Annotated in this window: 48 protein-coding genes, 1 pseudogene and 1 riboswitch (1 of these 50 cut by a window edge); of the genes and pseudogenes, 47 read left to right on the top strand and 2 right to left on the bottom strand. The window is 34.9% G+C overall.

The genetic code is table 11. The features are described from left to right. From efp to DWW68_RS02010, 14 genes are all read left to right on the top strand, one after another. On the top strand, nucleotides 1-63 hold the final stretch of the coding sequence (gene efp, locus DWW68_RS02075; protein WP_021953188.1) for an elongation factor P. 495 nt of this gene lie to the left of the window's left edge; the window shows 63 of its 558 coding nt (coding positions 496-558); its start codon lies off the left edge, out of view; the stop codon is at nucleotides 61-63. A 101-nt stretch (nucleotides 64-164) separates the two neighbouring features. Next, nucleotides 165-1,748: a glycosyl hydrolase gene (locus DWW68_RS02070; RefSeq protein ID WP_158576785.1), complete on the top strand. Its 1,584-nt coding sequence runs from the start codon at nucleotides 165-167 to the stop codon at nucleotides 1,746-1,748. Between the two features lie 26 nt (nucleotides 1,749-1,774). Continuing rightward, entirely contained in the window at nucleotides 1,775-2,746 is a 972-nt protein-coding gene (locus tag DWW68_RS02065) for an NAD(P)-dependent oxidoreductase (protein WP_021953186.1), read from the top strand. A 107-nt stretch (nucleotides 2,747-2,853) separates the two neighbouring features. Continuing rightward, the gene (locus DWW68_RS02060) at nucleotides 2,854-3,729 is read left to right on the top strand and encodes a hypothetical protein (RefSeq protein WP_118588689.1); all 876 of its coding nucleotides are present in this window, start codon (nucleotides 2,854-2,856) and stop codon (nucleotides 3,727-3,729) included. A gap of 202 nt (nucleotides 3,730-3,931) precedes the next feature. Then, nucleotides 3,932-4,561, top strand: a complete 630-nt coding sequence (locus tag DWW68_RS02055) for a single-stranded DNA-binding protein (RefSeq protein WP_021953184.1) — start codon at nucleotides 3,932-3,934, stop codon at nucleotides 4,559-4,561. 360 nt (nucleotides 4,562-4,921) lie between these two features. After that, complete coding sequence (locus tag DWW68_RS13565) at nucleotides 4,922-6,013, top strand: PT domain-containing protein (protein ID WP_186840371.1); 1,092 nt, start codon at nucleotides 4,922-4,924, stop codon at nucleotides 6,011-6,013. Nucleotides 6,014-6,110: 97 nt separating this feature from the next. Then, entirely contained in the window at nucleotides 6,111-7,484 is a 1,374-nt protein-coding gene (locus DWW68_RS02045; protein WP_021953182.1) for a hypothetical protein, read from the top strand. Nucleotides 7,485-7,606: 122 nt separating this feature from the next. Then, on the top strand, nucleotides 7,607-9,142 hold the full coding sequence (locus tag DWW68_RS02040) for a glycosyl hydrolase (protein ID WP_118588688.1): 1,536 nt from the start codon (nucleotides 7,607-7,609) through the stop codon (nucleotides 9,140-9,142). 64 nt (nucleotides 9,143-9,206) lie between these two features. After that, nucleotides 9,207-10,403: a glycosyl hydrolase gene (locus DWW68_RS02035; protein ID WP_021953180.1), complete on the top strand. Its 1,197-nt coding sequence runs from the start codon at nucleotides 9,207-9,209 to the stop codon at nucleotides 10,401-10,403. An 86-nt stretch (nucleotides 10,404-10,489) separates the two neighbouring features. Then, nucleotides 10,490-10,667: riboswitch (Lysine riboswitch) on the top strand. An 88-nt stretch (nucleotides 10,668-10,755) separates the two neighbouring features. Further along, entirely contained in the window at nucleotides 10,756-11,640 is an 885-nt protein-coding gene (gene dapA, locus DWW68_RS02030) for a 4-hydroxy-tetrahydrodipicolinate synthase (RefSeq protein ID WP_021953179.1), read from the top strand. 46 nt (nucleotides 11,641-11,686) lie between these two features. Further along, nucleotides 11,687-12,442, top strand: a complete 756-nt coding sequence (gene dapB / locus DWW68_RS02025) for a 4-hydroxy-tetrahydrodipicolinate reductase (RefSeq protein WP_021953178.1) — start codon at nucleotides 11,687-11,689, stop codon at nucleotides 12,440-12,442. A 172-nt stretch (nucleotides 12,443-12,614) separates the two neighbouring features. Next, a complete protein-coding gene (locus tag DWW68_RS02020) occupies nucleotides 12,615-12,968 on the top strand; it encodes a hypothetical protein (RefSeq protein WP_021953177.1) in 354 nt (117 codons plus the stop codon). Nucleotides 12,969-13,030: 62 nt separating this feature from the next. Continuing rightward, nucleotides 13,031-13,798 (top strand): N-acetylmuramoyl-L-alanine amidase, encoded by a 768-nt coding sequence (locus DWW68_RS02015; RefSeq protein WP_118588687.1) that lies wholly within the window; start codon nucleotides 13,031-13,033, stop codon nucleotides 13,796-13,798. Nucleotides 13,799-13,922: 124 nt separating this feature from the next. Continuing rightward, the gene (locus DWW68_RS02010) at nucleotides 13,923-15,824 is read left to right on the top strand and encodes an NAD(+) synthase (protein ID WP_118588686.1); all 1,902 of its coding nucleotides are present in this window, start codon (nucleotides 13,923-13,925) and stop codon (nucleotides 15,822-15,824) included. Nucleotides 15,825-15,878: 54 nt separating this feature from the next. On the opposite strand, the gene DWW68_RS02005 is transcribed toward DWW68_RS02010, so the two are convergent. Then, the gene (locus tag DWW68_RS02005; protein WP_021953174.1) at nucleotides 15,879-16,316 is read right to left on the bottom strand and encodes a hypothetical protein; all 438 of its coding nucleotides are present in this window, start codon (nucleotides 16,314-16,316) and stop codon (nucleotides 15,879-15,881) included. A gap of 292 nt (nucleotides 16,317-16,608) precedes the next feature. On the opposite strand from DWW68_RS02005, the gene DWW68_RS02000 reads away from it, so the two are divergent. From DWW68_RS02000 to xerD, 24 genes and pseudogenes are all read left to right on the top strand, one after another. After that, the gene (locus DWW68_RS02000) at nucleotides 16,609-20,046 is read left to right on the top strand and encodes a PD-(D/E)XK nuclease family protein (RefSeq protein WP_118588685.1); all 3,438 of its coding nucleotides are present in this window, start codon (nucleotides 16,609-16,611) and stop codon (nucleotides 20,044-20,046) included. 2 nt (nucleotides 20,047-20,048) lie between these two features. Further along, a complete protein-coding gene (addA, locus tag DWW68_RS01995) occupies nucleotides 20,049-23,699 on the top strand; it encodes a helicase-exonuclease AddAB subunit AddA (RefSeq protein WP_118588684.1) in 3,651 nt (1,216 codons plus the stop codon). Between the two features lie 2 nt (nucleotides 23,700-23,701). Continuing rightward, nucleotides 23,702-24,712 carry a S66 peptidase family protein gene (locus tag DWW68_RS01990; protein WP_158576784.1) on the top strand — a complete coding sequence of 337 codons (1,011 nt, stop codon included), beginning with the start codon at nucleotides 23,702-23,704 and terminating at the stop codon, nucleotides 24,710-24,712. Continuing rightward, on the top strand, nucleotides 24,705-25,430 hold the full coding sequence (locus DWW68_RS01985; RefSeq protein ID WP_118588682.1) for an ATP-binding cassette domain-containing protein: 726 nt from the start codon (nucleotides 24,705-24,707) through the stop codon (nucleotides 25,428-25,430). Before DWW68_RS01990 ends, DWW68_RS01985 begins: the two co-directional genes overlap by 8 nt. Nucleotides 25,431-25,441: 11 nt before the next feature. Continuing rightward, a complete protein-coding gene (locus DWW68_RS01980; RefSeq protein ID WP_118588681.1) occupies nucleotides 25,442-26,359 on the top strand; it encodes a SufD family Fe-S cluster assembly protein in 918 nt (305 codons plus the stop codon). 10 nt (nucleotides 26,360-26,369) lie between these two features. After that, the gene (locus DWW68_RS01975) at nucleotides 26,370-27,344 is read left to right on the top strand and encodes an ATP-dependent 6-phosphofructokinase (protein WP_118588680.1); all 975 of its coding nucleotides are present in this window, start codon (nucleotides 26,370-26,372) and stop codon (nucleotides 27,342-27,344) included. Nucleotides 27,345-27,376: 32 nt separating this feature from the next. Further along, nucleotides 27,377-28,735, top strand: coding sequence for an MATE family efflux transporter (locus tag DWW68_RS01970; protein WP_199641169.1), 1,359 nt, complete (start codon nucleotides 27,377-27,379; stop codon nucleotides 28,733-28,735). After that, nucleotides 28,732-29,499, top strand: a complete 768-nt coding sequence (locus tag DWW68_RS01965) for a GNAT family N-acetyltransferase (protein ID WP_118588679.1) — start codon at nucleotides 28,732-28,734, stop codon at nucleotides 29,497-29,499. The genes DWW68_RS01970 and DWW68_RS01965 overlap by 4 nt, the downstream gene beginning before the upstream one ends. 99 nt (nucleotides 29,500-29,598) lie before the next feature. Next, complete coding sequence (locus DWW68_RS01960) at nucleotides 29,599-30,039, top strand: MarR family transcriptional regulator (RefSeq protein WP_118588678.1); 441 nt, start codon at nucleotides 29,599-29,601, stop codon at nucleotides 30,037-30,039. A gap of 23 nt (nucleotides 30,040-30,062) precedes the next feature. Further along, nucleotides 30,063-31,817 (top strand): ABC transporter ATP-binding protein, encoded by a 1,755-nt coding sequence (locus DWW68_RS01955; RefSeq protein WP_118588677.1) that lies wholly within the window; start codon nucleotides 30,063-30,065, stop codon nucleotides 31,815-31,817. A gap of 56 nt (nucleotides 31,818-31,873) precedes the next feature. Then, complete coding sequence (locus DWW68_RS01950; RefSeq protein ID WP_243052990.1) at nucleotides 31,874-33,637, top strand: ABC transporter ATP-binding protein; 1,764 nt, start codon at nucleotides 31,874-31,876, stop codon at nucleotides 33,635-33,637. Between the two features lie 27 nt (nucleotides 33,638-33,664). Further along, nucleotides 33,665-35,368 (top strand): S8 family peptidase, encoded by a 1,704-nt coding sequence (locus tag DWW68_RS01945; protein ID WP_118588675.1) that lies wholly within the window; start codon nucleotides 33,665-33,667, stop codon nucleotides 35,366-35,368. Between the two features lie 152 nt (nucleotides 35,369-35,520). Then, nucleotides 35,521-35,667 carry a hypothetical protein gene (locus tag DWW68_RS13355; RefSeq protein ID WP_158576783.1) on the top strand — a complete coding sequence of 49 codons (147 nt, stop codon included), beginning with the start codon at nucleotides 35,521-35,523 and terminating at the stop codon, nucleotides 35,665-35,667. Nucleotides 35,668-35,954: 287 nt separating this feature from the next. Beyond that, a pseudogene (locus DWW68_RS01940) lies at nucleotides 35,955-36,368 on the top strand (leucine-rich repeat domain-containing protein); the annotation flags it as partial. A gap of 217 nt (nucleotides 36,369-36,585) precedes the next feature. Continuing rightward, nucleotides 36,586-36,957, top strand: coding sequence for a CidA/LrgA family protein (locus DWW68_RS01935; protein WP_118588673.1), 372 nt, complete (start codon nucleotides 36,586-36,588; stop codon nucleotides 36,955-36,957). Beyond that, entirely contained in the window at nucleotides 36,950-37,642 is a 693-nt protein-coding gene (locus DWW68_RS01930; RefSeq protein ID WP_118588672.1) for an LrgB family protein, read from the top strand. The genes DWW68_RS01935 and DWW68_RS01930 overlap by 8 nt, the downstream gene beginning before the upstream one ends. 37 nt (nucleotides 37,643-37,679) lie before the next feature. After that, nucleotides 37,680-38,246 carry a cytidylate kinase-like family protein gene (locus DWW68_RS01925; protein ID WP_118588671.1) on the top strand — a complete coding sequence of 189 codons (567 nt, stop codon included), beginning with the start codon at nucleotides 37,680-37,682 and terminating at the stop codon, nucleotides 38,244-38,246. Between the two features lie 164 nt (nucleotides 38,247-38,410). Further along, on the top strand, nucleotides 38,411-39,448 hold the full coding sequence (recA, locus tag DWW68_RS01920) for a recombinase RecA (protein WP_021953158.1): 1,038 nt from the start codon (nucleotides 38,411-38,413) through the stop codon (nucleotides 39,446-39,448). 12 nt (nucleotides 39,449-39,460) lie between these two features. Continuing rightward, nucleotides 39,461-40,078 carry a regulatory protein RecX gene (locus tag DWW68_RS01915; RefSeq protein WP_118588670.1) on the top strand — a complete coding sequence of 206 codons (618 nt, stop codon included), beginning with the start codon at nucleotides 39,461-39,463 and terminating at the stop codon, nucleotides 40,076-40,078. 151 nt (nucleotides 40,079-40,229) lie between these two features. Further along, a complete protein-coding gene (rny, locus tag DWW68_RS01910; RefSeq protein ID WP_021953156.1) occupies nucleotides 40,230-41,783 on the top strand; it encodes a ribonuclease Y in 1,554 nt (517 codons plus the stop codon). A 120-nt stretch (nucleotides 41,784-41,903) separates the two neighbouring features. Beyond that, nucleotides 41,904-42,698: a pyrroline-5-carboxylate reductase gene (gene proC, locus DWW68_RS01905; protein ID WP_118588669.1), complete on the top strand. Its 795-nt coding sequence runs from the start codon at nucleotides 41,904-41,906 to the stop codon at nucleotides 42,696-42,698. A gap of 111 nt (nucleotides 42,699-42,809) precedes the next feature. Continuing rightward, nucleotides 42,810-43,361, top strand: a complete 552-nt coding sequence (locus DWW68_RS01900) for an NUDIX hydrolase (RefSeq protein WP_118588668.1) — start codon at nucleotides 42,810-42,812, stop codon at nucleotides 43,359-43,361. An 84-nt stretch (nucleotides 43,362-43,445) separates the two neighbouring features. Beyond that, on the top strand, nucleotides 43,446-43,895 hold the full coding sequence (locus tag DWW68_RS01895; protein WP_118588667.1) for a hypothetical protein: 450 nt from the start codon (nucleotides 43,446-43,448) through the stop codon (nucleotides 43,893-43,895). Between the two features lie 185 nt (nucleotides 43,896-44,080). After that, complete coding sequence (xerD, locus tag DWW68_RS01890) at nucleotides 44,081-44,971, top strand: site-specific tyrosine recombinase XerD (protein ID WP_118588666.1); 891 nt, start codon at nucleotides 44,081-44,083, stop codon at nucleotides 44,969-44,971. A 106-nt stretch (nucleotides 44,972-45,077) separates the two neighbouring features. Here the strand turns inward: xerD and DWW68_RS01885 are convergent, their stop codons facing one another. Next, nucleotides 45,078-46,106, bottom strand: coding sequence for a 3-deoxy-7-phosphoheptulonate synthase (locus DWW68_RS01885; protein ID WP_021953151.1), 1,029 nt, complete (start codon nucleotides 46,104-46,106; stop codon nucleotides 45,078-45,080). A gap of 247 nt (nucleotides 46,107-46,353) precedes the next feature. On the opposite strand from DWW68_RS01885, the gene udp reads away from it, so the two are divergent. From udp to asnB, 9 genes are all read left to right on the top strand, one after another. Then, entirely contained in the window at nucleotides 46,354-47,103 is a 750-nt protein-coding gene (udp, locus tag DWW68_RS01880; protein ID WP_021953150.1) for a uridine phosphorylase, read from the top strand. 22 nt (nucleotides 47,104-47,125) lie between these two features. Continuing rightward, the gene (locus DWW68_RS01875; RefSeq protein WP_118588665.1) at nucleotides 47,126-49,255 is read left to right on the top strand and encodes an LTA synthase family protein; all 2,130 of its coding nucleotides are present in this window, start codon (nucleotides 47,126-47,128) and stop codon (nucleotides 49,253-49,255) included. 53 nt (nucleotides 49,256-49,308) lie between these two features. Further along, nucleotides 49,309-50,508, top strand: coding sequence for a D-alanyl-D-alanine carboxypeptidase family protein (locus DWW68_RS01870; RefSeq protein WP_199641168.1), 1,200 nt, complete (start codon nucleotides 49,309-49,311; stop codon nucleotides 50,506-50,508). Nucleotides 50,509-50,601: 93 nt separating this feature from the next. Continuing rightward, nucleotides 50,602-51,345, top strand: a complete 744-nt coding sequence (locus DWW68_RS01865) for a segregation/condensation protein A (RefSeq protein WP_118588714.1) — start codon at nucleotides 50,602-50,604, stop codon at nucleotides 51,343-51,345. Between the two features lie 10 nt (nucleotides 51,346-51,355). After that, complete coding sequence (gene scpB / locus DWW68_RS01860; protein ID WP_118588664.1) at nucleotides 51,356-51,922, top strand: SMC-Scp complex subunit ScpB; 567 nt, start codon at nucleotides 51,356-51,358, stop codon at nucleotides 51,920-51,922. A 76-nt stretch (nucleotides 51,923-51,998) separates the two neighbouring features. Continuing rightward, nucleotides 51,999-53,150, top strand: a complete 1,152-nt coding sequence (locus DWW68_RS01855) for a D-alanyl-D-alanine carboxypeptidase family protein (protein WP_158576782.1) — start codon at nucleotides 51,999-52,001, stop codon at nucleotides 53,148-53,150. Between the two features lie 123 nt (nucleotides 53,151-53,273). Next, the gene (gene dapF, locus DWW68_RS01850) at nucleotides 53,274-54,107 is read left to right on the top strand and encodes a diaminopimelate epimerase (RefSeq protein ID WP_118588662.1); all 834 of its coding nucleotides are present in this window, start codon (nucleotides 53,274-53,276) and stop codon (nucleotides 54,105-54,107) included. A 12-nt stretch (nucleotides 54,108-54,119) separates the two neighbouring features. Next, nucleotides 54,120-55,595: a UDP-N-acetylmuramoyl-L-alanyl-D-glutamate--2,6-diaminopimelate ligase gene (locus DWW68_RS01845; RefSeq protein ID WP_118588661.1), complete on the top strand. Its 1,476-nt coding sequence runs from the start codon at nucleotides 54,120-54,122 to the stop codon at nucleotides 55,593-55,595. 30 nt (nucleotides 55,596-55,625) lie between these two features. Then, on the top strand, nucleotides 55,626-57,509 hold the full coding sequence (asnB, locus tag DWW68_RS01840; protein ID WP_021953142.1) for an asparagine synthase (glutamine-hydrolyzing): 1,884 nt from the start codon (nucleotides 55,626-55,628) through the stop codon (nucleotides 57,507-57,509). The last annotated feature ends 162 nt before the right edge of the window (nucleotides 57,510-57,671 follow it).

The raw sequence follows: 57,671 nt of genomic DNA, 5'->3' as shown, positions 1-57,671 counted from the left end.
GTTGAACAGGGCGAAACAATTGTTATTGATACACGAACAGGTGAATACTCAAAGAGAGTATAAAAAGATACCTTAAATAAAAAAACGAGACCAATGAGTGCTTGCATTCATGGTCTCGTTTTTTTATAATGACTTTAGATAATTTTTTGAAGGAGGACACGAAAGTGAAAAGAATTATTAGTATTTTATTAACGATGGCAATGATGGTGTCGTTAATATCTGTCAGTTCAACTAATTTGACAAAGGCAGATGAAAAAAGTGATTGGCAGAAGAATGCCATAACAGCTCCGGTACAGGGAAAACTTGTGGGAGCAGGTTACATTGATATAAAATTCGATGGAACATTAGAAAATGCGTCAGGTTATCAGGTTTATTTTGATGGGAAAAATGAATGTGATTTAGTTGACGGAACTAAGGCTGTGATGACATTTGATGCCAAAGGGCTTTCTAAGGAAGCAAAGTGTGAAGTATACACTACACAGGTATCTGCCCATACGGCATATGTTGTAGCTACAATGGACGATGGAACAGAGGTTAAAAGTGATGAAGTAACTTTTTACGTTTCCAAAAAAGGTGTTGCCCTTGGTGCTGATATGAGTTCAACAGTTAAATTAAGTGATATGAACTGCGCATGGTATTATAACTGGGCACCAACACAGTTTAATTCCGTAGTTGATAATTTTAGCGAAATTCCTGTTGCACCTATGATATGGGGTAAGGATGTAATGGAGCATATTCCTGACATTACATCAAAGGATAAATATATACTTGGATTTAATGAGCCGGATCATCCTGAACAGTCTAATCTTACGGTGGATGAAGCTGTAGAACTGTGGAAAGACATTACAGCTACAGGTCGTAGAACGGTAGCTCCGGCTGTAGCATCAAGTACAGAGTGGTTAGATGCATTTGTTAAAAAGGTAGATGAGGACGAGAATTTAAGATGCGATGCAATACCTATGCATTTTTACACAGCCTTTCCTGAAAAAGGACAGGCTCAGGTATTACTTAACAAAATTGATGAATTGTATAAAAGATATAACAGGCCAATCTGGCTGACTGAGGTTTCAGTATGGGGACAGCATCCGGTACTTACTAACAATAGTTATCAGAATCCAACGGCAAGAAAAAATGTGGAGAATTTCATGAAGGAAATTGTGGAAGGATTAGAAGAACGTCCATATGTTGAACGTTATTCATGGTTCCCTTATAATATTAACAGTGCCAATGAAATAGACGGAGCAGCATACAGTGGAGCTTCAGCATTATTTGATTATGAAACAGGTGCAATTACCCAGTTAGGAGAGTTGTACGCAAGTTTGGGAAATCCTGAGGGCTATCAGTTATCAGTTATAACTAATAAGTATGTGGAAAAAGAGGAAACTACTACGCAGGAACCTACTACAAAGAAAAATGTAACAACACAGCCTGCTACGACGTCAGCGCCGAAAAAAAAGGCAAAACCTGCAAAGGTTTCAGTAAAAAAAGCAACTAACGTTAAGAAACTTTCTGTAAAGTTAATATGGAAAAGTGCTAAGAATGCAAAGAAATATCAGGTACAGTATTCTTTAGATAAGAAGTTTAGAACAGCAAAGAAGTATAAGACTAAGACAGTTACAACTAAAAAAGTTACTTATACAGTGAAGAAACTTACTAAAAAGAAAAAATATTACTTCAGAATAAGAGGAGTTAACGGAAAAACATACGGAAGTTGGTCTAAGGCTAAGAAAGTAAGTATAAAAAAATAAAAAAGACTATTTACGGAGGCTGAATTTTGAACATAGTAATATTAGATGCAGAAACATTATCTTTAAATAATGATATAGATTTTTCAGCATTTGATCAATATGGAAATGTTAAAATATATGGAAGCACAGGGGAAAATCAGATAGTTGAACGGATAAGTGAGGCAGATGTTGTATTATGTAATAAGACACCATTATTTGAAAAGACGCTGTGTAAAGCAACTAAACTTAAGTATATTGGGTTATTTGCAACGGGATATAATAACGTGGATTTAGAGTACACCCGTAAAAAGGGAATAACGGTATGTAACGCAGGAAGCTATTCCACAGAGGCGGTGGCACAACATGTTTTTGCATTTATTCTTCATTTTTACAACAAGATTTCAAGGTATAATTATTTTGTACAAGAAGGCGGATGGATAAAAACCGACAAATTTTCCCCGTTTATGGAAATGAAGGAATTAAGTGGAAAAACTATAGGCATAATAGGATATGGCTCTATTGGAAAGAAGGTGGCTCAAATTGCAAATGCCTTTGGCATGAATGTGCTTGCCTACAGTCGAAGTGCACTAAAAAATGAGGGCACAATACTAAAAAATGAGTCATTTGCAGAATATGCACAGGTTGATACAATTCTTAAGAAGTCAGACATTGTTACAATGCACTGCCCATTAAACAGGGATTCGGAAAAAATGTGCAACAAAGAATTCTTTTGTAAAATGAAGCGTGATAGTTTGTTCATTAACACATCCCGTGGAGGTGTGGTGGATGAGGATGATTTAGTCTATGCCCTTAACCATGATGTTATATGTGGAGCGGCATTAGATGTGGTATCAAAAGAACCGATGGCGCCTAATTGTCAGTTACTTAATGCCAAAAACATTATAATCACTCCTCATGCTGCATGGGCTCCGTTGGAGACAAGAACGCGACTTATTAAAATCGTTTCAGAAAATTTGCAAAAATGGCTTGCAGGAACCCCTATAAATGTTATAGAATAAAACAAAAGGGGCGTCGGTTAGAACACAAAATCTAATACGTTTTGATATGGGAGAGCGGATATTTCCCAAATTGTATTAAAATTTTATATCTTAAAGGAGGAACAATCATGAAAAGATTGGCAAAGAAATTTGCAGCATCAGTTCTTGCACTTACACTTGTAATTGCTATGGGAACTACATGTTTTGCAGCAACTTGGGGCAGCTACTTTGTTGCTACAGAAGGATGGTACGAAGGAGCAGAAGGAAAGTTAACATCAAACAAGGCATCAGGCTTTACAGCAGCTATTGATTCTGTAGGCTGGATGGGTGTTTGGGGAGCTCAGGTTTACATTGATGGAGCTAAAAGCGGAAATGCTAAAAACATTAATGTAAAGAAGGGACAGACATACACACTTTCATTTACAATTAAGGCAACAAATATCACAAAGTTTGCATATGTTAAGGTTGCTACAGGTGATACATTAGCATACTCAACATGGGTAAAGATTCCAGCTAACAAGACAGTTAAGGTAAACAAGACATTTAAGGCAAAAGCTAATGCAAACTCAGTTTATTTTGGACTTGGTGGAGATATCGGTGACAGAGAAGGTGTATCAGAAGACGGAGATGCCACTACAAGATATCAGGTATTTAGAAAACAGTTTAAGCAGGAACCAGCAGACGGACTTGCAGTTGATGCTAATGGAGATTACTCATCATCAACGTTAATTACTGTATCTAAGTTTACATTAGTTCAGCAGCCAAAGATTAAGTCAGTTAAGTCAACAAAGAAGGGCAAAGTTACCGTTAAGTTTGCAAAGGCTGCAGGAGCTTCAAAATACAAAGTGAAAGTTGGAAGAAAGGTAACTACAACTAAAAAAACAACAGTTACAGTTAAAGCTAAGGCTGGAAAGAAAGTAAGTGTACAGGTAGCAGCAGTTGCAAAATCATCAGGTGTTGCAGGTGCATATAGTGCAAAGAAAACAGTTAAGGTTAAAAAATAATATAATACTGTTTACAGTATATGAAAAGGATCGTTGCATGACGGTCCTTTTTACGTTATAATACCAAAAAATTAGGCATTTGATATAAAGACTATTATAAGTCGGAAGAAGTCGAACGATTTTTTACATTTTTAGGAAAAAATAGTGTATAATAATATTGATAAAAAAATAATACACCAAAGTGTGGTAAGGGGGAAATACAATGATTGACAAAGTTATTGAGAACAACAGAGTGAGTATTATAGGAGAAATCGTATCAGAATTCAGATTTAGCCATGAAGTTTTTGGAGAGGGATTTTACATAGTTGATGTGTCTGTAGACCGACTAAGTGATTTAACAGATGTAATTCCGTTAATGGTATCTGAGAGACTGGTAGATATTAACGAAGACTACCAGGGCAGACTGGTAGAGGTTTCAGGTCAGTTTAGATCCTATAACAGGCACGAGGGGACAAAGAACAAGCTGGTTCTTTCCATATTCGTAAGAGAATGGGAAGAGGTAGAAGAGAATCTTGAGTCAGGAAAAACTAATCAAATCTTTTTGGATGGATATATCTGTAAGGCACCAATTTACAGAAAAACGCCATTAGGAAGGGAAATTGCTGATTTGCTTATTGCTGTAAATCGCCCATATGGAAAGTCAGATTATATACCTTGTATTGCATGGGGGAGAAATGCGAGATATGCATCTAACTTTGAAGTGGGAGGACATATTCAAATCTGGGGAAGAGTTCAGAGCAGGGAATATGTAAAGAAGATTAGTGAGGAAGAGACTGAAAAGCATGTAGCCTATGAAGTTTCGGTAAGTAAGTTAGAATATATTGATGATTAAAAATATACTGTTGTGTTTAGTTCCGGTAAGGAGCAATCCACAACAGTATATTTTTTTGAATTAAAAGAAAAAAATCTGACGGTTAAAATATAAGATATTCAGGAAAAGATGTAAAAATGATTTTATGTATATAAGGTATGAAAAACTGAATTGTGATAATTATACCAATATATGGTAGTGGTTATAAATAAAATATGTGAAAAAAATCACATTTGAAATGGATAAAAGTATTTTTATTTGTGAAAAGTGCGTAATTGAAACATTTTTATATTGATTATCTTTATAAAAAATGTTACAATACAGGTAACTGAAAATTAGGCGTTTTCAAAAAAGGAGAAATATTTAAAGGAGGAAATGAAAATGAGAAATATTTTCAAGAAAGCGTTAGCAGGAACAATGTCAGTTGCATTGGTTGCATCTTTATTTGTAGGAGCTGATGTTAATAAGACAACAGTAAAGGCAGAGGATGGACAGTTATCATCATGGCAGGTATATCAGTCAGGAACTGCACCACATGCTTGGGGTGATTATGAGGAGTCAGCATATAATTCAATTACTTTTACTGATTCAGCTAATACAACAGTTACAAATTTCAATTCAGCAACAACAAATGCCAATGGTGAAGTTGTTGGAGGAATAACTGATTCAGGCGTGGTTGCAAATGGTTTTGCAGCTAATATCAAGAGCAATGGTTGGCAGGCAGACTATGGTAATGGTTTAAACAATCCATGGTCACTTAGAATGACAATGGATAATATCAAACTTACAGAGGGTCATATTTATAATATTTCATTTAAGGCAAAAGCTACATCAACTAAGTATTTTAACCTTGCATTTAATACAGGTTCAGGTGACTATATGTTTGGTGAAACAGAAGCAGAACTTGGAACTGATGAAAAGACATTTACATACACCGAATTTAAGAGCCAGGCAACAACATCTTTACAGATGGTTATTTCATTAGGAGCTTTCCCGGTTGTAAATGAAAATGTAAAGGCTAAAGAAGCAAACTGGACAGGTACAGTTACATTCTCAGATATCACTTTTGAAGATTTAGGTGTTGATCCGGATTATGAAAAGGCACCGGAAATTCCAACAGAAAAACCTACAGTTAAGCCAACTGAGAAACCTACAGTTAAGCCAACTGAGAAACCAACAGTAAAACCTACAGTTAAGCCAACAACAAAGCCTACTGTAAAAACACTTGCAAAGGTTAAAGGTCTTAAGGCTGTAAACAAGAAAAAAGGAACTGTTAAGCTTTCATGGAAGAAGGTTTCAAAGGCTAAGAAGTACCAGATTAAGGTTGGAAGCAAGACATATAGCGCAAAGAAGAATACATTAACAGTTAAGAAACTTAAAAAGGGTAAGAAATACACATTTAAGGTTCGTGCAATTGCAAGTGGATACAAATCAAGTGCATGGGTTAAAAAGTCAATTAAAATTAAAAAATAGTTTTTGACAGCATACTATATAAATGTTACCCAATGCTTATGCATTGGGTAACTGTTTAATAACAGGTAATTTATCAATTTGTTCAGGAGGACAAGAAGTGAGAAAAGGATTTTTAAAGAAAGTATCATCAGTTGCTTTAGCTCTTACTATGGTAGTTGGTTCAATTAATATTGTTCCAGCTGCATCACATGCCAGCAATGGAGCTAATGTTGCTTCAAATATTACATGGAACTATTTTTCAATAATTCCTGCGGATGGAAAAGAATCAAGCTTAGATAAGCTTCATAATGGACATGTAGATGGAGAAGATGGTAAGAAGGTTAAGTATTGTTGGTATCATGCATTGACACATATTAGAACTGAGGATTATCCTAATGGTCAGGTTCCTTTAGGAGATTTTGCAACACAGGGATGGGTTGCACCGGGAGCAACAGCTTCTAAAGCTCAGTTTTGGGCAGCTAATACAGGATGGGACGGACAGTATAATGAACGTGACGGCTCATTAGTAGGTGATAATCCGTACGGACTTAGATTTTATACATCAAATATTCCTGTAGAAAAAGGTCGTACATATACTGTATCTTTCAAATATAGAAGTACACTTAAAGGTAAGAAAACTATATATGAAAAAGATGAATACGGTGATTACAAATACGATGAAAACGGTGAAAGAATTCCGGTATTAGATGAAAATAATGATCCGATACAGGAAGATAATTACATTAAGCACATAGGTTTTAATGTTATTAATCCTGCCAATAATAACGGCTTAGATTTAACTTCATATTCAGGATGTACATCAGGTGGAAGTATTGAAGCAGATAGCAGTGTTGAAGGCGAAAAGACTGTAAAGGTAACAGTAAAGGTTCCAAAGACATATGCAGGAAACGCAATATGTGTTCAGTTTACAGCCGGTTCATATATTACAACATATCCTGATGAAACAGCAATGAAGGGTAGCCTTTTTGTTGATGATTTCAAAGTTACAGCAGGTAACCAGTATACAGTTAAGTACATATGTGGAAATCAGTCATATACAGAGCATGTTAATGCTGGAGAAAAGGCATCAGGACATCAGTTCGCTGTAAAGGGAAAGACATTCTCTGCATACAAAGTAGGTTCATCAAAATACAATCTTTCTACACCTGTAAAGGGCAACTTAAATATTACATGTGTTTACACAGCTACAAAGAAGCCGGGTAAGGCAAAAGTAACATTTAAGGCTGCAAAGAAGAGTGCTAAATTAAGATTTAAGAAGCTTTCTAATGCAAAGGGATACGAAATTAAGTATGCTAATAACAGCAAAATGAAAAAGGCTAAAACAAAGACAACAACAAAATCAAGTATAGCGATTAAGAAGTTAAAATCAGGAAAGAAGACATATTTCCGGGTTAGAGCATACAATTTAGATTCAGCAGGAAAGAAAGTATACAGCAAAAAAGTTGTAAAGAAATCTATTGTTATTAAATAATTAGATTTTAAATATTTGAAAGGGTGGAAGGGTTATATATTTAAATAACTTTTTCTGCCCTTTTATTTATAGGCATTTGTTAGGGTTTATGATGAAAATGCTAGGAGGTTTTCATAATTTATATGGAGAAAATAAAAAAAATATTGGCTATGGTTTTATCCGTTGCATTATTATTTTCAGGAATGATATTTGACAATACTGTAACTAAGGCAGACGAGACAAATACCTGGTCAGGTGAAGCAATAATAAGCCCGGAACAAAATAAGTTAATTGGTGCGGGATATATTGATATTAAATGGAATAATACATTGGAAAATGTAAAGCAGTATAAGGTCTATATTGACGGAACATTAAAAAAGACAATGTCACCATCAGGGGACATTATGAAATTTGAATTTTATACTACCAATGTGAAGGGATATACAGAACAAATTGTTGCAGAATTAAAGGATAACACTGTTGTAAAATCAGATGTAAGAAATTTTTATGTAACAAAAAAAGGAATATGTGTCAACCGAAGAGATATGGGTGCAGCAGTTGATCCGGCATCAATGAATATCGGATGGTATTATGACTGGGACTACAAATCATTAAAAGACTGGAATTATAAAAATAAAAAATTTTATGATTTAGAGTTTGTTCCTATGATTTGGGGAGACGATTCAGTAGATATTTCTAAAAGATGTGAGTATGCCAACAGAAAAGGTTACAAATATATGTTGTCATATAATGAGCCGGATTTAAAAGGGGAATCAAATAAGCAGCCTGATACAATGAGATACAGATGGAATGAAATGATTGACAGCAAAGGAAGTCTCAGATTAGGTTCTCCTGCAACAGAAACATTTCAGATTAATTCTGACAAGTGGTGGACACCATTTTGGAATGGCTTAAATCAAACGCAGAAAAATAATATGACATTTATTGCAGTACATGCATATCAGCATTATTATGACAATGCTGACACGGCATTAGAGTATCTTCATACAATAGATGAAATATATGCAAAATACAAAAAGCCTATTTGGATTACTGAGTTCGCAGTAGCGGATTCAGGAAATGTATTTAATCCTAAAAACGCCAAGCATAATGCACAGGTTCAGGAATTTATGAAAATTGTTCTTAAGGGATTAAATGAAAGAAGCTATGTTGAAAGATATTCATGGTTCGATTTTAATCCGGAAGATTCAAAAACAGGTGCTTCAGGTATTTATTATTATGATACGGGAAAGCTTACAACCTTAGGACAGATATATGCAAATATTGGAAATCCGGCAGGATATAATGCTAAAAAGTATAATGTATTATATACAACTTCAAAGAATACATCCATGGCTTCCTGCGTTGCGGCAGTGCCTACTACAGTTTATAGTGTGACAGCTAAAAAGAAGGCCTTTAGCTATAGCATAAAATCTGTAAAAAGAGCCGCAGGATATCAGGTTCAGTATTCATTAAACAAGAAGTTTAGCACAAAGAAAAAATACAAAACAAAAACAAAGAATATTTCAGCAACAAGTGCTACAGTTAAAAACGGCACAATTAAAAAGCTAACAAAGAAGAAAACGTATTATGTAAGAGTGAGAGCTTATAAAGTAATTAATGGAAAGAAATACTATTGTAAGTGGAGCAAAACAAATAAAGTAAAAATAAAAAAATAGAACCATATTAAGGGGTGGTAATGCCGCCCCTTAATTAATATCATAAGATTGGATTTAGAGTATTATGTTAAAAAGCAGAAAGAAAGTAATTATGGGGATTTTATTATTAGGACTAATAATAGTATCTCTTGTGGCAGGTTTTAAAATAAATGACAAGAATCGAATACAAAAAATTAATGCAAATAAAAGCAGCTGGAAGGAAAATGCCATAACCTTTCCTGAGGCAGGAACACTGCAACCGGCAGGATATATTACAATAAATTGGAACAGTGCTGAAAAAATAGGTAAGGTTAAAAAGTATGTAATTTATGCAGATGATAAAAAAATAGCAGAAACTAACGGAAAAACCACTACCTATGAGTATTACACCACAGAGGTTAAGTTACATAAGATATACATAGAGGCACAAATAGAAAAAGGCTCGAAAATTTATTCTGATGTTATTCCTTTTTACGTGAATAAAAAGGGATTGTGCATGAATAAGGATATGGCAAGAAATGTTGATGCCGGTAACTGGGGAGTTTCATGGTATTATAACTGGAGCATAACCAAACATAATTTCACCAGTTTTAGAGATTTACAGTTTGTGCCAATGATGTGGACAACAGCACCTACAGATAAGCAGGAAATATCGGTATTGCCTAAGCTGGGATATAAGTATGTGCTGGCATTTAATGAGCCGGATTTGGAGGAACAGTCCAATATATCAGTAGAAGATGCAGTAGAGGGAATGAAGGCATTTATGAATCAGGATATTTATGTAGGTTCTCCTGCCACGGCATTATGTCCTCCATGGTCAGATGACTGGTTTGTGCCATTTATGAAACAAATGAAAAAAGAAAAAATGGATGTTGATTTTATACCTATTCATCATTATTGGAACTGGTGGAATGAAGAGGGGGTACAGGCATTTTTAGATTTAGTTGACAAAACATGGGAGATGTATCACAAGCCAATTTGGATAACGGAATTTGCCATAAGTGGTGTTCCTTACAGAACAAAGCAAATGAGACAATCAGTTATTGATTATATGAAGGGTGTTATTCCTGAATTAGATAAAAGAGATTATGTGGAGAGGTATTCATGGTTCTCTTTTAATCCTACAGATTACAGAAACGGAGGTTCCGCATTACTTGATATAACTACAGGTGAAATTACGGATTTAGGAAAACTATATCAGAGCCTTGGAATGCCTGAAGGATATGAAAATAGTAGTAAAGTTAAAAAAGAAAAAAATACACAAAAAGATATAGTAAAATAATGACATAATTAACTAAAAAAACATATAATAAATAAAAGTATTTTAGTTGACACTATTTAATGTCAGTGTTATTATAAACATAGTTGAACGATAGTAGAGGTTGCGCTAATTATTAGTAGGTTATATGATGTCCCGGAGGCAGATGACTATAGCAGAAAGGATGCGGCGCCGAAGGAGATGGTTTCCGGAGATTGTTTCCTGGGTATGTGGTTAACAGCCATATGACTGTCATACATATTTTATGTATGGGGAGCTACTTATAAGTTTTATATCAGAATTCTTATAAGGAGCTTATTTTAAGCTCCTTTTACTATGGTTTACAAGTACATATAAAATATAGGAGGAATAGAAAATGTCTATTTTTACAGGTGCCGGTGTAGCCATTATTACACCTTTTAATGAAGATGGTTCAGTTAATTATGAAGAGTTTGGGAGAATTATTGATGACCAGATAAGTGGTGGTTCAGATGCCATTATTGTATGTGGTACAACAGGTGAGTCATCAACAATGGATCACGATGAGCATATTGAAGTAATTAAGTATTGTGTAGAAAAGGTAGCAGGAAGAGTTCCTGTTATTGCAGGCTCAGGTTCAAATTGTACACGTGAAGCCATAAATATTTCGAAGAGAGCTGAGGAGGTTGGAGCTAACGGACTTCTTTGTGTTACACCATATTACAATAAGTGTACCCAGGAAGGTCTTTACCAGTATTATAAAGCTATTTCAGATGCAGTTAATATTCCGATTATTATGTATAACATACCGGGAAGAACAGGCACAACTATCCAGCCTGAAACAGCAGTAAGAATTGCAAAAGAAGTTAAAAATGTAGTAGCTATTAAGGAAGCATCAGGAAATATTTCAGCTGTTGCTAAATTAGCAGCTTTAGCAGACGGATGTATTGATATATATTCAGGAAATGATGACCAGGTACTTCCTATATTATCATTAGGAGGAAAAGGTGTTATTTCAGTGTGGTCACATGTTGCTCCAAAGAAGGTTCATGATATGGTATACGCATATTTAAACGGAGATACAGCTACAGCTACAAAGCTTCAGTTAGAGGCTATAGATGTGATTGGAGCATTATTTTGCGAAGTAAATCCTATACCTGTTAAGGCAGCTATGAATATGTTAGGTTATAAGGCAGGTCCCGTAAGAGCGCCTCTTACTGAATTATCAGATGCTCATAAGGAATTACTTGAAAAGGCATTAAAGGATTACGGAGTCCTCTAAAGAGCATTTTACATTTAGAAGAAAAATCTAAACACGGAGGTTAAAGATGGTTAATGTTATAATGCACGGATGTAATGGCAAAATGGGAAGAGTCATTACCAATCTTGTGTCACAGGACAATGATATAGAAATTGTAGCCGGTGTAGATGCTTATACAGGTATAGATAATGAATATCCGGTATTTACTTCAATAAAGGAGTGTACCGTAAAGGCAGATGTAATAATTGATTTTGCTGTCACATCGGCGATTGACAATTTATTAGATTATTCTGTCAGCACTAAAACACCTGTGGTTATATGTACAACAGGACTGTCTGCAGAGCAGCTTGAAAAAGTGAACGAGGCCAGCAAAAAGGTGGCAGTTCTCCGTTCAGCTAATATGTCATTAGGTATTAATACACTTATGAAACTTTTAAAAACTGCTACGGAAGTTTTAGCTAACAGAGGTTTTGATATTGAAATTGTGGAAAAACATCACAATCAGAAGGTTGATGCTCCTAGTGGAACAGCGTTAGCCCTGGCAGATTGTATGAATCAGGTTTTAGATAATCAGTACGATTACACCTATGACAGAAGCACTGTACGCCAGAAGAGAGCTAAAAACGAAATTGGAATTTCAGCAGTTCGTGGTGGCACAATTGTAGGTGAACATGAAGTTATCTTTGCAGGAATAGATGAAGTTATTGAAATTAAGCATACAGCATATTCAAAGGCAATTTTTGCTAAGGGAGCCATTGATGCAGCTAAGTTCTTAAAAGGAAAAGAAGCCGGATTATATAATATGGCAGATGTAATAGACTAATTTATTGAATTTTTAAATAGACTGTTGTTTTTTTGATTAAAATCAATAAAACACAGTCTATTTTTTGTATAAAAATTAAAAAAGTGAAAACAATATTGTTATCGGGTGGAAACAAAGAGAAAAATTTGAGAAAACCGATAAGATATGGAAAATCATTTGGAGGATTTATAGTATGAAAACATTTAAAATTTACTTATTAGCCATGACATTGTTAGTGTCTGCATTATGTTTTGCAGCATGTGGCAACACAAACAATGATGAAAATGCCACAACAACAGAGAATGTTACAACAGAAAACGGTGCAAATTCAGGTATTATTAACGATACCACAAATAATGGAAATGCAGATAATAACGGAACAAAAAATGACGGTGTGGTAGATGATATTGGAAATGATATTAAAGACGGCGTAGATGATGTTATTGATGATATGGATGGAAATAATAATAAAAATAACAGCAACAATAACAACAATACAACTAAGAAAAATACTACAACACAGAATAACACTACAACTAAAAAATAAGGGTATCAATTATTAAAAATAAGCATAATCTATTATGATAAATAGTTTTGTAATGGTTTAATATGGCTTATAAAATAATATTAGACCCGGGGCACGGTGGTTCTGACCCGGGTGCAAACTTTAATGGAAGACAGGAAAAGGATGATGCATTGGCACTTGCCATGGCAGTAGGAAAACTTTTAACTAATGCAGGCTTTGATGTGGAATATACCAGAACTGCTGATGTATATAATACTCCTTTTGAAAAGGCAATGATTGCCAACAATGCAGGCGGAGATTTGTTTGTATCTTTCCACAGAAATTCCTCAGCTGTACCTAATACTTACACAGGAGTACAGACTTTGGTGTATAACAGGGAAGGTTTAAAGGAAAAATTAGCGGAAAACATTAACAAAAATCTTACGGCAATCGGTTTTGAAGATAAGGGAATTGTGGAAAGACCAAATCTTGTGGTTTTAAAGCGTACAAAAATGCCGGCAGTTTTAATTGAGGCAGGATTTATTAATTCAGATAAAGATAATGAATTATTTGATAATAATTTTAATGAAATTGCTCAGGGTATTGCAGATGCCATAATTGATACATTAGATGATAGTGGAATTTCTGCCACGGATGCCCAGGTTTATACTATTCAGGTAGGAGCATTTAGGAACGGACAGTTAGCCAATAATATGGCAGCCCAGCTTAAAGCCATGCAGTTTCCGGCTATGGTGGTCTTCGAAGACGGATTATACAAAGTCCGGGTAGGAGAATTTAAAAGCCTTGATAATGCTGTAGAAATGGAACAAAGGCTTAGGGCAATGGGCTATAATACATTTATAAGAAGCTGATTTTATGAAAAAGTTTCAGGTGACAAAAACAGGATTAAGGTTCATTAATCTGTTGCCTGAAACTTTTATTTGTATTTATTAACGTATAATGATAAAATTGTCCTATTAATTAAGGAGGAAAAAAATGAATAACGGATATGTAAAGGTCGCAGCTGCAACACCTAAAATTGTTATAGGTGACTGTGGTCACAATAAATTAGAAATAGCAAAAATGACAGAAGAAGCATATAAAAACGGAGCACAGCTTATAGTTTTTCCGGAACTATGCATTACAGGATACACTGCATCGGATTTGTTCTGGCAAAAAAATATGTTAGATTTGGCATTTGAAAAAATAAATGAGTTAGCAAAAGATACGAAAGATATGGAAATTGTTTCAGTAGTTGGGGCACCAATAAGACATAAAAATAAACTGTATAATTGCGGAGTAGTAATATATGCAGGAGAAATTAAAGGAATAGTGCCAAAATCATTTATTCCAAGTTACTCAGAATTTTATGAGGGACGACATTTTACATCAGGAGAGGGAATTAAAAAAGGTGAAACAAGGGGAGAAATCCCATTTGGAACAAATTTGATTTTTGATTGTGGCAATATAGAGAATTTCACCTTTGCCATTGAAATATGTGAAGATTTGTGGGTACCAAATCCACCAAGTACAAACCATGCTTTAGCAGGAGCTAATGTTATATTAAACCTTTCTGCCAGTGATGAAATTACCGGAAAGGCTGATTATAGAAGAAAGTTAGTGGAAATGCAGTCGGCAAAAAACATTTGTGCATATATTTATTCAGATGCAGGAGATGGTGAATCATCTACCGATTTAGTATTTGCAGGGCATAACATCATAGCGGAAAACGGAACCATGGTAGCCCAGTCAAAGCGTTTTGAAAGCAGTAATATAACCTATGGAGATATAGATTTAGATAAGATTGCCACAGAAAGACAAAGAATGACAACATTCTATGTAAACCCGGATAATGAGGATTATATGAATGTATCTGTTAAACTTAAAAATAAAGAAGTGAAAGTTGACAGATATATTGACAAGGCACCTTTTGTACCGTCAGATACAAATAAGAGAAATGCAAGATGCGAGGAAATATTGGAAATTCAGACCTGGGGACTTAGAAGACGTCTTGAACATACAGGATGCTCAAATGCAGTAATAGGAATTTCAGGTGGTCTTGATTCCACATTGGCACTTCTTGTTACAGTAAAGGCTTTTGATGCATTGGGACTTGACAGAAAAGGAATACATGCAGTGACAATGCCGGGCTTTGGAACCACAGACAGAACATACTTAAATGCGGTGGAGCTAATTAAGAAATTAGGATGTGACTTTAAGGAAATTAACATATCAGAAGCAGTTACATTGCATCTTGCCCAAATAGAACATAATATTGAAAATCACGATGTTACTTATGAAAATGCCCAGGCAAGACAAAGAACGTATCTTTTGATGGATTTGGCAAACAAATACAATGGAATGGTAATTGGAACAGGAGATATGTCGGAACTGGCATTAGGATGGGCAACTTATAATGGAGATCATATGTCCATGTATGGGGTAAATGCAGGAGTTCCAAAAACTCTTGTAAGGCATTTAGTTAAATATTATGCAGATGTAAATGAAGGAAAAATCAGCAACATTTTGTATGATATTTTAGACACACCGGTGAGCCCTGAACTTTTACCACCAAAGGACGGAGTGATAGCCCAGAAAACAGAAGAGCTTGTAGGTCCTTATGAGCTTCATGATTTCTTCCTTTACTATATGTTAAGATTTGGATATACTCCGAAAAAAATACAGTTTCTTGCAGAACTTGCCTTTGATGGGGAATATGATACAGAAACTATAAAAAAATGGCTTAAGACCTTTTACAGGAGATTTTTCTCACAGCAGTTTAAGAGAAGCTGTCTGCCGGATGGACCAAAGGTAGGTACAGTTGCCGTATCACCTAGGGGAGATTTAAGAATGCCTAGTGATGCCAGTGTTAAAGAATGGCTGGATGAAATTAAATAAAAAAGCAAAGGTAAAAAGACGGGAGTTCCCGTCTTTTTATACTTAAGACTATTGTTATTTTTTACCTTTGTTAATAGTGTCTACAATGGCGTTGTATAGTAAAGAATATGTATATTGGCTTTCTTCCGAAAACTTAATATTGTCTACTGACTGGGTATCCACAATTTGCTTTGAAATATCTTCAAAAGCTGGTTCTACTAAAGGATACATAGTTGTTATCGCATCGCTTATGTTGTCCACCGTAATAGAATTAATGTGATTGCTATCAAGAGTGACAGTTACCTCCATTGGATTTCCGTTCAGTGTGACACAGGAGGTATATACTCCGGCCTCATATTGCCCTGAGGAACTTTTTTCCTTTTTTTCATCACTGTTTCTATTACAAAACATAAAAATTAATGAAATTACAAGAACAATACCAAGGAGTACAAATACTACGGTGTATATAAGCTCCTTTAAATGAAATACCATGAATTTTGGACTTTTTCCCATACTGACTCCTCACTTTAAATTTGATTATATTCTAATTTATTAATGTCAGGGGCAAAGTATGACAAAAGTATGTGTTGAAATTGACACATCCTATATACTATACTTAAATATAGATTTTGAAACACATCAGGTGTTTCAAAATCGTAGTTGACCAGCCCCGAAGGGGCGTGATTTGCGAAGCAAATTTTTGAAACGGTAATCCTATACCGTTTCAAAAGTCATAGAAAGAAACACATCAGGTGTTTCAAAAGTTATAAGTTATAGATTTTGAAATGATATTGGGGAGGAAAATATGTCATTACAGTTTATTATAGGAAGGGCAGGCTCAGGAAAGTCTACTTTGTTATATAAGAATTTAATAGATACATCCATGAATAATCTGGATAAAAATATCCTTGCAGTGGTTCCGGAGCAATTTTCCATGGAAACCCAAAAGCAGATACTTACAATGATTAACGAGGAATATGGACTAGGAGGTAGTTTTAACATAGAAGTTACCAGTCTTAACCGTCTGGCATATTTAATATTTGAAGAGCAGGGTATAATTAATTACAAGGTAATGGATGATTTGGGGAAATCCCTTGTTATAAGAAAAGTGCTGGAACAGTGTAAAAAGGAGCTTATTATATACAAAAATAAAACAGCAATGCCGGGATTTGTGGAAAAGGTAAAGTCGGTTTTGTCAGAGCTTAAGCAATATTACATATCAGATACAGATATGGATAATATGCTTGATTTGTGTGGAAGAAGACCGGCTCTTTATCATAAGCTAAAGGATATTTTAGTGATTAGAAAAGCCTTTGATGAGTACATACAGGATAAAATGATAACAACAGAGGATGTGCTGGAGATATTTTGCAAATATGTGGGACAATCTGAAATTATAAAAAATACCTATTTTTATTTTGACAGTTTTACAGGATTTACGCCAATTCAGTATAAAGTATTGGAATTGTTAATGAAGTATTCAAAAGGCGTTATGGTAAGTATTACTTTGCCTGAAAATGAGAAAGATTTTACCACATTTAATAAATATGAGTTGTTTTCCTTAAGCAAGGAAACCATAGCAAAGCTTAAAACTTTAGCTAAAAGAAATAATGTAAACATAAATGAAACATTAATTGCCGGAGAAGGTAAGGTTCCTTATAGAATAAAAAATAATAAAGCATTATGCCATATTGAAGAAAACATTTTCAGAAATAAGAAATTGGAAAAAACTGAAAATTATAATGATGCCATTGAAATCTACTCCCTGCCAAATCCCCGCAGTGAAGTAGCTTTTGTGGTGGCAAAAATTTCAGATTTAATTGTAAATAAAAACTACAGATACAACGATATTGCCATAATTACCGGGGATATGGCAAACTACTATATTTATTTAGAAGAAGAACTGAAAAAATATGATATTCCGGCGTTTATTGACCACAAAAGAGATATTTCATCTAATCCTTTTGTGGACGGGATTATAGCAGTGCTTGACGTAATAGCAATGGACTTTTCTTATGATGCTGTTATGAGAATGTTAAGACTTAATTTGCTGGAAATAAACAGAAATGACATTGATGTTTTTGAAAATTATATTAGAAGATTTGGTCGTCGCGGTTTTAAAAGTTATTCTGCTAAATGGGAAAAATGTTATAAGGGATTTGAAGAGAGACTTGTTACGGTTAATAATGTAAGGGAGAAAATATATAATGACATTTTAGCTTTAAGAACCACTCTTAAGGACAAAAAAGCCACAATAAAAGATTTCACCTTAGCACTTTATAATTTTATTCTTTCCACTAACATGGAAAAAAGAATAAATGATTACGTAGATATGTTTGAAAAAGATAATAAACCTGAATTATCAAAAGAATATCAGCAGATATATGGGGTTATTATTTTAATGCTTGAAAGAATTGTTGATTTAATGGGGGAAGAAACAGTTTCTCCAAAGGAATATGTGGAAATATTAAAGGCGGGATTTTTAGAGGCTAAAGTAGGAATAATACCTCCCGGATTAGATACCCTTATGGTGGGAGATATTGAAAGAACAAGACTTAAGGATACAAAGAAGATTATTTTCTTTTTAGGAGTTAATGACGGAATTATTCCTAAAATGGCAACCAATGGTGGAATAATTACAGATTCAGACAGGGATTTCCTTAAAGCAGATGAAAAGGAAGGCTTTGTTTTAGCCCCTACAGCCAGAGAAAATATATTTAAGCAGAAGGTTTATTTATATTCACTTTTAGCAAAACCTACGGAAAAAGTCATTCTTACCCTTAGTAAGACTGACAATGCAGGAAAGACTCTTAGAAAATCATATTTAATAAGCGATTTGCAAAAAATGTTTTCAGACTTAAAAATTAAGGATGAAGAAAAATATGCAAATAGTCTTGAAGAAATAACAACTAAAAGAGAGGCATTAGATTATATTGCAGCCAATGCAGGAGAATACAAATCAGGAAAGGAAGACAGGCTTTTTGAAGTTCTTTGTTCCGTATTATATGATGATGCAGATGCTAAGAAGTGTCTTAAATTAATTAAAAAAGGAACATTTTATAAGGGAAGACAGCCTTATCTCAGCAGGGAAAATGCCAGAAAGCTATACGAAGATAAGGAAAACATAGGTATAACCAGATTAGAAAAATATGCAGCCTGCGCCTATTCCCAGTTTTTAAGAAATGGTCTTAAGTTAGGAGAAAGAAGAGAATATGAGATAGCTGCTTATGACATTGGAAATTTATATCATGAGGTAATAAATAAGTTTTTTGTTAATGTGCAAAAAGAAGGATTGCATTGGGAAAATTTAGAAAAGGAAACCTATAATGCCATCCTTAATAATTGCGTTGTGGATACAATGGAAAATTATGAAAATGATGCATTAGACAGTTCTGCACGTAACATTTTTATTAAAAATCAGGTTAGGGAAACAGCAGAAAAAACAATTGATGTGTTGATTAGACATATTGATTCCGGAGATTTTGTGCCGTCAGAATATGAGCTTAGAATCACTCATGGAAGAATTGACAGGGTAGATACCTATGAAAAAAATAACGAAATTTTTGTAAAGGTTATAGATTATAAATCAGGAACAACGGAATTTAATGTTACAGATACCTTTTTTGGAATGCAGATGCAGCTTATGGTTTATTTAAAGGATGCCATGGAATTTGAAAAAAAGAAAAATCCCGATAAAACTGTCCTTCCGGGAGCAGGACTTTATTTCCATATTCAAAATCCATATATTGACCGCCCGGATATAAGAAAAGTAAGGGAAGAATACAGAAAAAAAGGCACAAAGGAAACAGTATCTGATGAAGAATTAATGGAAGAAAAAGTTCAGGATGAGCAGTATAAATGCTATAGAATGAGTGGACTTGTAAATTCTGATTTTAATGTAATAGAAGCAATTGATAAGGAATTGTCACAGGCAACAGGTAATTCTAAAATAATTAAAGTAGGAACCACAAAAACAGGATTAAGCAGCAGAAGTACAGTGATTGAAAGCAATAATTATATGAAATTCATAAATCATGTTTATGATATGGCTGAAAATATGCGAAAGGATATTATTGATGGTAATATTCAGATTAATCCTACGGAAAACGCCTGCACTTACTGTCCATATGGTGGCGTGTGCGGTTTTGACCTAAAGGTTGGAGACAGATACAGACAATTAGAAAAATTAGACTTAAAACAGGTTATTAGCCGTCTAAACACTGAGAAAAATAAAGGAGAGTAAATATGAAGTGGACAGATAAACAGTTAGATGTAATTAATACAAGAAACAGAAATATTTTAGTATCAGCAGCAGCCGGCTCCGGAAAAACCGCAGTTTTAGTTGAGAGAATTATTAATATGATTACTGATGAAGAAAGTGATGTAAACATCGACGAGCTTCTTGTGGTTACTTTTACCAGGGCGGCGGCTTCTGAAATGAAGGAACGTGTAAGGGCTGCCCTTGAAGAAGCGATAGAAAAAAATCCTGACAATGAAAATATTATTAAACAGCTTTCACTTATTCATAATGCGGATATATCTACCATAGACAGTTTTTGTGCAAAGATTGTAAGGGAAAACTTTGACAAAATAGATTTAGATCCTAATTTCAGAATTGCCGATGAAACTGAAATAAAAATGATTAAGGCGGATGTTATAGGAGAAATGCTTGAAGACTATTATTTAGAGGCAGATGAAAAGTTTATGAGTCTGGCAAAACAGTATTCGGCAGGAAGGCTTAAAGATAATATTGAAGAATTGATTGAACAGTTATACAAAAATGCCTGCGGTCACAGTGACCCGGAAAAATGGGTAAAAAACTGCGGAAATATATATAATATTAAAACTTTAGAAGAATTTGAAAATTCAGAGCTTTTAGGAGAAATAGTTAATTTTGCCAAATTAGAGTTAGATGGCATTTTAGAAGATTTAAATACGGCACTTAAAATTTCCATGGAAACAGACGGACCGGGATGCGTGGATGGATTGACCCAGCTTATGGAAAGCATTTCTGAAATACAAAAGCAGAATAATTACAATAAAATGCGTCTGGCGTTTAGAGGTGTTAAAAGTGTCACCCTAAGAGGTGCAAAGGGATGTGATGAGGCAAAGAAAAAGCAGGTTCAGGATATAAAGAAAAAGGCCATGGACAGGCTTGGTAAATTAGAATCGGAATTGTTTGAACAGACTGTTGAAGAAATGGCAGCTGATATTATAAAAAGTCATGACAGTGTCTCTATGATAATTAAATTAACCCTTGATTTTATGAAACGCTTTGCAGATAAAAAAGGGGAAAAGGGAATAATGGACTTTAATGACCAGGCGCATTTTGCTTTAAAGATATTACTTTCTGAAGATGAAAAGGGAAATGTATATCCTACAGATGTGGCAAGACAAATGGCAGAAAATTACAAGGAAATTATGATTGATGAATATCAGGACAGCAATTACGTTCAGGAGGATATTTTAAACAGCGTTTCAAAAGGTCAGGGAGTAAATAATATTTTCATGGTTGGTGACGTAAAACAAAGTATTTACAGATTCAGACAGGCGGAACCGGGACTTTTTTTACATAAGTATGACACATATTCTCAGGATTTAACTAAAGACTGCTGTAAAATAATTTTAGATAAAAACTTCCGAAGCAGAAGGGAAGTTATAAACAGTGTTAATTATATATTTAATTATATTATGACGGAAAAAGTAGGAGGGATAAATTACAAAAACGGAAACGGACTTACATATGGTGCAAAATACGATGAATCCATTAATAAGCAGGATAATTCTACTGAAATTTTTATGGTAGAAGGAGAGGGAAGGGAAGATGAAGCAGATTTTGTGGCAAAAAAAATACTCGAAATAACAGACCCGGAAAATGGTCTTAAAATAACAGAAGAGGGGCAAAATAAAAGAAGGGTAAAATATAGCGATATTACCATACTTTTAAGAAGTCTTAAGGGGGTAAGCGATATTTACCTTCAGGCATTAGAGGATAATGGAATACCGGCAGTGGCAGATTCTAAAACAGGATATTACCGGACTATAGAGGTTAGGACGGTAGTTAGTGCATTGTCAGTTATTGACAATCCATATCAGGATATTCCTTTAGCAACAATTTTAATAAGTCCCATGTTTTCATTTACGGAAAATGAGCTGGCAGTAATTAAGGCTGAAAACATCTGTGAATATCTGTATGACAACCTTTTACTGTATAAGGAAACGGGTTCTGATGCAGAAATTAAAGTAAAGGTTAAGGGGTTTTTGGATTTCCTTGATGATTACAGAAAACGTAGTGTATATATAAAAGTGTATGAGCTTATAGAACAGCTGGTAAATGAAACAGGCTATGATTATTATATTTCATCCATGCCGGGAGGAAAAAGAAGGCATCTAAATATTGAGGCTTTAAAAGAAAAAGCCGTGGCATATGAAAATATTAGTTACAAAGGTGTATTTAATTTTATCAGATATATAGAAAAATTACAGTATTTAGACAGCGACGACGGTGAGGCAGGAATTAGTCAGGAAAATGATAATACGGTAAAAATAATGTCCATACATAAAAGTAAGGGACTTCAATTTCCGGTGGTGTTTTTGTGTGACACCAACGGTGGCGGCAGAAATGACACAGACAAAATCGTGGTAGATGACAATGGAAATATTGGCGTTGACATGATAGATGAAAATTTGAAAGTAAAGTCACCAACTATTGTAAAAAGACTTATAAGGAGAAAGAACAAACAGGAGGATATGGCGGAGAGGCTTAGAATCCTTTATGTTGCCCTTACAAGAGCAAAGGAAAAGCTGATTATTACCGGTGTCACAAAGAAACTTACAAAGACTATTTCTGATTTAAAGGAAAGTATGTATAACGTAAAGGATGAAATGTCATACTCAAACATTGTTAATGCACCAAATATGTTTACGTGGATTGGCAAAACCGTGGCTAAAAACAAGGCTTTTGACACCATAGCGGAAAGAGAGTTTAATGGAACAAAGGCCAGGGATGAAATGTATAATGCAGAGGCAGACATTGTAATAAATACGGTGGAAGCGGAAGATATGTTATATCAGGAAGGAAAGGCTCTTATTAAGGATGAAATTGACAGCAAAAAGTTTGATAGGATTTTTAATCTAAAAGCTGATAATGGAGATGATGTTAAGAAAAAATTTGACTTTACATACCAATATTTAGATGATGTTACTTTACATTCAAAGGCAAGTGTAACGGAAATAAAGAAGCAAAGTATGGCTTATGTAGAGGAAATTGATGGAAATCAGGAGTTTCATAAGGAAACTGAAGTGCCGGAAATAATACCGGATTTTGCCAGAGAAGATATATCGGGCAATGAAACATTATACGGTGCAGAACGGGGCACCGCATATCACAGGGTATTTGAACTTCTTGATTTTGACATGGAGGAATATACCATAGATACCGTTAAGGAAATGATAGAATCCTTTGTGGATAAAGGGCTTATGACTAAAGAACAGGCAGGGTGTATTTACTATAAAGATATAATTTCATTTACAAAAACTGATTTGTTTAATAGAATGAAAAAGGCATATAAGAAAGGTAAGCTTTACAGGGAGCGGAAGTTTCTGTTAGGAGTTAAGGCTAATGAAATAAATGGCAGGTCAAATTCAGATGAAACAATGATAATTCAGGGTATAATTGATGTATGCTTTGAAGAAGATGGTGAGTTTGTTATTGCTGATTACAAAACAGATAAGGTTAAAACAATGGAGGAACTTGATAAACGTTATCATGTGCAGTTAGAATGTTATAAGCTTGCCATAGAGAGAATTTCTCAAATAAATGTTAAGGAAATGATAATTTATTCTGTGACATTGGGTAAGGAAGCAGAGATTAAAAAAGAAGATAAAGGAGAATGACAATGATTTTTCCAGAGTTTATAAAACCGGGAGATACTATAGGTGTTACAGCTACTTCCGGAGGAATAGTTAATGAGTTAAAACAAAAAAGAGTTGCAAATGCAACAGAACAATTAAAAAGTAAAGGATACAATGTTAAATTAACAGATAATGTATATAAGTCAGATAGCAGAGGTTGCAGCTCTACGGGAATGGAAAGGGGAAAACAGTTTAATGAATTAGTGTCAGATAAAAATGTTAGAGCTGTTTTTTCCGCAGCTGGTGGAGATTATCTTATGGAAATGCTTGATTATGTGGATTTTGAGCAGTTTAAGAATAATCCAAAGTGGTTTCAGGGATTTTCAGATAATACGGGACTGGTATATCCCATTGTAACAACCTGTGATGTGGCAGCGGTGTATGGATGCCATATAGGTGATTTCGGAATGAATCCGTGGCAAAAGCCGGTGGAGAGTGCTTTGGGAGTATTAGAAGGAAAAGTTAAGGTTCAAAAATCTTTTGACTATTACGAATCCCAACGCCATGAATATGTTACAGGTTATGAGGGATATTATAATGATGAAAAAGTAAGCTGGATAAACGGCCGTGGCGAGGAAAAAATAGAAATATCAGGGCGGCTTTTAGGAGGGTGTCTTGATGTTATAGCTTTCCTTATTGGTACTAAATATGACGGAACACAACAATTTGTGGAAAAATATAAAAAAGATGGTATAATATGGGCGTTGGAAAGCTTTAATATGGAGGATGTTGTTTTAGTAACCCATTTGTGGCAGATGAAGGAAAGAGGTTATTTTAAACATGCAAAGGGCTTTGTTTTTGGAAGACCTTTAATGTATAATTCGTGGATTGAACAGCCATATAAGGAAGCTATAATGTCCATACTTGGAGATTTAGATGTGCCGGTTATTTTTGATGCAGATATTGGTCATAAGGGACCACAGTTTTCAATAATAGAAGGTGCGTTGGCAAAAGTAAGTAGTACAGGCGGAAAAGGAGTTTTACAATATGCTTGAACTTAGAGATATTAAATTTAGTGTTAAAGAAGATGATGGAAAACAAAAAGATATAATTAATGGAATCAGCCTTAAAATTGATGAAAGTAAGTTTGTTGCCATAACAGGTCCTAACGGAAGTGGTAAATCCACACTGGCTAAGCTTATTGTAGGAATAATTAAGCCTACATCAGGTAAAATCATATACAATGGAACGGATATAACAGATATGTCCATTTCAGACAGGGCAAAATTAGGAATAAGCTTTGCTTTTCAGCAGCCTGTAAGATTTAAGGGAATAAAGGTAATTGACCTTCTTAGAATGGCTTCAGGAAAGCAGTTGTCCATAAGCGAAGCCTGTGAGTATCTGTCAGAGGTAGGTCTTTGTGCAAGGGATTATATAAATAGAGAGGTAGATGCAAGTCTTTCCGGTGGTGAATTAAAAAGAATAGAAATTGCCACAATTATTGCAAGAGGAACGGAATTATCTGTTTTTGATGAGCCGGAGGCAGGAATTGACTTATGGAGCTTTAACAGCCTTATTAAAGTATTTGAAAAGATGCAGCATAAGAACACTAACTCTATTCTTATAATATCCCATCAGGAGAGAATATTAGATATTGCAGATGAAATAATTCTTCTAGTGGATGGAAAGATAAAGGCACATGGAGATAAAGAGGAAATCATGCCTCTTGTTTTAGGAAATAATAACAATGTCTGTGAAAAATTACAGGCGTAAGGAGTGGTAATATGGATAAGATACAGATGGAATTATTTGAGCAGCTGACGGGACTTCATGAAATACCACAGGGTGCTTATAATATAAGGGCAAACAGCAAAAAGGACAGTAGAAATACTACTGAAAACATAAATATAGTAACTAAGGAAGACAAGGATGGCATAGATATATATGTGAAGCCGGGAACCAAAAATGAAAGTGTTCATATTCCTGTAGTTATCAGCAAAACCGGTTTAGAGGAATGCGTATATAACGATTTCCACATAGGTGAAGGTGCTGATGTTCTTATTGTGGCAGGATGTGGAATTCACAACAGTGGGGATAAACTATCTAAGCATGATGGCATTCATACATTTTATATTGGGAAAAATGCCAGGGTAAAATATGTGGAAAAGCATTATGGTAAGGGAGACGGAAACGGCGAAAACGTAATGAATCCTACAACTATAGTTAATATAGAAGAAGGTGGGTTTATGGAAATGGAAACAGTGCAGATAAAAGGCATTGATTCAACAGAAAGGGTAACATCGGCAAAACTTGACAAAGATGCAAAAATAGTAATTACCGAGCGTATTATGACCCACGGAAAACAGCATGCAACAACCCGTTTTAATGTGGACATGAATGGAGACGGCTCCAGTGCAAACGTTATTTCCCGTTCAGTGGCAAGAGACGATTCAAGACAGACATTTTTCTCGGTAATTAACGGAAATGCCAAGTGCAATGGACATTCAGAGTGCGACGCCATTATTATGGACAATGCAAAAATAAGTGCTATTCCGGAAATTACTGCAAATGATTTAGAGGCTTCCCTTATTCACGAGGCAGCAATAGGAAAAATTGCCGGAGAGCAGTTAATTAAGCTTCAGACATTAGGTCTTACTGAACAGGAAGCGGAAGAACAGATTGTTAATGGATTTTTAAGATAAAGGATAATTCATGGAAAATATAAGAAAAATTGCCGTTTTAACCAGTGGTGGAGATGCCCCGGGAATGAATTCAGCCATTCGTGCGGTAGTTTTTAGTGCCTGTAATTTAGGCATTGAAGTAGTTGGTATACTTCGTGGTTACGACGGATTAATAGATTTTGAAACTGCTCCTCTTAGTATGGATGATGTAAGAAACATAAACAACAGAGGAGGCACTATACTTTTTACCAGTAGAAGTGACAGATTTTTAAAAAAGGAATATAGAGAAAAGGCGGCGTTAAATCTAAGGGAAAACGGCATTGATACATTAGTGGCAATTGGAGGCGACGGTACTCTTCGTGGTGCAATTGATTTTAAGGAAGAAGGTATAAATGTTATATGTATTCCGGGAACAATTGACAGAGACATGGGGTGCAGTGAGTATACCTTAGGATTTGATACTGCCGTAAATACTGCCACAGAGGCAATTGACAAAATCAGAGATTCTTCAATATCTCACGGACGATGTAGTGTTGTGGAGGTTATGGGAAGAAAAAAAGGATATATTGCATTGTGGTCAGGGATGGCGGCATCAGCAGATGCCATATTGTTACCGGAAAAATGGCAGGGAGATTTTGACAGTGTTACTGATGCCATAAAGAAGCATCATACTGACGGACGGGACTGTTATTTAGTTGTAGTTGCGGAAGGCGTAACAGATGCAGAAGAATTGGCAAAGCTTATTCAGGAGAAAACCGGCATAGAATCAAGGGTGTCTGTTTTAGGATATATTCAAAGAGGTGGACAGCCATCGGCAAAGGACAGAATGTATGGTTCACTTATGGGAGCTTACGCTGTTGAGATTTTAAAAGAAAGCAGAAAAAACCGTGTAGTAGCTATTAAAAATGATTTGCTGGTAGATTATGATTTAGAAGAAGCATTGTCACTGAAAAATAACAGTTTAGATTCTTTCCAGTATCAGTTAAGTTTGAGATTATCAGAATAGTAAAATATTATATTAGAGAAGAAGGCAGAGAAATGAATAGAAGTAAATCAGAAACGACCCGTAGTATAGACATAGTAAATGGTGGTTTATGGAAAAATATTTTGATGTTTGCCATTCCACTGGCTGTAAGTAGTGTTTTGCAGCAGTTATTTAATTCTGTGGATGTGGCAGTAGTGGGAAAATTTGCCACCAGTCAGGACCAGGCAGCAGTAGGATGTACAGGTGCCCTTATTAATCTAATGATTAATTTGTTTGTAGGTATTTCAGTAGGAGCAAATGTTGTCATTTCTAATTATTTAGGCAGTAAAAAGGATGATAAAGTTAAAAGTGCCGTACATACATCAATTGTTATAGCTTTGGTAAGTGGCATTTTTTTACTTGTAATAGGAATTATTGTGGCACGACCGGTTCTTGTTTTAATGGACACTCCCGCAGACACTTTGGATCTGGCAGTAGATTACATGAAAATATACTTTCTTGGTATGCCTTTTATTATGCTATATAATTTTGGCGCAGCTATATTAAGAAGTATCGGAGATACAAAACGCCCCCTGTATTGCCTTACAGTGGCAGGTGTTTTAAATGCAGCCCTTAATCTTTTTCTTGTTATTGTTTTTCATCTTGGAGTAACAGGCGTTGCAATTGCAACAGTTATTTCTAATATTGTAAGTTCATTAATGATTACATATATACTTATTCATGAAAATGAACCTGTTAAACTTTCTGTTAAGGAATTAGGCATTTCAAAGCAGGATTTAAGTAAAATATTAAAAATAGGTGTGCCGGCAGGAATACAGGGAATGGTATTTTCTTTTGCCAATGTATTTATTCAGGCGGCTCTTAACGGATTTGGTTCTGATGTGGTGGCAGGTTCTGCGGTGGCACTTAATTATGAATTTATTATATATTTTATAGTTAGTGCTTTCAGTCAGACAGCGGTAACCTTTGTTAGCACTAACTTTGGTGCAGGAAATTATGACAGAGTTAAAAAAGTATTCCGTATATGTATGATATACAGCGTAGTGATTTCACAGGCTTTGGGAATAATTGTGGCATTAAACGGTTTCTTTTTTGCTTCAATATTCACTTCAAAAGCGGCAGTGGCAGGCTATGCAGTAACAAGAATGAGATTGCTACTGTTCTTTTATCTTTTAGTAAGCTCCTATGAAATAGGTGGTGCAGCCCTTAGAGGAATGGGACACTCCATGACACCGGCAGCCCTTACGGTATTTGGAACCTGTGTATTGAGATTAGTATGGATATACACTGTTTTTGTAAAATATCATTCATATGATGTTTTGCTTATTGTATATCCTGTTTCATGGATTATAACGGGAGTTGCGGTATTAGCGGCATACGTTTATGTAAGTAAAAAGGAATGTAAAATATGATATATAAATTAGAGGATACAAAAACTGTAAACTATCTGTTTGAAAAATGGGATGAAGGAGTAATATGGGGATGCCTTGAAAAAGTTATGGGAGATATATATGTGGATAATTTAAATAATCCTACGTCTGCCATGGCTATTTTAGGGGATTTCTGCTATTTTGCAGGAAAATTAAATGAAGAATTAGTAATGTTTAAACCGGATAAATTTAAAAATTCCATTATTATGGTGCCGGAAGATACAGAATGGGGCACCTTAATTGAAAAGTGCTTTGGAAACAAGGCAGAAAAAACAACCAGATATGCAATGAAAAAGGAAAAAGGTGTTTTTAATGTAGAGCATTTAAAAAGCATTGCAGAAGGTTTATCAAAGGAATATGAAATAAAAATAATTGATGAAAAACTATACAATGCCTGTTTTAAGGAGCAGTGGAGCAGGGACTTTGTAGCACAATATGATACATATGAAATGTACAGTGAAAAGGGAATGGGTGTTGCAATATTAAAGGATGGAGAATTAATTTCCGCTGCGTCCTCTTATTCCGGATTTAAGGATGGAATTGAAGTGGAAATTGCTACAAGAAAAGATTACAGACACAAAGGTCTTGCAAGCATATGTGGTGCTAAATTAATTCTTGAATGTATCAAAAAAGGATGGTATCCAAGCTGGGACGCAAGAATAATGTGGTCAGTAAAAATGGCAGAAAAATTAGGATATCATTTTTCCCATGAATATGTGGCATATAATGTTAATTATAATGATTAGTTTAAAAATAAGGCACAAATTTTTTACAATTATTTTAATCGCACGCTATTGACAGTGTGCGATTGAAGTGTTAGTATATTCACTACTTCGGAGGATATTATGAATAAAATAACAGATAAGAGGAAAGATTGCTTTTATATGATAAAGCAGTTGCATGATAACATTGAAAAAAATGCCAATAATGCATTAAAAAAATATGATTTAACAATGATGCAGCTTGGAGCATTAATGAGGTTAAATAAAGATGGAGGGGGAGAATGCACCCTGAAAGAATTTGAAAAATTATTGCATTTGGCACAATCTACCACAGCAGGTATTGTAAAGAGATTGGAACAGAAAAAATTTGTTGAGTGTTTTGGTGATCCCTTTGATAAGAGAATAAAAAAGGTTCGTATTACCGGAGAAGGAATAAAGCTTTGCAGTATTGCAGCCATAGATATGGAACATGCAGTTAAAAAATATACAAAAGGCATTTCAAAGGAGGAGCTTAATACATTTGTAAATGTAATAATAAAGCTGTGTGAAAATGCAGATAGTTAATAGTATGTAAAGGAGACTAATAGATGTTTAAACTTTTTAAGAATTTAGAGAAAAAAGACAGATGTTTTATTTTAATAGCTTTAGTTTTCATTGTAGCCCAGGTATGGCTTGATTTGAAACTTCCGGATTACATGTCTGAAATTACAGTGTTAGTTGAAACCCCTGACAGCAGTATGCAGGACATTTTAATTGCAGGAGGGAAAATGCTTGCGTGTGCTTTTGGAAGTTTGGTTTCAGGTATTTCAGTGGCAGTATTGGCGGCTAAGTCAGGTATTGATTTTGCTGCAACCATCAGAGAAAAGCTGTTTCATAAGGTACAGGATTTCTCCATGGAGGAAATTGGAAAGTTTTCCACAGCCAGCCTTATAACAAGAACTACTAACGATGTATCACAAATTCAGATTTTAATTGTAATGGGACTTCAGGCAATTGCCAAGGCACCTATTATGGCTGTATGGGCAATACTTAAAATTTATAATAAAAGCTGGCAGTGGACGGCATCTACAGGAGTTGCACTGGTAATTTTATTATCAATTGTTATTACATGTATTGTTCTTGCATCTCCGAAGTTTAAAAAGATGCAGGTATTAACTGATAACTTAAACAGGGTTACAAGGGAAAATCTTACAGGATTAAATGTAATAAGAGCATATAATGCAGAAGAGTATCAGGAAGAAAAGTTTGAAAAGGCTAACAATGAGCTTACATCTGCTAATATGTTTGCAAACAGAACCATGGCATTTCTTATGCCGGGAATACAGGGGGTAATGAATGGTCTTACCCTTGCAATATATTGGATAGGGGCAATATTAATTAATAATGCGGCAATGAATAAGAAACTTACATTATTTTCAGATATGGTTGTATTTTCTTCCTATGCAATGCAGGTTATTATGGCGTTTATCATGCTGGTTATGATTTTTATGATTTGGCCTAGGGCATCAGTAGCTGCAAATCGTATCACAGAAGTTTTAGATACTGATATAACCATAAAAGACGGTAGCTTAGATGGAGATACTAAGGAAAAAGGCACTGTTGAGTTTAAAAATGTATCTTTTGCATATACTGATGCTGCGGCAAATGTTGTGGAAAATATCAGTTTTAAGGCAAATAAAGGTGAAACAATAGCTTTTATTGGAGCTACAGGATGTGGAAAAAGTACGGTAATTAATCTTATTCCAAGGTTTTATGACGTAACAGACGGAGAAGTGTTAGTTGACGGAATAAACGTTAAAGATTACAAACAAAATGAACTTAGAAATAAAATAGGATATGTTTCCCAAAAGGCAATTTTATTTTCCGGGGACGTAGAATCAAATGTTGCATATGGTGATAATGGGAAGAAAGATGCTACGCCTGATGAGGTAAAGGAAGCCGTAAAAATTGCATGCGCAGATGATTTTGTGGAAAATCTCAAGGATAAATACCATGGTTATGTGGCACAGGGAGGAGATAATTTCTCAGGTGGACAAAAACAGCGTTTGTCAATAGCAAGAGCTATAGCAAAGAAGGCAGAAATACTTATTTTTGATGACTCATTTTCAGCTCTTGATTATAAAACTGACAGAAAGCTGCGTACGGCTTTGAAAAAACAGTGTAGCGACACTACGAAAATAATTGTAGCCCAGAGAATAGGAACCATAAGGGATGCAGATTTAATTATTGTGTTAGATGGCGGAAAAATCGCAGGAAAAGGAACTCATAGTGAGTTAATGGAATCCTGTGAGGAATACAGACAAATCGCATACTCTCAGTTATCAAAGGAGGAATTGGCGTAATGGAAGGTAGAACAACAAATAGAAGAGGAATGAGACATCCGGGAATGCCTGTAGCAATGTCAAAGGAAAAGGTAACGAAAGGCACATGGAGCAAGCTCCTTAAATACTGTAAGAATTATTGGGCATTTATTATAATTGCAATAATATGTGCCTGTGGAGGAACGGTTTTAACACTGATTGGCCCTGATAAGGTATCGGAAATTACAGATACCATTATTAAAGGTATAATGCCTAATGCCAAAATGGATATGGATAAAATTAAGTCAACAGCAATGATTTTGGCTGTTTTATATGGTGTTGGTGCCATTCTTTCAGCAACTCAGGGATTTATAATGTCAACAGTTACACAGTATGTGTCAAGAAAACTTAGAAATGACATTTCAGTAAAAATCAATAAGCTTCCCATGAATTACTATCATCATAATTCCACTGGAGATGTGTTATCCCGTGTTACAAATGATGTAGATATGATTGCTACATCTCTTAACATGAGTATTGGAACAATGGTTTCTGCTGTTACATTGTTTGCAGGTTCTCTTATAATGATGATAAAAACAGATGTTGTAATGACCATTGCCGGAGTTCTTTCAACATTGTTAGGTTTTGTACTTATGATGGTTATTATGAAACATTCCCAGAAATATTTTACAAAGCAGCAAATGAATCTTGGAGCAATAAATGGTCACATAGAAGAAATATATTCAGGTCATACAGTGGTAAAAGCCTATAATGGAGAAGATAAGGCAAAGAAGCAGTTTGATGAGTTAAATGAAGCTTTAAGAAACAGTGGCTTTAAGGCACAGGCAATGTCAGGACTTATGATGCCTTTAATGACTTTTATTGGTAATTTCGGTTATGCTACAGTTTGCGTGGTAGGAGCTGCCCTTGCCATGAATGGAAATATTTCTTTTGGTGTTATTGTTTCGTTTATGATGTATATAAGATATTTTACCCAGCCATTGTCACAGTTAGCCCAGGCATTTCAGCAGTTGCAGTCGGCAGGTGCCGCATCATCCCGTGTTTTTGAGTTTTTAGGTGAAGAGGAAATGCAGGATGAAAGTAATAAGAAGGCAATAATTACCAATACCAAAGGTGATGTGGAGTTTTCTCATGTACGATTTGGGTATGAGCCTGACAAAATAATAATAAATGATTTTTCGGCTAGGGCGAAGGCAGGTCAGAAAATAGCCATAGTAGGGCCTACAGGTGCAGGAAAAACTACACTGGTTAATTTGTTAATGCGTTTTTATGAAATAAACAGTGGTGAAATAAAAATCGACGGAGTATCCACAGCAGATATTAAAAGAGAGGATGTTCACTCAAAATTCTGTATGGTATTACAGGATACATGGTTGTTTGAAGGAAGTATCAGGGAAAACCTGATTTATTGTTCAGAAAATAAATCAGAGAAAAAAATGAGGGAAGCATGTAAGGCAGTTGGTCTTGACCACTTTATAAGAACACTTCAAAATGGATATGATACTATTTTAAATGATCAGATTAACCTGTCTCAGGGACAGAAACAGCAACTTACAATAGCCAGGGCAATGATAGCTGATAAACCTATTTTGATTTTAGATGAGGCTACAAGTTCTATTGATACAAGAACTGAGCAGAAAATCCAGAAAGCCATGGATGAACTTATGAAGAACAGAACATCCTTTGTAATTGCCCACAGATTGTCTACAATAAAAAATGCGGATTTAATTCTCGTATTAAAGGATGGAGATATTATTGAAAGTGGAAATCATCAGGAGCTTATGAGCAAAAACGGATTTTATGCAGATTTGTATAACAGTCAGTTTGAACAGGCATGTTAATGTATTATTTTATTAGAAGAGGGGAATATGGGGGAAAAATCAGATAATTCGCTTAGTTTGGCGTTGGAAATCCCACAGGAGGAATTAATGAAATCTCAGGGATTAATGACAGGTTTTGATTCAGAAGAGGATGTATGGGAACTTATTGTAAGGTATACAGGAAATTTAGATAAAGTAAGGGAAATAAACGGCGTAGATGTTAGAGAGCTTTCTAACGGCTATGCCGTTTTAAATGTAAAAAAGGAATTGATAGATGAAGTGGCTAATGTGGAGGAGATTATCTACATTGAGAAGCCTACGGCACTTATATTTTCACTGCTTAGGGGAAAACAGGCATCCTGCATAAATGAGGTACAGCAGACCTTTGCAAATAATGAAAACAATGGTCTTTTTGGAGAAGGAGTGATAGTGGGAATAGCTGACAGTGGCATTGATTTTACCCATGAGGCTTTTAGAAATCAGGATGGAACCACAAGAATACTTAATTTGTGGGACCAGACAAATGACAGAGTTTATAATGCAGAAGAAATTAACGAGGCTTTAAAATCAGAAAATCCATATGAATCGGTAAATTCCGTGGATTATTCAGGACACGGAACCCATGTGGCAGGAATTGCAGCAGGCAATTTTGCTGAAAATAAAAATGATAATCTGGGAATCGCAACAAAAAGCAGTCTTGTAATTGTAAAGATGGCTTTAGCAGGGGAGAGGTCGTTTCCAAGAACAACTCAGTTAATGGAGGCCGTTGATTATATGATAAAGGTGGCGGAAAGCTATAAAATGCCTTTGGCGATGAACTTAAGCTTTGGCAACAGCTATGGTTCTCATGATGGCACATCTCTTCTTTCTACTTATTTGGATTCCATGGCTGACGGTAGAAGGGTATCCATATGCGTGGGGGCGGGAAATGAGGGAGACAGTGCCGGCCATGCAGGAGGATATGTATTTGAGCCTACAGATGTGGAAGTTCAGGTATCACGTTTTCAAAAGGCATTTAGTATTCAGTTATGGAAAAACTTTTCAGATGAATTTAGGGTACAGATAATTGCACCTTCAGGCTTTATTATAGATGTGACTGAAATTTATAACAGGGCACATAAATATGAGATAGATGAGACAAATGTTTATGTGTTTTATGGGACTCCTAAGCCTTATACCCAGTATCAGGAAATATATTTTGAACTTATACCGGTTTCAAATTATGTGAAATCAGGAATATGGACCATAAGACTTACACCTGAAAATATAGTTACGGGACGATATGATATGTGGCTTCCGGAAGGAGGAATTATAAACGAAAATACCTCATTTTTAAGACCTGACCCTGATATAACACTTACGGTTCCTTCCACGTCTTCAAAGGTAATAAGTGTTGGAGCATATAATTCATCTAATGATGTAATGGCATCCTTTTCGGGACGGGGATTTACCAGGGAAACAAATCAGGTAAAACCGGATATTGTGGCACCGGGAGTGAATATAAGTTCGGCATCAAATACGGGGGGAGTATCCGTAAGAACCGGAACATCCATGGCAACGCCTTTTGTGTGTGGCAGTGCGGCCTTAATGATGGAATGGGGGATAGTTCGGGGAAATGATCCTTTTCTGTACGGGCAGAAATTAAAAAGTTATCTTATAAAGGGAAGCAGAAAACTTCCGGGATTTACAAGGTGGCCTAACGAACAGGCAGGGTGGGGAGCTTTGTGTGTTTCTGAGAGTATACCTAAATAATATACTTTAAATATTTTCACTATTGACGATTAAATATAGACGCAGTAAACTTTACAACGGTGTGGGCGATTAACTATTCAGCAGAACATAAAAATACCATATTGGATACTGCCTGCTGAATGGCAATATGTGTCACAAATGAGGAAAGAAACATGAAATGGAAACACATTTTAGCAATCGGACTGTCGGCAGCAATGGTTATGTCTACAGTATTAAAAGAGGGAACAATCGTATATGCCAATACCGAAATGGAAACAATAAGTTATGGTGGGAATACTTTTGAAGCAGCTGGTATTTAGGTAGAAGATGGAGAAAATCCCGAAGGTGCAGATTTAGGATATGGTACCGTTACAGACAGTGGGACAGTTTCTGATGAAACTAGTGGAACGGAAATTGTATGGACAGTTTATGACAGTGGAAAACAGGTAATAGAAGGAACAGGAGTAACACCGGACTGGTCACCCTGGTTTGAAAACAAAGAAAATATTACAGATGTAACTATAGGAGATGGAATTACAGCATTAGGAGAACGAAATTTTATTAACTATCCGGGACTTAGAACGGTCACCATACAGGGAAATCTGCATTTACAGGATGCAGTGGAATCACAACACTGAAAATTCCGGGAAGCGTTACAGAGATTGGTGAAACGGCTTTTGCAAAATGTATAGGACTTGAAGAACTGGATATAGAAGAAGGAGTTCAGACTGTGGCAGAGGCAGCATTTGCAGATTGCTCTAATCTTAAAACTATTATTTTACCTAAGTCTGTCAGCAGTTTCGCAAAGAATTTTATCATAGATTTTAGTCCGGTAAAAAGGATTTGTTACAGAGGCGTTGCAAAGAAGTTAAGTCTCAAAAACAGTAAAAAGTTTACATTAAAAACAGTAATTACACCATTGACAAGTCTTCAGAAAGTAACTTACAAATCCAGCAATAAAAAAGTGGCAACAGTTACTTCAAAAGGTGTAATTAAGACACGGAAAAAGGAACAGCAGTAATTACTGTGAAGTCAGGAAGAAAAACTATAAAGTGCAAAATTACAGTAAAATAAATTAATTTTTAAAATATGCGGTTTAAAGAAATTTGTGTGGCGGACAGCCACATATTTTTTACGTATTTCAAGTGCAAAATACAGTACATTGGTAACATTGACATTAAATAATCAGGTTATATAATAATTTAGAACATACAAAATCATCATATATAGGAGAAAAGATGAAATATATACAACAACTTTTAATTATACTTGGAATATCCTTTGCAGGAGAAGTCTTAAAATATATGCTTCCCCTTCCGATTCCTGCGGGGATATATGGTATGGCAATATTATTTATTGGATTAATGACAGGATTAATTAAATTAGAAGCAGTTAGGGAAACAGGAAAATTCCTTATTGAGATTATGCCGTTAATGTTCATTCCGGCAGGAATGGGATTAATGAATAGCTGGGGAAAGCTTGCATCGGTGCTTGTCCCTGTATGTATAATCACGGCTGTTACCATTATAACGGTAATGGTTGCCACAGGCAGAATGTCCCAGTGGGTTATAAGAAAAAGCAGAAATAAGGAGACAGATAGGGATGAATGATTTTTTTAGAGAGTCAATGTTTGCCGGCGTAACTTTAAGTTTGGTGGCATATTTAATAGGAACATTGTTAAAAAAGAAGTTTAAATTGGGAATTTTTAATCCCCTATTAATTTCAATTGTGGTATCAATAGTGGTTCTGGTTGTAGGAAAAGTTGATTATTACACTTACAATGAGGGGGCAAAATACCTAAGCTGGCTACTGACTCCGGCAACAGTGTGTCTTGCAATACCTCTTTATGAGCAGTGGGGATTACTCCTTAAAAATTTTAAGGCGGTTATGTTAGGACTTGTGGCAGGTACAATAACAAGTCTTACAACAGTTCTGGTATTAGCCTTGATTTGTGGTTTGTCTCATGAAGAATATGTAACTTTACTTCCAAAATCCATAACAACAGCCATAGGAATGGGTGTATCGGAGGAGTTGGGAGGATATGTAACCATAACTGTAGCTGTAATAATTATTACCGGTGTATTGGGAAATATTTTTGGAGAATTAATTTGCAAAATATTTAAAATTGATGAACCGATTTCTAGGGGACTGGCTTTTGGTGCCTCATCCCATGCAATAGGAACTGCGAAAGCCTTGGAAATAGGTGAGGTTGAAGGGGCAATGAGCAGTCTTGCCATAGCGGTATCAGGAATACTTACGGTAGCACTGTCATCATTATATGCAAATTTTATGTAATAGAAGATTAATTATAAAATTAGGAGAACGAGGATATATGATAATAACAATAGCAAGAGAATGTGGATGTAATGGAGATGATATTGGAAGATTTTTAGCTGAAAAATACAATATTCCCTGTTACACCAAAAAAGAACTGGAAAAAATTGCAAAGGAAGAACATATTTACGAAAAATATCCTTTTTTCTTTAATGAAGTATCCCTTGAATTAATGATGGATACTGTAGCAGATGAAATGAAACAGCACTTAAGAAACACGCCTAAAGAGGCTCTGGGGAAAACTGTCAAAAATGGTGATTTTGTTATCATTGGAAGGGCATCAAATTATGCTTTTAGGGACAGGGACGATGTTGTAAGAATATTTTTATGTGGTGAAAAAAAACAGCGCATTAGAAATATTGCAATAAAACATAATGTGTCTGAAAGAAAGGCAGGAATAATAGTTGATGAGACAGATAACAGAAGAAGGAGTTATCACAAATATTATACAGGAGAAGAGTGGGGGTATGCAGGTAATTATGATATGTGCCTGGATGCAATAAACCTGGAAAAAACAGGAGTAGGCGAAATGATTGATGAATATTTAAAGTTAAAGAATGTATAATAATGTAGGATTTCTAAAAAATAAATAATCATGTTGCATATTATTTTAATAAAGTATATAATTATATTTAACAAAATAATATGACAAATTAATATTGACAAGGATAGGATAATGTACTATCATAATAGCGAACAACAGTTCGATTAAAATAAGCGAGGATTAATATGAATAAAGAAGATAAGTTAAAGGCATTAGATGCAGCCATATCACAGATTGAGAAGCAGCATGGTAAGGGTGCCATTATGAAATTAGGTGATTCAGGTAATAAGATGAATGTTGAATCACTTCCTACAGGTTCATTAAGTTTGGATTTAGCTTTAGGTATAGGAGGAATTCCAAGGGGCAGAATTATTGAGATATATGGTCCGGAGTCCAGTGGTAAGACTACGGTTGCGCTACATATGATTGCTGAAACACAGAAGAGAGGTGGAGTGGCAGGCTTTATTGATGCGGAACATGCACTTGACCCGGTATATGCCAAGGCTATAGGTGTGGATATTGATAATTTATATATATCCCAGCCGGATTACGGCGAGCAGGCATTAGAGATTACAGAGACTATGGTTAGATCCGGAGCTGTAGATATTATTATAGTGGACTCAGTTGCCGCTCTTGTACCTAAGGCTGAGATAGATGGAGATATGGGAGATTCTCATATGGGACAGCAGGCAAGACTTATGTCACAGGCACTTAGAAAGCTTACGGGGATAGTTAATAAAACAGGATGTTCAGTTGTGTTTATTAACCAGTTAAGAGAAAAAATCGGTGTTATGTTTGGAAATCCAGAAACAACAACCGGTGGACGTGCGTTGAAGTTCTATGCATCAGTCAGACTTGATGTTAGAAGAGTGGAGACACTTAAGGCAGGTGGTGAAATGGTAGGTAACCGTGCAAGAGTTAAAGTGGTTAAGAATAAGGTTGCACCGCCATTTAAGGAAGCTGAATTTGACATTATGTTTGGAAAGGGAATATCAAGAGAAGGTGATATTCTTGATTTGGCAGCTAACTGTGGAGTTGTAATAAAGAGTGGATCATGGTATGCATATAATTCTGAAAAGATTGGTCAGGGAAGAGAGAATGCAAAAAAATACCTTCTTGAAAATCCGACCATTATGGAAGAAATAGAGACAAAAGTACGTGATTTTTATGCATTAGACGGCAGTGAGGAAAAAGATGCCGATAATAATACTGAAACGGAGTAATATTGCAACAACATGTATACTGTAGTAAAAACTATACCGAAGGGTAGTCGGATTCAAATTACATTGGATAATGGCATCTCCTTTATTCTATATAAAGGGGAGGTCAGAAGATACAAAATCAGTGAGAATGCCACTATAGATGAAAAGTCATATAATGAGATTTGGGAGATATTATATAAGAGGGCCAGAGAAAGGGCACTTTATATATTAGATGACGGGTATAAGACTAAAAAGCAGATATATGATAAGTTAAAATCCGGCAATTATCCTGAGGATATTATTCAATCGGTCATTTCATATCTTTTAGAATATAATCTGATAGATGACTTAAGATATGCCGGTCTCTATATTGAATATAAGTCCGAATCTAAAAGTAAAAGACAGATAGTTCAGGATCTTATGACTAAAGGCATAAAAAAGGATGTTATTGCTAAGGCCTTTGAAGAAAGCGATTATACAGACGAATATTCTCTTAATAAAATATTGGAAAAAAGAATTAAGAGGTATAATCTTGAAGAACCAAAAGAATTACAGAAGTTATATCGTTATCTTGTAGGAAAAGGATATAATTATAATGATGTAAAATCGGCTGTGAGACAATATTTTCATGATACAGATATGTCATTATAGGGGGAAATGTGCTATCAGCCAAACTGTCTGGTAGCACATTTTTGTTACATTTTTGTCACATAAACGGTGAGATTGCTTGACATAACTTGGTTAATAAAGTAAAATGGATATGTTGTGATGTACAATGAAAACTAAATAAGGAGGTGCTCCTGTGAGTGATACTACTTGGACACTCTTATGCGTTGGAATTGCAGTTGTAGTTGCTTTGATTTCAGCTTTTGTGGCAGTTACAATCAGAAAAAGTACTGTTGAAAAGAAGATAGGCTCAGCAGAGGATAAGGCTCGTGAAATTATTGATGAAGCCATTAAGACAGCTGAAGCTAAGAAAAAAGAGGCACTTTTGGAAGCTAAAGAGGAAAATCTTAGAACCAAAAATGAACTTGACAAAGAAATTAAAGAACGAAGAGCAGAAGTTCAACGTTATGAGAAACGAGTTCTTAACAAGGAAGAGTCTGTTGAAAAGAAGTCAGATGCACTTGAGAAGAAAGAAAATAGTCTTAAAGCTCATGAAGAAGAGTTAAAAGAGACTAAAGCTAAAGTAGATAAGTTAAACGAACAGCGCGTACAGGAACTTGAAAGAATCTCTGGATTAACCTCCGAACAGGCAAAAGAATATTTATTAAAAACTGTTGAAGAAGAAATTAAAATTGAAACTGCAAAATTAGTTAAGGAATTAGAAGCACAGGCAAAAGAAGATGCTGATAAGAAAGCTAGAGAGCTTGTTGTAAATGCTATTCAGAAATGTGCTACAGATCATGTTTCTGAGACTACGATTTCTGTAGTTTCACTTCCTAATGATGAAATGAAAGGTAGAATAATTGGTAGAGAGGGACGTAATATTAGAACTCTTGAATCACTTACAGGTGTTGATCTTATTATTGATGACACACCGGAAGCAGTTGTTTTATCAGGATTTGATCCTATTAGGAGAGAGGTGGCAAGAATCGCCTTAGAGAAGCTTGTTGTAGATGGTAGAATCCAGCCTACGCGAATCGAGGAAATGGTTAATAAGGCTAAGAAAGAAGTTGAAACCATGATTCGTGAAGAAGGAGAGGCAGCTACACTTGAAGTGGGAGTACATGGTATACATCCGGAATTGGTTAAACTTTTAGGAAAGATGAAGTTTAGAACCAGTTATGGTCAGAATGCACTGAAGCATTCTATTGAAGTGGCACATTTATCAGGCTTACTCGCAGCTGAATTGGGCTTAGATGTAAGAGTAGCCAAGAGAGCGGGTCTGCTTCATGATATAGGTAAGGCAGTTGACCATGAAATGGAAGGAACACATATACAGTTAGGTGTTGATTTATGTAGAAAATACAAGGAATCAGCGGTTATCATTAATGCTGTGGAAGCACATCACGGTGATGTTGAACCGGAAACACTTATAGCTTGTATCGTTCAGGCGGCAGATGCTATTTCTGCAGCAAGACCGGGTGCAAGACGTGAGACACTTGAGACATACACAAACAGATTAAAACAGTTAGAAGATATTACAAACTCATACGAAGGAGTTGAAAAATCTTTTGCCATTCAGGCAGGTAGAGAGGTTCGAGTTATGGTTATCCCTGAAAAGGTTTCAGATGCTGATATGGTTATTATGGCTAGAAATATTTCAAAGCAGATTGAAAGTGAATTAGAATATCCTGGTCAGATTAAGGTAAACATTGTAAGGGAATCAAGAGCCATTGATTACGCAAAATAAATAATCTACATTAAGCCATCATATTAAATTATGGTGGCTTATTTTTTTTACCCATAAACTGAAAAAAATGATATACTTAATTAGATATAAATTTATTAGAAAAATATTGTGAGGTGTATTATGGCAGTTTTAGGATTTATCGGAATGGGAAATATGGGAAGTGCAATGCTTTCCGGAGCAAAGGAGACTTTCGGAAAGGAAAATATTATATTCCATAGAAATTCCAGAGAAAAAATGGTTGAGTTTTCAAAAAAAGAAGAGGTTAACTATTGTGAAAGCAACAATGAGGTAGTTAAGAAAGCAAAATATATTATTTTGGCAGTAAAACCACAAATGTTTGAAAAGGTTGCAAAGGAAATTGCACAGGACATAACAAAGGAGAATGTTTTAATTTCTCTTGCACCGGGAATTACAATTAGTCAGATGGCGGATATGTTTAAAACTAATAGAATTGTAAGGTCAATGCCGAACACCCCGGCTATGGTGGGAGAAGGAATGACTGGAGTATGCTACAATAAGGAAATCTTTTCAGAAGACGAAATAGATAATATTACAAAAATTTTTAAATCTATTGGGAAAATGAAAGTAGTTGAAGAAAAGTTAATTAATAGTGTAGTGTGTGCCAGTGGAAGCTCTCCGGCATATGTATTTATGTTTATGGAAGCTCTTGCTGATAGTGCTGTTAAATGTGGACTTCCAAGAAAGGATGCTTATGAATTTGTAGCACAGACAGTGTTAGGCTCAGCTAAGCTTATGTTAGAAACCGGAAAACATCCGGGAGAATTAAAGGATATGGTATGCTCACCAGCAGGAACTACAATTGCAGGTGTTGAAGAATTGGAAAAAAACGGATTTAGAAAAGCAATTTTTGCAGCTACAGATGCATGCTTTGATAAATGTGTAAATATAAAATAATGTAAGTGTCAAAAGTGAATTTTGGGGTTAAATGATGTAATCGAATCGCTTTATTGCTACGCAAATTTCTACAATACATCATAAGTAAAAAAATACGGAATGGAGGATTTTATGAAGGAGTTTAAGCGTATTAATCGTCAGATTGTATATAAAGGAGCAATTCTTGATTTTTGTAAAGATGATATAATAACACCTAAGGGGCATCATGTGAAGTGGGATTTTTTACAACATAAGGGTGCAGCGGCAGTTATTCCGGTTTTAGATGATGGACGAATTATTATGGTAAGACAGTGGAGAAATGCCATAGACAGATTTGCTCTGGAAATTCCGGCCGGAGGAAGAGATGGAGAAAACGAGCCTACTAATATGTGTGCAGCAAGAGAATTAGAAGAAGAAACGGGATACAAATCTTCTCGTGTTGAGTTTTTACAGACATTAGTTCCGGCTATTGCTTATTCAGGAGAAAAAATAGACGTATATGTTGCCTTTGATTTGGAAAAATCTCATCAAAAGTTTGATGAAGATGAAGATATTTCCTTAGAAATTTACACAATAGATGAATTAATGGAGAAAATAATAGCTAACGAAATTAATGATGCTAAAACAGTGTCCTCTCTTTTGACATATTATTGTAAGTATGTAAAAGGGGACTGTAAAAAGTAATTTTTCATATTTAGATTCATATATTAAGATATGAGAATGCAAAATATATTGCTTTTCATACCATAAAAGGCAAAGGAATAATGTATGAATTATAAATTAGCGGAAAAAAACTACAAAATCTATGCCTTTATATTGGGAATTATAACAGGAACTCTTGTGTATAATTTTCTAGGCATAGATTTTTCTTTTGATAATGTTGAAAACATAAAATTTAACAATCTGTTTGATGGTATAATTTATGTTCTCTTAGGAGATGTGAAGTTTTTGCTGGGAATATTTATTTTATCTTTTTTCAGAATAAAAGATAAAATTGTTCCGTTTTTTGTTTTTTACTTTGCATTTGTGTTGGCAGGAATAATTACTGTATCTGTAAGCTCACACACTTTATTGCTTGTGGGGGCAGGCATAGATACTATGGCTAAAATCATAGGAACGGTATATATGTGTGACGGCAACAGGAAAAATGTAGGAAGGGGAATAAGTTTTTTTATTTTTATTATTTCATCTTTGTTACAAAATTTTTTCATATTTTAAAATTAATTTCTAAAGGAAATTTACTAGATATTGTGTCGGAATTTATGTTTGTCAGTATATGTGGTATCGTTTTTATGTAACCTAAATTTTGTTCAAAAAATCGTGAAAAATTGTATTTGATTTTATTGAAAAAGCCTTATATAATAAGATTTGACACTCTTAATATAGAGTATAGCGAGGAAAAAATGCAAAGATTAATTGAAGAATTCATTTTAAAATTACATAGTGAAAAGAATACTTCAAGCAACACAGAAGTCTCATATAAAAGAGACTTAACGAAACTTTTTATATATCTTAATAATAGTTATAGTACGGATAATATTTCAGATATTACAAAAGAGGAATTAGAAGGATACATTTCATCATTAGAGACTATTGGAAGAGCACCTACTACAATATCAAGAAACATTGCGTCGATGAAAGCATTTTTTGGATATTTGTATCAGGAGGGATATATTACAGACAATCCTGCTTCTGACATGAAATCTCCTAAGATAGAAAAAAAAGCACCGGAGATTTTGTCTATAAATGAAATTGATGCTCTCTTAAAGCAACCTTCAAGAAATACGCCAAAAGAACTTAGAGATAAATCTATGTTAGAGCTTTTGTATGCAACGGGAATGCGTGTTTCAGAACTTATTACACTGAAGGTAAATGATGTTAATATTAATTATGAATTTGTAGTATGTCATGACAGAAAAAGAGACCGTCAGATACCTTTTGGAACAGAGGCAAAGAACGCACTTGTTGCGTATCTGAAAGATGGAAGGGAAAGTTTGCTTGGAGAAAATAAGGATAGTGATGTTTTATATCCTAATTGTTCAGGCAGGGAAATGAGCAGACAGGGATTTTGGAAACTGATAAAGGCTTATGGGAAGAAAGCCGGAATTAAGTCAGATATAACACCCCATACACTTCGCCATTCATTTGCAACACATTTGGTTGAAAACGGGGCAGACTTAAAGGCTGTACAACAAATGCTTGGACATTCTGATATATCTACTACTCAGATGTATATGACACCTGCAAGCCGTAGAGTAAGAGAAGTATATGAAAAGGCACATCCGAAAGCATAAATAATAAGGTGATATATTGAGGGGTATTGTCATTAGATGATGCCTCTTTTTGTGTGTAAAAAACTCCGGTCATATCCACATAAGTGAAAATTCCGGAGTTTAAGTTTTATGCTTCTTCAGCAATAATGTATAACAATTTTTCTGTATCTTCCCAGCCAAGGCATGGATCAGTTATTGACTTGCCGTAGCAGTGTTCATCAATTTTCTGATTTCCACCAACAATATAGCTTTCAATCATAAGACCTTTGACAAAATGTTTTAAATCTTCTGAATGTTTACGGTTATGCATTATTTCCTTTGCAATACGAATCTGTTCCATATACTGCTTGTTTGAATTTGAATGATTACAATCAATAACAACAGCAGGATTTTCAAATCCTTTTTTCATATACATTGAATAAAGATTTACCATATCCTCATAATGGTAATTTGGTATACACTGACCATATTGATTTACGGCACCTCTTAATATGGCGTGGGCTAAATCATTACCTTCAGTCTGAACTTCCCAACCTCTGTAAAGGAAAGAATGAGAAGACTGGGCTGCCTCAATAGAGTTAAGCATAATGGATAAATCTCCGCTGGTAGGATTTTTCATTCCTACAGGAATATCTAAACCGCTGGCTGTAAGACGGTGCTGCTGGTTTTCAACAGAACGGGCACCTACTGCAACATATGAAAGGCAATCTGAAAAGTATCTTGCATTTTCAGGATAAAGCATTTCATCTGCAATTGGGAACTTAGTATCCTCCATGATTTTCAAGAACATTTGTCTTATTGTAATAAGCCCCTGCAATAAATCAGGTTTCTTTTCAGGATCAGGCTGATGTAACATACCTTTATAACCTTTTCCTGTTGTTCTAGGTTTGTTAGTGTAAACTCTTGGAATAATAAAAAGTTTATCTTTAACTTTTTCCTGAACTTTTGCAAGTCTTCCTATATAATCTTCAACAGCTTCCTGATTGTCAGCTGAACAAGGACCTATAATTACGGCAAACTTATCACTTTCACCTGTAAATATTTTTCTGATTTCCTCATCATTGATTTTTTTCTGATTTGCAACTGCCTCTGGAACAGGATAACTTGTCTTGATTTCCAAAGGAGTTGGTAGCTTTCTAAAAAATGTACTACCCATAACGTCCTCCTTTAATGTATAATTAAAAAATGTTAGCCGGAGAAAGATAAGTATTCTAAATCCTACTAACCACGTATGATAGTATAACATAAGTCTGCAATAATTCAACAATTTAAAGTACGAAAATAAAAGAAAAGACGGTTATTTAGTATAAAAACTCAAAAGTTCATAGAAAATTCAAATATTATGGGTATTCTATGTACTAAGACATTATGGATAAATGAGATATTAAGTAAGGAGCAAAAATATGGATAAACAGTTTCATTTACAAATATCAAAGGGAGATATTGGAAAATATGTGATTTTACCGGGAGATCCGGGAAGATGTGAAAAAATTGCCGGATATTTTGATGAACCAAGGCTTATTGCACAAAATAGAGAATTTACAACATATACAGGATATATATCAGGAGAAAAAGTTTCAGTTACCTCTACAGGAATAGGAGGACCGTCAGCAGCTATTGCCATGGAGGAATTAGTAGCCTGTGGCGCTGATACTTTTATAAGAATAGGAACTTGCGGAGGTATTAATTTAAAAGTTTTAGCAGGGGACTGTGTTATAGCAACAGGAGCGGTGCGACACGAAGGCACCAGCAGGGAATATGCACCAATTGAATACCCTGCTGTTTCTGACTTTGATGTTACGGAAGCATTAGTTTATGCTTGCAAAAAAAATAATTTGCGTTATCATTGTGGAGTGGTGCAGTGCAAAGACTCATTTTACGGTCAGCATAATCCTGACAGAATGCCTGTATCATATGAACTTCTTAATAAATGGGAAGCATGGAAGAGATTAGGAGTTCTTGCCAGTGAAATGGAATCGGCAGCATTGTTTACGGTAGCAGCAAGTCTGGGGGTGAAATGTGGTTCGGTATTTCATGTTATCTGGAATCAGGAGCGTAAATTAAAAGGATTTAGTGAGGAGGACTGTTACGATACCGATAATGCCATAAAGGTATCCGTAGAGGCTATCAGACATATGATAGCCGGAAAATAACAGCTTTAGGAGGCACTTTTTAATGAAAGAGAAAGTAAAAAAATATATAGGAACAGCTAAGGAAAAATACCATTCAGCCAGGGCATTTTTCAGCAAAACATATAATAAGCACATAATATACATGTATGTGGTAACGGCATTACTTATTAATCTGGTTATTGAAATGTTAGCCAGAAAGTCATTTTTAAAGGGAATATATTTCCTTATCGGAAATCCATATGTATTTATCTGTAATGCAATGATAATATTAATGACCCTTTCATTTACCTTTCTTATGAAAAGAAGGTTTTTTGGAATGACCCTGATTTCTGTTATATGGATAATTCTTGGAATTTCTAATGGCGTGTTGCTTTCTAACAGGGTAACACCTTTTACGGCAGTGGATTTGATGCTTATTGATAGTGCTTTAGGGGTTATAAATAAGTATTTTTCAACATTTCAGATTGTTTTGGTTGTTATTGCACTTATTTTGGCAATAGTAGGACTGGTCGTTATGTTCTTTAAGGCACCAAAAGTCAATCACAAGATTAAATATGCAAGAAATATTATTGGAATTGCTGTTATTTGGGCGATAGGTCTGGGAACAATTAATTTGGGAGTGGCATCAGAACTTCTTTCCATGAAATTTGGAGAACTTAGAGTGTCGTATTATGATTACGGATTTGTTTATTGTTTTTCAAATAGTCTTATAAATACAGGAATTGACAAGCCTAATTCATATTCAGGTGAAACTATTGAAAAAATAGTGAAGGATGATGACGATAAAACAACCCTTAAGAAGGCTAAGAAGAAACCAAATATTATTTTCTTGCAGTTAGAGTCATTTTTTGATATGAACAATCTTAAAAATGTTAAACTATCAAAAAATCCTGTTCCGTATTTTGAAAAGTTAATGAAAAATTATCCAAGTGGATACTTAAATGTGCCTATAGTTGGTGCTGGAACGGTAAATACGGAATTTGAGGTTATGACAGGAATTAATTTAGATTTCTTTGGTCCGGGAGAATATCCTTTTAAAACTAAATTAGTAGATACTACCAGTGAAAGCATATGCTACAACTTAAAGGAGTATGGCTACAGCTGTCATGCCATTCATAATAACACTGCAACCTTTTATGGAAGAAATGTGGTATTTTCTAATTTAGGATATGATACATTCCAATCTATTGAAAATATGTATATAGATGATTTTACACCTATGGGATGGGCAAAGGATTATTTCCTTACGGATTATATTATGCAGGCATTAAAATCTACTAAAAAGCAGGACTTCATTTATACTATTTCAGTACAGGGACATGGAAGTTATCCTACAAGTGGTGATTATGACTATCCTATTAAAGTTTCAGGTGTAGACGATGAAGACGTTACAAACCAGTATCAGTATTATGCATGGCAGACTAATGAAATGGATAAGTTTTTAAGAAAACTTACAAAAGCCCTTAAAAACTTTGGTGAGGATACCATTCTTGTAATGTATGGTGATCATCTGCCAAGCTTTGGTATATCAGGAGAGGATTTGGTAAACGGTGATGTATACCAGACTCAGTATGCTATTTGGTCTAATTTTAAGACTAATTATACTAACGAGGATATAGAAGCGTATCAGTTGGAGTCCAAAATACTTGGTGGCTTAAATATGAACTCCGGAAAGATTAATAATTACACACAGTTACACAAAAATGATGACGATGAAACCTATCAGGAAGGCCTTAAGAATTTATCTTACGATTTGCTTTATGGAGACAATTATGCGGCAAACGGAGAAAACCCATATAAGCCAACAGATTTGAAATTCGGACTTCATGATGTAAAGGTAAGCTCCGTTACCCCTATTGGGGATGATGTAGGTACGGTGTATATATACGGAAATTATTTTACAAGCTACAGTAAGGTATATATAAATGACGAAAAGCAAAAAACGGTATATATAGATCCTAATACATTGATGATTGTTTATCCGGACTTAAAAGATGGCGACAGCTTCTCGGTATATCAACAAAATTCTGATGAGCATGTGCTGTCAAAAACAGAGCCTTTTGTATATAATCAGGAGGAAATGCAACCGTCAAGCACTAAGGCACAAACAACAAAGGATAAGTCGAAAAAAACAAAATCTAAATCTTCAAAGAAAAAGAAGAAAGAAAAATAGCATAAAATTTTTAAACTCCATTACAATGTATAAAGGTGTAATGGAGTTTTTTTATGGAAAAAATCATGTTTTATGAAAAATGGTGCAACAGGTTGTTTAAAAGAGTGCTGGTTACTATGATTTCACTAAGTATTTTGATAACGTCCACATTTACAATACAAGGTGATGAAAAAGCAGAGATGAAATGTAAATCTTATGTACTTATGGAGGCGTCCTCAAAAACAGTAATCAAAGCAGAAAATGAAAATGAAAAATTAAGTCCTGCTAGTATAACTAAAATAATGACTTTAATACTAATTTTTGATGCAATACATAGTGGTAAAATAAAGTTAGAGGATATGGTTACTACCAGTGCCCATGCCAAAAGTATGGGAGGTTCCCAGGTGTTTTTGGAAGAAGGAGAGCAACAAAATGTAGAAACTCTTATAAAGTGCATTATAATTGCATCGGGAAATGATGCATCTGTAGCCATGGCTGAGCATATTTCAGGTTCAGAAGAAGAATTTGTAAAGGAAATGAATAAAAGGGCAAAGAACCTTGGAATGAAACATACACATTTTGAAGATTGCTGTGGGCTGACTGATTCGGATAATCATTATACATCAGCAATGGATGTGGCAATTATGTCAAGAGAATTAATAGTGAAGTATCCGGAGATTTTTAAATATTCTACCATATGGATGGAAAGTTTTACCCACAAAACCAATAAAGGGGAAAGTGAATTTATGCTTACTAACACAAATAAGTTACTTAAAACCAATAGGTATGTAAAAGGGCTTAAAACAGGAAGCACGTCAAAAGCAAAATACTGTGTTTCCACTGTGGCAGAAAAGGATGGTGTGGAATTGATTGCAGTGGTTATGGCGGCTCCGGATTATAAGGCAAGATTTGTCCAGTCCAACAGCCTTATAAATTACGGTTTTTCAAATTGTAAGGTGTATAAGGATAATAAGAAATATCAGAACAAGGTAAATATATGTGGTGGGGAAAAGGACAAAGTAAAAGTGCAAAATGATACATTTTCATATGTTGATACTAAAGGTGGAAAAATTGATGGTATAGAATCTAAAGTGGCTTTAAAGGACAACATAAATGCACCGGTAAGGAAGGGAGATATAGTAGGAAAAATTGAATACATAATGGATAAAAAGAAAATCGGAGAAGTTAAAATTATGGCAGAGGAAACGGTGGATAAAGCAGATTATGGTTTCACATTTCTAAAATTAGTAAAATATATGTTCCAGATAACCTGATAAATTCAGGTGCTTAAAATTATATTGTATTGAAAAAAAGAAATTTTTTATGTACAATTAAAGTTCGAGAAAAAATGGAGAGAAATTAAAATGATTGAACTGGAAGTTAAACTGGATGCATTTGAAGGACCTCTTGATTTACTGCTGCATCTTATTGAAAAAAACAAAGTAGATATTTATGACATACCTATTGTGGAAATTACGGAACAGTATCTTGATTGCGTAAGTAAAATGCCGAAAGATGATTTGGATTTGGCAAGTGAATTTTTGGTAATGGCAGCTACCCTGATAGATATAAAAAGCAGAATGCTTTTACCAAAAGAGGTGGACGAAAACGGTGAAGAAATTGACCCTAGGGCAGAACTGGTGGAGAAACTTATTGAATATAAGATGTACAAATATGCTGCAGGGGAATTAAGAGATATGCAGGTTTACGCTGGAAAATCATTATATAAAGAGCCTACAGTTCCTGAGGAGGTTAAAAAATATGAGCCTCCGGTGGATTTGGATAAATTGCTATCAGATGTGGATTTGTCAAAGTTAAATGATATTTTTCAAATGGTGCTTAAAAGACAAATGGATAAAATTGATCCTGTAAGAAGTAAATTTGGAAAAATTGAAATGGAGGAAGTAAGCCTTCCTGACAAAATGGATTTTGTTACTGATGCACTAAAGAAAAGAAAAAGATGTAGTTTTAAGCAGCTTTTAGAACAGCAAAGTTCAAAAATGGAAGTTATTGTTTCATTTCTGGCGGTGTTGGAATTAATTAAAATTGGAAAAATTGAAGTTCATCAGGAAAAAACTTTTGATGATATATACATAGATTCAATAGAGTAAAGAGGTTAAAATGGAAAGAAATTACAAAGCAGAAATAGAGGCTATTTTATTTACCATGGGGGAATCAGTTGATATTAATAAAATTGCAAATGCATTAGAAATCAAACCTTCAGAAGTAAAAAAATTAGTAAAAGAAATGCAAAAAGAAATGGACACTCCTGAAAGAGGGGTGAAAATCATAGAACTTGACGGGGCATACCAGATGTGTACTAAACCGGAAATGTACGAAGCGCTTATTAAGGTGGCAAAGCAGCCTAAAAGACAGGTTTTAACGGATGTTTTAATGGAAACCTTATCTATTATTGCTTACAAACAGCCTATAACAAAGTCTGAAATTGAAAGAATAAGAGGAGTAAAATCAGATTTCGCAGTTAATAAGTTAGTGGAGTATATGCTGGTGGAAGAGGTAGGGAGAATGGACACACCGGGGCGTCCTCTTTTATTTGGAACTACTGAGGAATTTTTAAGAAGATTTGGTGTGGAATCAGCAGACAGCCTCCCTGTAGTAAGTCAGGATATGATAGATGAGTTTAAACATGAGGCAGAGGAAGAGGTAACCCTTAAATCCAATGATTAGCACATATTTTTATACAAGGGGATAAAAGTTACTTAAAACGCATATATTATACGGATGCATGTTTAAAGTGATAATAATGAATAAAAGATTAAAATGTTGTTTTATAATTTTAGTTTTGGTACTTAATATGGTGTTTTCTAAACAGGGATTTGGAGAGGAAACAAAGGAACTTAAGGAAAGCGAATTATCTGCAAAGTCAGCGGTACTTATTGACGGAAAAACAGGCAGAGTGCTTTTTGGAAAGAATTATAATAATAAAATGGCAATGGCAAGTACAACGAAAATAATGACATGTATAGTTGCCCTTGAAAATGCATCTCCTGATGAGGTGGTGGAAATAAGTAAAAGGGCAGCTTCTATGCCTAAAGTTCATATGAATGCCATAAAAGGGGAAAAATATAAAATAGGAGATTTACTTTATGCCATGATGCTAGAGTCTTATAATGATGTGGCAGTGGCTGTGGCAGAAGGGGTAGCAGGAAGTGTGGAAGAATTTGTAAAACTTATGAACAAAAAAGCAGGAGAAATTGGTGCAGTCAACACCAATTTTGTTACTCCTAACGGACTTGATGCTAAGGGGCATTTTTCTACAGCATATGATATGGCTTTAATTGGAGCTTATGCCATAAAAAATCAGCAGTTTTTAAAAATTACAAATACAAAATCCTATTCCTTTTATGATTGCAGCAATAAGAGACATATTGTTGTTAATAACAAAGATGCATTTCTTAATATGAGCAGTGATGCCATTGGAATAAAGACAGGATTTACAGGTGATGCAGGATATTGTTTTGTAGGTGCCGTAAAAAGCAACAACAGAGTGTATGTTTCCTGTGTTCTTGCTAGCGGATGGCCTCCTAACAAAACATATAAGTGGAGAGATACTACTAAATTAATGGATTATGGAAAAAATAACTTTGATACCAAAAAAATTTTGAAAAACAGAATATCTTTTCCCGTAAATATTGAAAATGGAACAAAAAAACAAATTATAGCTGTTGCCATTGGTCCCTACAAAGCATTGGTATCTAAGAATGATACAGTGGAAGCAAAAACGGAGTTTAACTATGAATTACCTATAAAATCAGGAGAAAAAATAGGGGAAGTAAAACTGTATATAAATAATCAATGTGTGAAAAAATGTAAAATAGAGGCTGTGGATAGTGTTGAAAAATATGATTTTAAATATTGCTTTAAAAAGACTTTAGATTATTTCATATTTCAATAATTACTTTATTTATAAAGCTAACTGTGGTATATTTAAACCGAATTTGCTTGTGCATACTAATATGTGTGCATAATGTAAAAAGCTAAAAAGACAGATTATGAAATTTAAAGGAGTCTTGTTTATATGGAATTTGTGAAAATGGAAGGTTGTGGAAACGATTACGTTTATGTTAATGGTTTCAATACAAAAATAGATAATCCTAACGAGTTGTCGAAAATTGTAAGCGACAGACATTTTGGAATCGGTTCAGACGGACTTATAGTTATAAATCCTTCAGAAGTGGCAGATTTTAAAATGAGTATGTACAATGCAGACGGCTCTGAAGGAAAAATGTGTGGAAACGGAATCAGATGCGTTGCTAAATATGTTTATGATTATAAAATGATTGATAAAGAAGTTATAACCGTGGAAACCTTAGCAGGAATTAAGACACTTAAATTAAATGTGGAAAATGGTAAGGTTAAAACAGTACGGGTTAATATGGGAAGTCCTATTATAAATGCAAAGGATGTACCGGTTATATCTGACAAAGAGAAGGTAATTAATGAACCGGTTGTTATTGATGGTAAGGAATATGGCATCACCTGTGTTTCCATGGGAAATCCTCATGCCATTACATTTGTTGATGATACAGATAGTCTGAAAATCGAAAAAATTGGGCCGGGATTTGAAAAAAATGAAATTTTTCCTGACAGAGTCAATACGGAATTTATTCAGATAATTGACAGAAAAACAATTAAAATGAGAGTCTGGGAGCGTGGTTCAGGAGAAACCTTAGCCTGCGGAACCGGTGCCTGTGCCAGTGTTGTTGCCTGTGTATTAAATAATCTTACAGACAATAAGGTTACTGTGAAGCTATTAGGCGGAGATTTGAAAATAAAATATGATACAGATGAAAATACAGTTTACATGACGGGACCTGCAAGGATTGCATTTACCGGAAATATTGATATTTAATGAGGAAATAATATGTTATTAAAAGATTTATTGGAAAAAATTGAATATACCGTAGTAAAAGGCACGGATGAAGTGACAATAAATCATCTTGTAAATGATTCAAGAAAGGTTTCAGGGGATGATGTATTTGTGTGTATTAAGGGTGCCGGATTTGACGGACATGAATTTATAGAAGATGTGGCACAAAAAGGTGCTGTTGCAGTTGTGGTAATGGAAGATGTAAATGTAGATGCGAACATTACAGTTATAAAGGTTGAAGATACCAGATATGCATTAGCCTGTATGTCGGCGGCGTATTTTGGACATCCGGCAGAAAAACTCATTACCATTGGTATAACGGGAACTAAAGGAAAAACAACAACTACATATATGGTACGTCAGGTCTTAGAAAGCGTTGGAATAAAAACAGGACTTATAGGAACAATTGAAACTATTGTAGGAGATGAAATAACTCCTGCTAAAAATACCACACCGGAGTCTTTTGTGGTTCAGGAGACATTTGCCAAAATGGTTAAAGCAGGCTGCAAATGTGTGGTAATGGAGGTTTCGTCCCAGGGACTTATGCTTCACAGAGTATCAGGATTTACATTTGACTATGGTATATTTACCAATATTGAGCCTGACCATATTGGCCCTAATGAACACAAGGACTTTGACGATTATCTTCATTGCAAAAGTATGTTGCTAAAGCAGTGCCGTCAGGGAATTGTGAATATGGATGCAGATTATATAGACAGGGTTTTAGAGGGACACACATGTGAATTGGAAACCTTTGGTGTAAAGGGCGATTATGATTTTAAGGCATCAGACATTAAGTTATTTACAAAGCCGGGGAGCCTGTGTGTTTCATATGATTTATCAGGAAAAATGAATTTCCCTGTGGAAATTGATATTCCGGGGAATTTTAGTGTATATAATTCATTATGTGCCATAGCAATATGCAGTCATTTTACAAATGATGTTGAAAAGATAAGAGAAGCCCTTAAAAATGTAAGGGTGAAAGGAAGAGTTGAAATTATTCCTGTATCAAAGAGATTTACTCTTATGATAGATTATGCCCATAATGCTATGAGCTTAGAAAGTCTTCTTAAAAGCCTTAAGGAATATAACCCAAAGCGCTTAGTTACAGTGTTTGGATGTGGTGGAAACAGGGCGAGAGGCAGAAGATTTGAAATGGGTGAGGTTTCATCAAAACTATCTGATTTTACCATTGTAACGTCAGATAATCCAAGATTTGAGGAACCTATGGATATTATTAATGATATTTTAGTTGGGGTGCATAAGGCAGATGGGGAATATGTAACAATTCCTGACAGAAAAGATGCCATACGTTACGCCATTTTAAATGCAAAGGATGGAGATGTTATAGTTTTAGCAGGAAAGGGACATGAAGATTATCAGGAAATAAAGGGAGTTAAGTACCCTATGGATGAACGTGTTCTTATAAGTGAAGTTATAAAGGAAGATGAAGTAAAGGCAGTTTTATAAGGCGAAACTAATGAAAGAGAGATATAAAGTATGTGTGGAATATGTGGAATAATTGGAGAATTAGATAACAGCAGAAAAGTTTTAAAAAACATGATGGACAAAATTGCCCACAGAGGTCCCGATGATGAAGGAATGTATGTGGACAAGCATGCGGCAATCGGTCACAGAAGACTTAGTATTATTGATTTAAGTCATGGTGCACAGCCTATGTACAATGAAACCGGTGATATAGCAATTGTTTTTAATGGAGAAATATATAACCACTTAGAGATAAGAAAAGAACTTATTAAAAAGGGACATCAGTTTTCAAATGATTCAGATACAGAATGTCTTATTCACGGATATGAGGAGTATGGAACAGATTTGTTGCATAAGCTAAGAGGAATGTTTGCTTTTGTCATTTGGGACAGCAGAACTAATACTATGTTTGGTGCAAGGGATCATTTTGGAATTAAGCCTTTTTATTATGCAAACATTAACAAAAATCTCGTTTTCTCTTCAGAAATCAAGGCAATATTAGAATATCCGGGATTTGAGAGAAAGGTAAATGAGGAAGCTTTAGAGCAGTATTTAAGCTTCCAGTATTCCGTACTTCCTGAAACATTCTTTAAGGGAGTGTATAAATTGCCGGCAGGACATTATATGATTTATAAAGACGGAAAAATGGAAATTGAACGTTATTTTGACCCTATGATGGAACCAAAGGCTGATGGTGATTTAGAAGAAACCGTTTCTGAAATCGAAAAAGTCGTTCACAATACAGTTGATGCCCATATGATAGCAGACGTTGAGGTTGGTTCTCTGTTATCAAGTGGAGTTGACTCAAGTTATGTTGTATCGGAATTTCCGGGAGAAAAAACCTTTACGGTGGGATTTTTGGATAAACAAAGCAAGTATAATGAAATAAGATATGCAGAAGGTCTTGTAAAAGAATTGGGTAAGAAAAATTACAGCAAAAATATAGACAGTGACGAATATTTTGACTCAATCCCTACAGTAATGTATTATATGGATGAACCTTTAGCAGATCCATCCTGTATTGCCCTTTATTTTGTTGACCAGCTTGCTGCTGAACAGATAAAAGTTGTTTTGTCAGGAGAAGGGGCAGACGAGTTCTTTGGTGGCTATAATATTTATCATGAACCGTTGTCATTAAAGGGGTATCAGAAAATACCAAGATGCATAAGAAAAGGTCTTGCAAAGGTTGCCTCGGCAATGCCTGATGTTAAGGGACGTGATTTTATTATAAGAGGTAGTAAAACTGTTGAGGAGAGATTTATTGGAAATGCCAATATGTTTTCCGTAAAAGACAGGGAAAAACTCCTTAAAAATGCACCTACTCATGTTTCACCACAGGAAATCGTGGCACCAACATACAAGAAAGTAAGTCACTTAAATGACATTGCCAAGATGCAGTATATTGATACTAATTTCTGGCTTCAGGGTGATATTTTACTTAAGGCAGATAAAATGAGCATGGCTCACTGCCTTGAATCAAGAGTACCGTTTTTAGACGTGGAAGTATTTAAATATGCAAAAACGCTTCCTATAGATTTCAGATGTAATAACGAAGCTACAAAGCGAGCTTTCAGAATTGCAGCAAAAAGACATATTCCGGAGGCAACAGCTAACAAGAAAAAGTTAGGCTTCCCGGTACCTATCAGAGTTTGGCTTAAAGAAGATAAATACTATAACAAGGTAATGGAAACATTAACCGGTGATGCGGCAAAACAGTTCTTTAATACAGATATTCTTGTTAAACTGATGGAAGACCATAGGGCAGGAAAAGCTGATAACAGCAGGAGAATATGGACAGTTTATGTATTCCTTGTATGGTACAATGTTTACTTTGAGGATAAAACCTTTGAACCGATTAACAGCGAATGGATTAAAAACAGAATTAAGACAGCATAAAAAAATTAAGTTTTTTGCCCTTTTTTATTAAAAAAATAACTTGCTATTTGACAGGAAAAGGTTTAATCTATATAAGGCAAAAAATTTGGTTGTTATATACCGGCAAACTACAGAGTTTGTGTAAATATTTTGCTCACACATATATTGATGCAGTGGCGTGGA

The sequence above is a fragment of the Eubacterium sp. AF16-48 genome (genome assembly GCF_003479405.1).
GTDB classification, from domain to species: domain Bacteria; phylum Bacillota; class Clostridia; order Lachnospirales; family Lachnospiraceae; genus Eubacterium_G; species Eubacterium_G segne.
The sequence above is the reverse complement of the archived record's forward strand: the minus strand, read 5'-3'. Positions and strand labels throughout refer to the sequence as shown.

Coding starts and splice junctions, on each gene's coding strand:
- DWW68_RS02060 (WP_118588689.1), top strand. CDS start 2,854: ATGAAAAGATTGGCAAAGAAATTTGCAGCATCAGTTCTTGCACTTACA.
- DWW68_RS02055 (WP_021953184.1), top strand. CDS start 3,932: ATGATTGACAAAGTTATTGAGAACAACAGAGTGAGTATTATAGGAGAA.
- DWW68_RS13565 (WP_186840371.1), top strand. CDS start 4,922: ATGAGAAATATTTTCAAGAAAGCGTTAGCAGGAACAATGTCAGTTGCA.
- DWW68_RS02040 (WP_118588688.1), top strand. CDS start 7,607: ATGGAGAAAATAAAAAAAATATTGGCTATGGTTTTATCCGTTGCATTA.
- DWW68_RS02035 (WP_021953180.1), top strand. CDS start 9,207: ATGTTAAAAAGCAGAAAGAAAGTAATTATGGGGATTTTATTATTAGGA.
- dapA (WP_021953179.1), top strand. CDS start 10,756: ATGTCTATTTTTACAGGTGCCGGTGTAGCCATTATTACACCTTTTAAT.
- dapB (WP_021953178.1), top strand. CDS start 11,687: ATGGTTAATGTTATAATGCACGGATGTAATGGCAAAATGGGAAGAGTC.
- DWW68_RS02020 (WP_021953177.1), top strand. CDS start 12,615: ATGAAAACATTTAAAATTTACTTATTAGCCATGACATTGTTAGTGTCT.
- DWW68_RS02015 (WP_118588687.1), top strand. CDS start 13,031: ATGGCTTATAAAATAATATTAGACCCGGGGCACGGTGGTTCTGACCCG.
- DWW68_RS02010 (WP_118588686.1), top strand. CDS start 13,923: ATGAATAACGGATATGTAAAGGTCGCAGCTGCAACACCTAAAATTGTT.
- DWW68_RS02005 (WP_021953174.1), bottom strand. CDS start 16,316: ATGGGAAAAAGTCCAAAATTCATGGTATTTCATTTAAAGGAGCTTATA.
- DWW68_RS02000 (WP_118588685.1), top strand. CDS start 16,609: ATGTCATTACAGTTTATTATAGGAAGGGCAGGCTCAGGAAAGTCTACT.
- addA (WP_118588684.1), top strand. CDS start 20,049: ATGAAGTGGACAGATAAACAGTTAGATGTAATTAATACAAGAAACAGA.
- DWW68_RS01990 (WP_158576784.1), top strand. CDS start 23,702: ATGATTTTTCCAGAGTTTATAAAACCGGGAGATACTATAGGTGTTACA.
- DWW68_RS01985 (WP_118588682.1), top strand. CDS start 24,705: ATGCTTGAACTTAGAGATATTAAATTTAGTGTTAAAGAAGATGATGGA.
- DWW68_RS01980 (WP_118588681.1), top strand. CDS start 25,442: ATGGATAAGATACAGATGGAATTATTTGAGCAGCTGACGGGACTTCAT.
- DWW68_RS01975 (WP_118588680.1), top strand. CDS start 26,370: ATGGAAAATATAAGAAAAATTGCCGTTTTAACCAGTGGTGGAGATGCC.
- DWW68_RS01970 (WP_199641169.1), top strand. CDS start 27,377: ATGAATAGAAGTAAATCAGAAACGACCCGTAGTATAGACATAGTAAAT.
- DWW68_RS01965 (WP_118588679.1), top strand. CDS start 28,732: ATGATATATAAATTAGAGGATACAAAAACTGTAAACTATCTGTTTGAA.
- DWW68_RS01960 (WP_118588678.1), top strand. CDS start 29,599: ATGAATAAAATAACAGATAAGAGGAAAGATTGCTTTTATATGATAAAG.
- DWW68_RS01955 (WP_118588677.1), top strand. CDS start 30,063: ATGTTTAAACTTTTTAAGAATTTAGAGAAAAAAGACAGATGTTTTATT.
- DWW68_RS01950 (WP_243052990.1), top strand. CDS start 31,874: ATGTCAAAGGAAAAGGTAACGAAAGGCACATGGAGCAAGCTCCTTAAA.
- DWW68_RS01945 (WP_118588675.1), top strand. CDS start 33,665: ATGGGGGAAAAATCAGATAATTCGCTTAGTTTGGCGTTGGAAATCCCA.
- DWW68_RS13355 (WP_158576783.1), top strand. CDS start 35,521: ATGAAATGGAAACACATTTTAGCAATCGGACTGTCGGCAGCAATGGTT.
- DWW68_RS01935 (WP_118588673.1), top strand. CDS start 36,586: ATGAAATATATACAACAACTTTTAATTATACTTGGAATATCCTTTGCA.
- DWW68_RS01930 (WP_118588672.1), top strand. CDS start 36,950: ATGAATGATTTTTTTAGAGAGTCAATGTTTGCCGGCGTAACTTTAAGT.
- DWW68_RS01925 (WP_118588671.1), top strand. CDS start 37,680: ATGATAATAACAATAGCAAGAGAATGTGGATGTAATGGAGATGATATT.
- recA (WP_021953158.1), top strand. CDS start 38,411: ATGAATAAAGAAGATAAGTTAAAGGCATTAGATGCAGCCATATCACAG.
- DWW68_RS01915 (WP_118588670.1), top strand. CDS start 39,461: ATGTATACTGTAGTAAAAACTATACCGAAGGGTAGTCGGATTCAAATT.
- proC (WP_118588669.1), top strand. CDS start 41,904: ATGGCAGTTTTAGGATTTATCGGAATGGGAAATATGGGAAGTGCAATG.
- DWW68_RS01900 (WP_118588668.1), top strand. CDS start 42,810: ATGAAGGAGTTTAAGCGTATTAATCGTCAGATTGTATATAAAGGAGCA.
- DWW68_RS01895 (WP_118588667.1), top strand. CDS start 43,446: ATGAATTATAAATTAGCGGAAAAAAACTACAAAATCTATGCCTTTATA.
- xerD (WP_118588666.1), top strand. CDS start 44,081: ATGCAAAGATTAATTGAAGAATTCATTTTAAAATTACATAGTGAAAAG.
- DWW68_RS01885 (WP_021953151.1), bottom strand. CDS start 46,106: ATGGGTAGTACATTTTTTAGAAAGCTACCAACTCCTTTGGAAATCAAG.
- udp (WP_021953150.1), top strand. CDS start 46,354: ATGGATAAACAGTTTCATTTACAAATATCAAAGGGAGATATTGGAAAA.
- DWW68_RS01875 (WP_118588665.1), top strand. CDS start 47,126: ATGAAAGAGAAAGTAAAAAAATATATAGGAACAGCTAAGGAAAAATAC.
- DWW68_RS01870 (WP_199641168.1), top strand. CDS start 49,309: ATGGAAAAAATCATGTTTTATGAAAAATGGTGCAACAGGTTGTTTAAA.
- scpB (WP_118588664.1), top strand. CDS start 51,356: ATGGAAAGAAATTACAAAGCAGAAATAGAGGCTATTTTATTTACCATG.
- DWW68_RS01855 (WP_158576782.1), top strand. CDS start 51,999: ATGAATAAAAGATTAAAATGTTGTTTTATAATTTTAGTTTTGGTACTT.
- dapF (WP_118588662.1), top strand. CDS start 53,274: ATGGAATTTGTGAAAATGGAAGGTTGTGGAAACGATTACGTTTATGTT.
- DWW68_RS01845 (WP_118588661.1), top strand. CDS start 54,120: ATGTTATTAAAAGATTTATTGGAAAAAATTGAATATACCGTAGTAAAA.
- asnB (WP_021953142.1), top strand. CDS start 55,626: ATGTGTGGAATATGTGGAATAATTGGAGAATTAGATAACAGCAGAAAA.